This is a genomic window from Pseudomonas sp. Ma2-10, from assembly GCF_054330215.1.
The window spans coordinates 1-55,118 of sequence record NZ_JBTEYL010000023.1 but is presented as its reverse complement, the minus strand read 5'-3'; the positions used below and the strand labels follow the sequence as shown (position 1 = coordinate 55,118).

Below are 55,118 nucleotides of genomic sequence, written 5' to 3'. Positions count from 1 at the left end.
GAAAGCCCGGCGATGAACCTGGTGGGGTTCGAACACGCCGCCACCTCCGACGCCGACAAAGCCAAAGTCGCCGCCGTTCGTGCGCAGCTAGAGAAACCGCTGGTGCTGTTCAACCTGCCGAAAGCCGCGGGTTGCGTGATGGCGACTCAGGAACTGGAAAGTCCGTTGTTCGGCGACAAGCCCGATGCCGATGATGATCACGATGCGGAAGGCAAGGATGAGCATCACCACGACCACAGCGAAATCCACGCTCATTATCAATTCCGGTGCTCGGCACCGGGCGCACTGAAAACCCTGGACCTGGCGAACATCTTCAACACCTTCCCGGCGACCCAGAAGATTCAGATACAACTGATCAGCTCGAGCGGCCAACAAGGTGTAGAAGTGACGGCCAAGGCCGCCGCCCTGAAATTCTGACACTCTCACAGACATTGGCTCACATGACCCAAGCACTCATCGAACTGTCCGACCTGGGCTTCAGCTGGCCCGGTCATCCGCCGCTGCTGGATATCCCGGTGTTTCGCCTTATGCCTGGCGAGACCCTGTTCCTCAAAGGTCCCAGCGGTAGCGGCAAGACCACTCTGCTAGGCCTGCTGGGCGGTGTGCAGAAGCCCGATCGCGGCAGCATTCGCTTGCTCGGCCAGGAACTGACCGAACTCTCTGCCGGCGCCCGCGACCATTTCCGGGTCGATCACACCGGCTACATCTTCCAGCAGTTCAACTTGCTGCCGTTTCTCTCGGTGCGCGAGAACGTTGAGTTGCCCTGCCACTTCTCCAAAGTGCGCGCTCAAAGGGCGATCCAGCGTCACGGCAGCGTCGATCAGGCGGCGACCACCCTCCTCGCCCACCTGGGTTTGAACGATCGAAACCTGCTCGGCCGCCGCGCCGATTCGCTGTCCATCGGCCAGCAGCAACGGGTTGCCGCTGCGCGCGCGTTGATCGGTCAGCCGGAACTGGTCATCGCCGACGAACCGACTTCGGCCCTGGATTACGACGCCCGCGAGAATTTCATTCGCCTGCTGTTCGCCGAATGTCGCGAAGCCGGGTCGAGCCTGTTGTTTGTCAGCCATGACCAGAGCCTCGCACCGCTGTTCGATCGCCACCTGTCGCTGGCCGATCTCAATCGCGCCGCCACCCCGTCCGAGGTCTGAGATGTATTTGTTTCGTCTAGCCATGGCCAGCCTGGCTAACCGCCGCTTCACCGCAATCCTCACCGCGTTTGCCATTGCCCTGTCGGTCTGCCTGCTGTTGGCCGTCGAACGGGTGCGCACCGAAGCCAGGGCCAGTTTTGCCAGCACCATCAGCGGCACCGACCTGATCGTCGGCGCCCGTTCCGGCTCGGTGAACCTGTTGTTGTACTCAGTGTTCCGCATCGGCAACGCCACCAATAACATTCGTTGGGACAGCTTCGAACACTTTGCCCACCACCCGAAAGTGAAGTGGGCAATCCCGATGTCCCTGGGCGACTCCCATCGCGGTTACCGGGTGATGGGCACCACCGAGGCGTACTTCGAGCATTACCAATACGGTCATCAGCAACACCTGGAACTGGCCGACGGCCGCGCCTTCGCTACTGACCCGTTTGAAGTGGTACTCGGTGCCGAAGTGGCCGACGCGTTGCACTACAAACTCGGTGACAAACTGGTACTGGCCCACGGCGTGGCGGTGATCAGCCTGGTCAAGCACGACGACAAGCCGTTCTCCGTGGTCGGTATTCTCAAACGCACCGGCACCCCGGTGGACCGCACGTTGCATATCAGCCTCGGCGGCATGGAAGCGATTCACATCGACTGGCACAACGGCGTGCCGGCGCGCGGCAACGGCCGGATCACTGCAGACCAGGCACGTAACATGGACCTGACCCCGCAGGCGATCACCGCGTTCATGCTGGGCCTCAACAGCAAGATTTCGACCTTCGCGCTGCAGCGTGAGATCAACGAATTCCGGGGTGAACCGATGCTGGCGATCCTGCCGGGCGTGGCGTTGCAAGAGCTGTGGAGTTTGATGAGTACGGCGGAAAAAGCTTTGTTCGTGGTCTCGCTGTTCGTGGTGCTGACCGGGTTGATCGGCATGCTCACGGCGATCCTCACCAGTCTCAACGAACGCCGTCGGGAGATGGCGATTCTGCGTTCGGTGGGTGCCCGACCGTGGCACATCGCGACCTTGTTGGTGCTGGAGGCGTTTGCCCTGGCACTGTCGGGCGTGATTGCCGGTGTGGCGCTGCTGTATGTGGGCATCGCGGCGGCTCAAGGCTATGTGCAGGCGAATTACGGCTTGTACCTGCCGCTGGCCTGGCCGAGCGAATATGAATGGACGCTGCTCGGTGGCATCCTGATCGCCGCGTTGCTGATGGGCAGCGTGCCGGCCTGGCGTGCCTATCGCCAATCCTTGGCCGATGGCCTGTCGATCCGTTTATGAGGACGTTGAACATGCCCCGCGCTGTGCTTGCGCTGTTGATGCTGGTCGCCTTGCCCCTATGGGCGGCAGAACCGAAAGACCTGACCTGGTCGCAAATGATCCCGCCGGACGCAGCGCCGGAAGTGCCGAACATGACGCCGCTGCACGACCTGTCGCAGATGGGTAGCGCGTTGGCCGCCGAATCGGCGCCAGCGGCCACGCAAGACTTGCCTGATGCACCGGTGGTGAAAAGTCTCGACGGCCAAAGCATTCGACTGCCGGGCTACATCGTGCCGCTGGAAGTGAGTGAAGAAGGTCGCACCACGGAGTTTCTGCTGGTGCCTTACTTCGGCGCCTGCATCCACGTGCCGCCACCGCCATCGAACCAGATCGTGCATGTCAAAAGCGAGGTGGGTGTGAAGCTCGACGAGTTGTATCAGCCGTACTGGATTGAGGGTGCATTGCAGGTCAAGGCCTCGACCAGCGAACTGGCGGATGCCGGGTATCAGATGCAGGCTGACAAAATTTATGTGTATGAGCTGCCGGAGTGAATGACGCCCCCCCACTGTTTCATTGAGCTGAGTCAAAAGCGCGTACCAGACGCCTGCGTACCATTGGACATCGAACATTTTTAACGTCCTTTGGAGCTCTCCATGCACAAGTCTTTGCTCAGCGCTTCGCTGTTTGCCCTCGCGCTCGCAGCACCGCTAGCCTACGCCCACGACGCCGGCGATATCATCGTTCGTGCCGGTGCAATCACCGTCAACCCGAAAGCCGACAGCTCCAGCGTCAAGGTTGATCAAGGTCCGCTGAAGGGTGCCGATCTGGGTGGCAAGGCCACCATGAGCAGCGACACGCAACTGGGTCTGAACTTCGCTTACATGCTCAACAGCCACTGGGGGATCGAGCTGTTGGCGGCCTCACCGTTCGAGCATGACGTGAAGATCAAAGGCACCGCCCTGGGCGCAGCCAACGGCAAACTCGGTACGCTGAAACACCTGCCACCGACGCTGAGCATTGTGTACTACCCACTGGACGGCAAGTCCGCGTTCCAGCCATATGTCGGCGCCGGCATCAACTACACCTGGATCTACGACGAGCACGTTGGCAGCGAAGCCAGCGCCAACGGTTTCAGCAACTTCAAGGCGGATAACTCCTGGGGCATGGCGTTCCAGGTGGGCGCCGACTACATGTTGACCGACACCATCATGATCAACGCCCAAGTGCGTTACATCGACATCGACACCACCGCGACGGTGGAAAACAATGCAGTGGCACAAGGCACTCGCGCCAAGGTCGATGTGGACGTAGACCCGTTCATCTACATGGTTGGTTTGGGTTACAAGTTCTAAAATTGCCGCACAAAAAAGGCGCCTCGACAGGCGCCTTTTTCATGGCCGTGAAAAACTCAGCGTCCCAATAACCGCGCCAGGCCGACACGCATCGGTGTCTGCTCCGGGTAGGTAAAGCGCTCCAGCAAACGCTGATTGTTCGCTCGCGAGTGGCGGATGTCACCGGAGCGCGCCGGGGCATAGCTCACCGGCGGCAATTGACCGACCACCGCTTCAAGGGCTTCAAGCATTTGCTTGAGGGTCGTGGCCTGGTTCCAGCCGACATTGACCGCGCCGACTTCGACCTGCGGTTTCTCGATGGCTTGCACCAGCAAGTCGACCAGGTCTTCGACGTAGAGGAAATCGCGAGTCTGCTCACCGTCACCGAACACCGTGATCGGCAGGCCCTTCTGCGCGCGCTCGCTGAAAATGCTGATCACCCCGGAGTACGGCGAGGACGGATCCTGGCGCGGGCCGAAGATGTTGAAGAAGCGGAACACCACGGGTTCCAGACCATGCTGACGACGGTAGAAATCGAAGTAATACTCGCTCGCCAATTTGTCCGAAGCGTAGGGCGTCAACGGCGACTTGGGCGTGTCTTCGTCGATCGACTCGCCTTCGCCATTGTTGCCGTAGACCGCTGCGCTGGACGCGTACAGCACCCGCTTGACGCCCGTCTGGCGCATGGCTTCGCAGACACTCAACGAACCAATGAAATTGCTCTGGTGGGTCTTCACCGGATCATCCACCGACGCCTGCACCGACGCCACCGCGGCCAGGTGCGCCACAGCGCTGCAACCGATCATCGCCTTCGCTACCAGCGCGGCGTCGGCGACATCGCCCACGATCAGTTCGACGCCGGGATGGTCCAGCGGCAAGTTGCTGCGTTTGCCGGTGGAGAGGTCATCGAGGATGCGCACCGAATGGCCCTTGGCGAGTAAGGCATCGGTGAGGTGCGAGCCGATGAAACCGGCGCCGCCGGTGATTAAAACAGGGCCGTCAGCCATGGCGATAAAACCTATCCAGTAAGCCCGGGAGTGCCGCACGCCAGGCGCGGGGCTTGATCCCGAAAGTGTGCAGAATTTTCTTGCAGGCCAGCACCGCGTGTTGCGGTTCTTCGGCGGCGTCCGGTCGCGCGGCGTGAGCCTGGGCGGTCGGCGCTTCGATGGCCAGCGGATGCAGAGCGCGTGCTTCGGTGAGGATCGCCTGCCCAAGTGCCAGCGGCGTGGTCGCCTCATGCCCGGCGTAATGGTAGGTGCCCCACAGCGGCGCCGAGCAATCGAGTTGTTTGAGGACCGAGATGATCACCCGGGCCGCGTCATCCACCGGCGTCGGATTGCCCCGACGGTCGTCAGCCATCAGCAGTTCTTCAGGTAGTTCGGCGCGGCCGAGGAAACGCCCGAGGATGCCGTCGGGGCTGTCATCCAGCAGCCAGCCGAACCGCAGCAACACGTGTTGAGGGCAGGTAGCGCGCACGCTTTGTTCGATTCGCCACAAGGCCTGACCGCGCAGGCCCAGGGGCACCGGTTCGTCTTTTTCGCTGTAGGCCGTCGCCCGGGAGCCATCGAACACGCGATAGCTCGACGGTTGCAGCAGCACGATGTTGTGATGCTGGCACAGTTCGGCCAGACGCTCGATCGCCCGCTCCTGCCCGGCCAAGCGCTGTTCGCTGACCGTCTCCGCCTGAAACCAGTCGAAGTAATAGGCGAGGTTGATCAACGCGTCCGGACGGGTGTCGTCGAGCAGTTGCGTCAGGGTCGCGGCGTCCCAACCGTCTTGCGGTGGGCGCGGGGCGAGGAAGCCGATGTCTTCCTCCGCACCGAGGCGAATCAGCGCCTGCCCAAGGGCATTTCCGCCACCCAGTAACATAAGGCGCATTTGCATAGAGTCAGCAGGCCCAGTCTGATTGAAACAATGGTTTTATCGACACCGCTTGCGGGCGATGCCGTCGATAGTTGCCGGAATCGTTGCATTTTGCGGGTTTAGTGCGCAACCGTCATCCGTAAAGTGTAGAAACCTGAGAACGGCGGCGCCTGTTCCGGTGCTATCGCGAGCGGTACTTGCATCTTCAAGCCCCCGCCCGCAAACGCGGCCCGATCAGCGCCCAGAAAATCATCTTCGCCCTGCACGCTGTGGCGTTGTTCGTACTGACCTTTACCGCCGGCAAGTTCAATCGTCGCTTAACCGTCCATAGTCCCGTCGAAACTTTCTCGCCCGCTCCGCAGTCATCAAAAGACAGGGGCAGTCCGAAGACCATTAGACGGGAGGCGACATGGCGGCGATCCACATCGGTACTTCAGGCTGGCGCTACACGCCCTGGCGGGGGGGCGTCTACCCAAAGGCGCCGACCGCCTCCCCCGAGGCGCGGAAACGCTCGGGCGATCGGGTCGAGGCCTGTTTCCACGGCCAGCAACCGCCGGACCCGCGCGTTCATCTGGATAAAGACCTCGCCACCCGTCCCGGTGAACTGGCCGCCGCAGGAGTGCGGTCATGAGCACTTCCGAACCGGTCGGCACCACCGACGAGCAGCAACCCATCATCACCTCCGTGCGCCGCTTTACCGTGCTGACGGTCAACACGCACAAGGGGTTCACCGCGCTCAACCGGCGTTTCATCCTGCCGCAATTGCGCGAAGCAGTGCGCAGCGTGTCCGCCGACGTGGTGTTTTTGCAGGAAATCCACGGTACCCACGAGCATCACCCCCTGCGCTACAGCAATTGGCCGGCGATGCCGCAATACGAATTCCTCGCCGACACCCTGTGGCCGCAGTTTGCCTATGGGCGCAATGCGGTCTATCCGGCGGGCGATCATGGCAATGCACTGCTGTCGAAATTTCAGATCATTCGCCACGACAACCTCGACGTTTCCATCAGCGGTCACGAGAACCGCGGCATTCTGCATTGCGTGCTGCGCCTGCCCGGTGACGGCCAGGAAGTGCATGCCATTTGTGTGCATCTTGGCCTTCGCGAAACCCACCGGACCGAACAACTCACATTGCTGGCCCAGCGTCTCGAAACGCTGCCCAGCGATGCCCCGGTGATCGTTGCCGGAGACTTCAACGACTGGCGCCAGCGTGCCGACGCACTGCTAAAGCCCAGTGGCTTACGGGAGGTTTTCGCCGAACTCCACGGTAAACCGGCGCGCAGTTTTCCAGCACGTTTGCCAGCGTTGCGCCTTGACCGCATCTACGTGCGCAACCTCAAGGCCAGTCGTGCGCAAGTGCTGGCCGCGCGCCCCTGGTCACACCTTTCCGATCACGCACCGCTATCGGTGGAGATTGAGCTATGAGCAGTCCATCGATGGATAAAACCGACGCGGAGCACTTGTCCACCCCCCCGCCGATCCGCGAACCGGGCGACATCGACGTCGAATATGGCTGGCAAGGCAACAACCGCGTAGACCTGCTGGAAAACGGCGAAGCGTATTTCCCTCGGGTGTTCGAGGCCATGCGTCAGGCGAAGACTGAAATCCTGCTGGAAACCTTCATTGTGTTCGAGGACAAAGTCGGCAATGAGCTGCAGGAAGTACTGATCGCCGCCGCTCAACGCGGCGTGCGGATCACCGCCAGTCTCGACGGCTTTGGCTGCGGTGAGTTGAGCACGGGATACCTCACCGCCCTGAGCGAGGCCGGTGTACGCATCCAGATTTTCGACCCGGCGCCCAAACACCTGGGCATCCGCACCAACTGGTTCCGACGCCTGCACCGCAAGATCGTGGTGGTCGATGGCACGATTGCGTTCATCGGCGGCATCAACTTTTCCGCCGACCATTTGGCTGACTTCGGTCCTGAGGCCAAGCAGGACTACTCCGTTGAAGTGCAAGGCCCGGTGGTGGCCGACATCCATCACTTCGCCTTGCTGCAATGCGGTCGCCCGGCTCGCGCCAAATACTGGTGGCAACGCCGCAGGCAACGGCGCTCGGAACTGGCGTTCACCGATCATGACGGCCAGGTTCGCCTGGTGTACCGCGACAACAGCGAGCATCCGACTGACATCGAAGAGGTTTACCGACAGGTGCTGCGCAGTGCCCAGCGGCGGGTGGTGATTGCCAATGCCTACTTCTTTCCGGGCTATCGCCTGCTGCGTGAGATCCGCAACGCGGCGCGCCGTGGCGTCGATGTACGACTGATCCTGCAAGGTCAGCCCGATATGCTGGTGGCCAAACTCGCCGCGCGCATGACCTATGACTACCTGCTCAGATCCGGCGTGCAGATTCACGAATATTGCGAGCGTCCGCTGCACGGCAAAGTCGCGCTGGTGGATGAGGACTGGTGCACGGTCGGTTCCAGCAACCTCGATCCGTTGAGCCTGTCCATGAACCTGGAAGCCAATGTGTTGATCCGCGATCGCGCCTTCAACCGCCAGCTGTTCGAGCGCCTCGAAGACCTGAGCAACAACCATTGCAAGGCGATGTCCGCCGACAAAGCCCCGCGCGGACGCGTCTGGCACGTGACCGTCGGCTTTCTGGTGTTTCACTTTCTGCGGCACTTTCCGGCCTGGGCCGGCTGGCTGCCGGCGCATAAACCGCGCCTGAAACCTTTTTCCCATTCCGCCGGGAGTGACACCTGATGAGCCACTCGCAGACACAACCGGCGACCCACGCCGACAACCCGACCAAATCCCGCTGGAGCCGCTGGAAACGGCCGCTGACAATGCTGTTTTTCCTGGCGCTGATCGTGCTGTTTACCATGCTTGCCCAGCGCATCGAATGGGATGAAGTGTTCGACAACCTCGCAGATTTCAAGGTGCGCACGCTGATCATCGCATCCGGTCTGACCTTGGTGAGTTTTCTGGTTTACGCCTGCTTCGACCTGATCGGCCGTACCTACATTCGCCAGGACCTGACCTGGAAGCAGATCCTGCCCGTGGGGATTATCAGCTATGCCTTCAACCTCAATCTGAGCGCTTGGGTCGGCGGTATCGCCATGCGTTATCGGCTTTATTCGCGACTTGGGGTGAGCAAGGGCAACATCGCGAAAATTCTCGGGTTGAGCCTCGCGACAAATTGGTTCGGTTACATGGTGATTGCCGGTGCAGTGTTCAGCAGCGGCCTGGTGCGAATGCCGCCAGGCTGGAAGCTGAGCAGCGGCGCCTTGCAAGGTGTGGGGGTGTTGCTGCTGCTGGTGAGTGCGGGGTATCTGGCAGCGTGTCAGTTTTCCAAGCGCCGGGAATGGGCGATACGCGGGGTGGAAATCAACCTGCCGTCCCTGCGCATGGCGGTGCTGCAACTGACCCTCGGGGCGCTGAATTGGTCACTGATGGCGGCGGTGATTTTCACCTTGTTGCCAAGCAAACTGGATTACCCGCTGGTGCTCGGGGTGTTGCTGATCAGCGCGATTGCCGGGGTTATCACGCACATTCCTGCCGGGCTTGGCGTGCTTGAAGCGGTGTTCGTGGCGCTGCTGCAACATGAAGCGTCCCGAGGCAGCCTCGTGGCCGGATTGCTGGCCTATCGAGCGATCTATTTCATCCTGCCGCTACTGATTACCCTGGTGATGTACCTGATCGTGGAAGCCAAGGCCAAGTCGTTGCGGATCAAAAAGAAACCGAAGCAATAACAGCCGAAATGTCACGACGACTCAATGATGCTCAACCGCTCGCCCACTACCATCTCGGTGATCCAGCCCACCAGGATCGAGGTGTACGCCTGTTGCGAAACAGGGTCACTCAAGGCGTGATCGGCGCCGTCGATAATCCGGTGGGTCAACGAGTGAGTCTGCTGACAGGCCGCGCGGTAGCTCATGATGGTTGAGTGGGGCACATAGTCGTCAGTCTCGGACTCCACCAGCAGCACATCCCCGGTAAATTGCGAACAGGCATACAGCGCACGATTGCTGTCGGCGCGCACTAACTTACTGCGGTAATCACGTAAATCGAGCTTGTCCAGGTCACGTTTGGGCGTATGCCATTGATCATCGCGATACAGCGCCGGCACCCGCAGCGCCAGCCAGCGCACTGGACGCAATGACGTCAGAATCGAGGCCAGATAACCGCCATAACTGGTGCCGACCACGGCAATCGCCGATGTATCGAGCGCCGGGTGCGCGAGCAAGCGGTCATACGCCGCCAGCAGGTCGCGCAGATTGTCTTCGCGCGTAACTCGACTCAGCGCAATACCGGCCCCGCCGGTATGCCCGCGCAGATCGAACGTCAGGCACACGCAACCCAAACCGGCGATGCCTTTGGCCCGTTCCAGGTCCCGCTCCTGACTGCTGCCCCAACCGTGCACAAAGAGCACGCCGGGCACTTTCGATTTGGGACTGAGAAAAGTCCCGACCATCTGCTCATCGTCGATGTCGATCTGAATGGTTTCGCTTCTAGCCGTCATAGGATTTAACCGTTACGTACTTGAGAAGAAAGTCACTGCTTTGCGCTGGCCCGCGATACACCTCGATGGCGTCCGCCGGCAGCGGCTGGTCGATGTACGTCTCGACCGAAGACACGCGAATCGCATGCATCCCGGGGTCGTTGACGAAGCGTTGCAAGGCGGCGACTTCGGCGCTGCTGGCACCGCCCATCCGCCAGGACTGTTCGAGCACGCCGCTGCGCTGTTTGCCGTTACTGTCCATACCTTGGGCGATGTCGTAGTTGCGCCGCGAGGCGTAGAAACCGGGATAAGCCTCATCCGCGGCGCGGCCGAACACTTGCGCCTGCCGGATCGCCAATCAGTCAAGTATTGATCACCGCAATAACTCAGCACCGTGTCGCCGATAAAACGCTGACCGACGCTGTGGGTAATCACTTGGTCCAGGTCCTGCTCCAGCACCACGCCTTCAGTAAACAGCGCGTGGGCATCGGGTCTGGCGAGGATGGCATCGAACTGGTCGAGGCTTTTGATCACTTCCTGACCGCGTCCGGCGCAGGCATGAATCGGCTTGATGCGGATCGGCCCGCTGTAGAGCAGATGCTCCGCCGCACGACGCGCATCCTCCATGGAAAAAACACTGAGGCCGTCGAGTACCACGCTACGCACGCGTTCGGAAAACAGCGGTGACCAGCCTTCCGGAGCGTGAGCATTTTTGTTGTGCAACCCGTGGCTTATGGCTTTGGTGCAGATGAAATCATGGTCGACATAACCGCCCCACAAATCCCCCGGCAACAGATAAAGGTCTCAACCGTTGTGCAGCGCCGGGTCGTAACTGCCGCCGTATTTAAGCCCCAGGATCTGTGCCAGCCAACGGGCCAGCGCACGATTGGTTTCCACTTCGTGCAACGGAGCCTCGGGGCGCACGGAATGGGCGACCACCCGTTTTTTGGGATTTGCTGGGGTCATGCGTCCCCCTTCAATCTGCGCTTGATTCTGCACGACAAGGGTTTCAACTCTGGCGTTTTGCACGACGGAGGCTCATCCCTGACTCGCTCCCACCCCAAACCGTGTCCGGTAATCACTTGGCACCAACCCGGTAATCTTCTTGAACGTCGCCCGAAAGGCACCCGGATCCTGATAACCCACCGTCCAGGCAATGTGATCGATGGTGCCGTTGGTGAACTCCAGCATTTCCCGGGCCTTGCCGACCCGCAGGTGCTGGCAGTACTCAGTGGGTTTAAGTCCGGTTGCCACACGAAATCGACGCAAGAACGTGCGCTCTTCCAGGCCTGCCCGCCCGGCCATCGTCGCCACCGACACATCGGTCGCTCCGGTGCTCTGCAGCCAATGCTGGACCTTGAGAATCGAAGCATCTCCATGGCTAAGAATAGGCGAAAAGTTGCTGCCGCATTCACTGGCGCTGTCGCTGTGTTCCACCACCAAAAACCGCGCGGTACTGGTGGTAATGCTCGGCCCCAGCAGACGGTTGACCAGACGCAAGCCTAGCTCCGACCAAGCCATCAGCCCGGCGGTGGTGATCAGGTCGCCGTCGTCAACAATGGGGGTGTCGGCCTTGAGATTGATCGCCGGGTAACGCTCGGCGAAGGTTTTGGCCGAAGTCCAGTGGGTGGTGGCGCTGCGACCGTCGAGTAACCCGCTCTCGGCCAACAGAATCGACCCCACACAAACCCCGCCGAGTATCGCGCCATTGGCGTGTTGCTGACGCAGCCAGCGAATCAGCCCCTGCGGTGCCAGACCTTCGGAAAAACCGGCAATCGACGGCGGGATCAACACCGCCATCAACGCGCCGTCCGGAGCGGGATGACTGTCATAAACCCGCTCGGGCGCCTGATCACCATCAACCTGCCAATGGCTGACCCGCAGCAACGGCAATTGCGCCGCCTGATGCTCGGCGGCAATCCGGTTCGCCACCCCGAACAAGTCCGTCAACCCGTGCACCGCCGCCATCTGCGCACCGGGATAGATCAGCACACCCAGTTCGACGATTGGCCTTTGTGCGTTCATTGTCAGTTTTCCCCCTTCTATTGTCGGTGCGGGCAATCCTCGAACGGCCCGCCAGACCTAATACTTCATTCCACACCAACAGCACTTCGAGGAAACAGTCATGGCCAAGCAAGCACTCATCGTAGTCGATATCCAAAACGACTACTTCCCCCAAGGCAAGTGGCCGCTGGTTGGCGCCGACGCCGCCGCGGACAACGCCGTTCGTCTGCTCAAAGCCTTCCGCGATGCCGCTGATTCGGTGGTGCACATCCGCCATGAATTCACCTCCGACGAAGCGCCGTTTTTCACTCCGGGTTCCGAGGGCGCAAAGCTGCACCCTACAGTCCTCAACCGCGCCGACGAACCGGTCGTACTCAAACACTTCGTCAACTCGTTCCGCGAAACCGAACTACAGTCAATCCTCGACGAGCAAGGCATCAAGGAACTGGTCGTCGTCGGCAACATGAGCCACATATGTGTCGACGGCATCACCCGCGCGGCTGCCGATCTGGGCTATACCGTCACGGTGATCCACGACGCCTGTGCCTCCCGTGATCTGGAGTTCAACGGCGTCACCGTTCCGGCAGCCCACGTTCATGCCGCCTTCATGTCCTCCCTGGGTTTTGCCTATGCCAGCGTGGTGTCCACCGATGACTTCCTGGCGGCCAATCGCTAACGCTTCAACCTCTATGCTCATCGGGGTGATCGAACCCCAGGACTTGAAGATGTTTGATGTACCGCCCTTGGTCATCCACCGCGATGACGACCCGATCGTGCCGATTCAGGCAGCCGGGCTGACGGATACGCATGAAAGAGAAGGTGAATGCGGATAGGTTGGCGTTTGCCAAGGACTGATCAACTCCCTGAAAAGCAAAAGGCCCGTAGCGTTTAGCGCTACGGGCCTTTTTTATGCCGTTCAGGAAAGCTGTTGTCTAGAACGGAATATCGTCATCAAAGCTGTCGAAATCCGGAGCCGGTTGCGGAGCGGCCTGCTGTGGAGCCGGGCGCGACTGTTGCGGTGCCGACTGCTGCGGACGCGGAGCCTGTTGGCGTGGGGCTGGGGCGGACTGCTGGTAATTATTGCCCCCGCCTTGTTGGTCGCCCTGCTGTGGACGCCCGCCCAGCAGTTGCATGGTGCCCTGCATGTCGACCACGATTTCAGTGGTGTAACGCTTGATACCGTCTTTTTCCCACTCGCGGGTCTGCAGCTTGCCTTCGATGTAGACCTGAGAACCTTTACGCAGGTACTCGCCGGCGATCTCTGCAACTTTGCCGAACATCGACACACGGTGCCATTCGGTCTTCTCGACTTTCTGACCGGTTTGCTTGTCGGTCCACTGTTCGCTGGTCGCCAGACTCAGGTTGGTCACGGCGTTACCGTTAGGCAAGTAGCGAACTTCGGGATCCTGGCCGCAAGTGCCGACCAATATGACTTTGTTAACCCCACGGGCCATAACGTTCTCCTAGGCTACGCACGCTGCCCCGGCCGGGTTGTTCACCAGACGTTCAAGGGTGGTGCGATCCAATAGTTCTGTGTCCAATTTGATGTAAATCGCCGCTTCTTCTTCGACGATCACTGCATCTGTTACCCCTACGACGGCCTTCAGGCGATCGACCAGACCCGCTTCGCGGATCGCCTCGGGCGACAACGGCAAGCGCAGGCTCGTCACGTAGGGAGGTTCGCGCATGGTAACAGCAAAGGCCAGCCAGAGGGCAGCCAGACCGGCGCATCCAAGGAACACAACCGACAGACCGCCATGCTGGAACAACCAGCCGCCGAGGATGCCGCCCAGTGCCGAACCGAGGAACTGACTGGTGGAATAAACCCCCATCGCCGTGCCCTTGCCGCCTGCCGGTGAAACCTTGCTGATCAGCGACGGTAGAGAAGCTTCCAGCAAGTTGAACGCGGTAAAGAACACCACTGTCCCGATCACCAGAGCCCGCAAGCTATCGCCGAACTGCCAGAAGAATAGCTCAGTGAGCATCAGCGTCGCGACGGCGCCGATTAAAACTCGTTTCATTTTGCGTTTTTTCTCGCCGTAGATAATGAACGGGATCATGGCGAAGAAGGAAATCAGCAGCGCTGTCAGGTACACCCACCAGTGCTGCTCTTTGGGCAACCCGGCTTTTTCGACCAGCGCCAAAGGCAATGCAACGAAGCTCGACATCAACATCGCGTGCAACACAAAAATACCCAGGTCCAGGCGCAGCAGGTCCGGGTGCTTGAGCGTCGGTATCAGCGCCTGGCGCGCAACGCCGGACTCGCGGTGCTGCAACGGTCCCGTAGAGCGCGGCACCATGAACATCACGATCACGATGCCGAACAGCGCCATGCCACCCGTGGCGAGGAACAACCCGGACAAGCCAAAGGCGCGGGTCAGCAACGGTCCTACAACCATAGCGACAGCGAACGACAGACCGATCGTCATGCCGATCATGGCCATGGCTTTGGTCCGATGCTGCTCGCGGGTCAGGTCTGACAGCAACGCCATTACCGCGGCAGAAATCGCTCCGGCGCCTTGCAGGATTCGTCCGGCGATCACGCCCCAGATCGAGTCGGCATTGGCCGCCAGCACGCTACCCAGAGCGAAGACGATCAGCCCGAGATAAATCACCGGTCGGCGGCCGATACGGTCGGAAATGAAGCCGAAAGGAATTTGAAAGATCGCCTGGGTCAGGCCGTAAGCGCCAATCGCCAGCCCGATAAGGGCCGGGGTCGCTCCTGCCAGATCCATCCCATAGGTCGCCAGTACCGGCAACACCATGAACATGCCAAGCATACGGAAGGCGAACACCAGGGCCAGACCGCTTGCTGCTCGGGTCTCACTGCCGCTCATGTGTTCGCTGTGGGGATCGTGCATGGAAAAACCTCATGTGAACCGGCGGCGATTCTACCAGTCCCATCGATTGACGGGGTATATCGCGACGCTTTGACGCGCTCTGATGACAGACTCTTCATGTAAGGCTGCAACCCGCTCATTTGATAGTGTGCATCCATCCAGTATTTGGCCGTATACTCCTACGTTTTCGACGCCCGCCGAGCGAGGCCACTTTGGACAAGATCCTGATTCGTGGGGCCCGAACCCACAACCTGAAGAACATCGACCTGACCCTGCCCAGGGACAAACTGATTGTCATCACCGGCCTGTCCGGCTCCGGAAAGTCATCCCTGGCATTCGACACGCTGTACGCCGAAGGCCAGCGCCGCTACGTCGAATCGCTGTCGGCCTATGCCCGGCAATTTTTGTCGATGATGGAAAAGCCTGACGTCGACACCATCGAAGGTTTGTCGCCAGCCATTTCCATCGAGCAGAAATCGACCTCGCACAACCCGCGCTCGACGGTCGGCACCATCACAGAAATCTACGATTACCTGCGCCTGCTTTACGCTCGCGTGGGTATTCCGCGTTGCCCGGACCACGACATTCCGCTGGAAGCCCAGACCGTTAGCCAGATGGTCGACCTGGTCCTCGCCCAACCGGAGGGCAGCAAACTGATGCTGCTGGCCCCGGTGATCCGCGAGCGTAAAGGCGAACACCTTTCGGTGTTCGAAGAACTGCGCGCCCAAGGCTTTGTGCGAGCCAGGGTCAACGGCAGGCTCTGCGAGCTGGACGAGTTGCCTAAACTGGACAAGCAGAAGAAGCACTCGATCGATGTCGTGGTCGACCGCTTCAAGGTGCGCGCCGACCTGCAACAGCGCCTGGCCGAGTCGTTCGAGACCGCTTTGAAGCTCGCGGACGGCATCGCCCTGGTGGCACCGATGGACGACGAGCCCGGCGAAGAAATCATCTTCTCCGCGCGCTTCGCCTGCCCGATCTGCGGTCATGCCATCAGCGAGCTGGAACCCAAGCTGTTCTCCTTCAACAACCCGGCTGGCGCGTGCCCGACTTGCGATGGTCTGGGGGTGAAGCAGTTCTTCGACATCAAGCGATTGGTCAATGGTGAACTGACGCTGGCCGAGGGCGCGATTCGTGGCTGGGATCGGCGCAACGTCTATTACTTCCAGATGCTCGGCTCGCTGGCTTCGCACTACAAGTTCAGCCTGGAAGTGCCGTTCAACGAGCTATCGGCCGATCAGCAGAAGTTCATCCTGCACGGCAGCGGTTCGCAGAACGTCGACTTCAAATACTTGAACGACCGCGGCGACATCGTCAAACGTTCGCACCCGTTCGAAGGCATCGTGCCGAATCTGGAACGTCGCTACCGTGAAACCGAGTCCGCCTCGGTGCGTGAAGAGCTGGCCAAGTTCCTCAGCACTCAATCTTGCCCGGACTGTCGTGGTACTCGCCTGCGTCGAGAGGCGCGGCATGTGTGGGTGGGAGAGAAGACGCTGCCGGCGGTGACCAATCTGCCGATTGGCGATGCCTGTGAATATTTTGGCGTGCTGAAACTCACTGGCCGTCGCGGTGAAATTGCCGACAAGATTCTCAAGGAAATTCGCGAGCGACTGCAGTTCCTGGTCAACGTTGGCCTGGACTATTTGTCGCTGGATCGCAGTGCCGACACGCTGTCCGGTGGCGAAGCGCAGCGTATCCGTCTGGCCAGCCAGATCGGCGCCGGCCTGGTTGGCGTCCTGTACATCCTCGACGAACCATCAATTGGTTTGCACCAGCGGGACAACGACCGGCTGCTCGGCACCCTCAAGCACCTGCGGGATATCGGCAACACAGTGATCGTGGTCGAGCACGATGAAGATGCGATTCGCCTGGCCGACTACGTCGTGGATATCGGTCCGGGGGCAGGTGTACACGGCGGGCATATCGTCGCCGAAGGCACGCCGGCCGAGGTCATGGCTCACCCTGATTCGTTGACCGGCAAGTACTTGTCGGGCCGGGTGAAGATTGCAGTTCCGGCCAAACGCACGCCGCGTAACAAGAAGTTGTCGCTTTCCCTCAAGGGCGCCCGTGGCAACAACTTGCGCGATGTCGATCTGGACATTCCGATCGGCCTGCTGACCTGCGTGACCGGTGTGTCCGGCTCGGGCAAGTCGACGCTGATCAACAACACCCTGTTCCCCCTTAGCGCTACGGCATTGAACGGAGCGACCACGCTCGAAGCGGCCGCTCACGACAGCATCAAAGGTCTGGAGCATCTGGATAAGGTTGTCGACATCGACCAGAGCCCGATCGGTCGAACGCCGCGCTCCAACCCGGCAACCTATACCGGGCTGTTTACACCGATTCGCGAACTGTTCGCCGGTGTGCCGGAGTCCCGCTCCCGAGGTTATGGTCCTGGACGCTTCTCCTTCAACGTGAAGGGCGGACGTTGCGAAGCGTGTCAGGGCGACGGTCTGATCAAGGTGGAAATGCATTTCCTGCCGGACATCTATGTCCCGTGCGACGTCTGCAAGAGCAAGCGCTACAACCGCGAGACTCTGGAGATCAAGTACAAGGGCAAGAACATCCACGAAACCCTCGAGATGACGATCGAGGAAGCACGGGTGTTCTTCGACGCGGTTCCGGCCCTGGCGCGCAAGCTTCAGACGTTGATGGATGTGGGTTTGTCGTACATCAAGCTCGGGCAGTCAGCAACCACGCTTTCTGGTGGTGAAGCCCAACGGGTGAAGCTGTCCCGCGAACTGTCCAAGCGCGATACCGGCAAGACGCTGTATATCCTCGATGAGCCGACGACAGGCCTGCACTTCGCGGATATTCAGCAGCTGCTCGACGTATTGCATCGATTGCGCGACCACGGCAACACGGTGGTGGTGATCGAGCACAACCTGGACGTGATCAAGACCGCGGACTGGTTAGTGGACCTGGGGCCGGAAGGCGGTTCCAAGGGCGGCCAGATCATTGCCGTCGGTACGCCGGAAGAAGTGTCAGAGATGACGCAATCTCACACCGGCTTCTACCTCAAGCCGCTGCTGGCTCGCGACAAAGCCTGAATCAGGCCCAAGAAAAAGCCCCTGTCACTTCATCGGTGACAGGGGCCTTTTTTTGTAGTCGGCGGAATCAGAACTGCGATTGCAGGTAATTCTCCAGACCGATCAACTTGATCAGCCCCAACTGCTTCTCGAGCCAGTAGGTGTGATCTTCTTCGGTGTCTTTCAGTTGAACACGCAGCATCTCGCGGCTGACGTAGTCCTTGTGCAGCTCGCAAAGCTCGATGCCCTTGCAGAGTGCGGCGCGGACTTTGTATTCCAGACGCAGATCAGCGGCGAGCATGTCAGGCACTGTCGTGCCCACATCCAGGTCGTCCGGACGCATGCGCGGTGTGCCTTCGAGCATGAGGATCCGGCGCATCAGGGCGTCAGCGTGCTGCGCCTCTTCTTCCATCTCATGGTTGATACGTTCGTAGAGCTCGGTAAAACCCCAGTCCTCGTACATCCGCGAATGGATGAAATATTGATCACGTGCTGCCAGTTCGCCGGTCAGCAATGTGTTGAGGTAATCGATTACGTCTGGGTGGCCTTGCATCGCCCTACATCTCCCTGCTTGAAAGTCTGTAGTTTGAACCAAGCAGACTGTTTGGTCACTCTGCATGCGCGATAAAAGCGAAGATATTCTGAGAAAAATGGTTTAAATAACGTAAAAACCGCCCAAATGAGGGCGGTTCTGCTTATCGTTTAGACTTCGTTAAGGTGTACGCCCAACACCGTTGCGATTGCTTCTCCATACGCCGGGTCGGCCCTGAAGAAATGCTGCAATTGACGATCAATCACGTCGCTGGAGACGCCGCCCATGGCGCCAGCAATGTTGTTGACCAGCAGGGCTTTCTGCTCATCACTCATCAGACGGAACAGCGCGCCGGCGTGGCTGTAATAGTCGGTATCTTCGCGATGATCGTAACGATCAGCCGCCCCACTTAGGGCCATCGCGGGTTCTGCATAGCGAGGCGCTTGTTTCGGCGAGTCAACGTAGCTGTTCGGCTCGTAGTTAGGTGTCGCACCACCATTGCTGCCAAAGGCCATCGAACCATCGCGCTGATAGCTGTTCACCGCGTTGCGAGGCGCGTTCACCGGCAATTGCTGGTGGTTGGTGCCAATGCGGTAGCGATGAGCATCTGCGTAAGCGAACACTCGACCTTGAAGCATGCGGTCAGGCGACAAACCGACACCCGGGACCATGTTGCTCGGCCCGAACGCCGCTTGCTCAACTTCCGCAAAATAGTTCTGCGGGTTGCGGTTTAGCTCCAACTCACCCACTTCGATCAGCGGAAACTCTTTCTGCGACCAGGTTTTGGTCACGTCAAACGGGTTCTCGTAGTGCGCTGCGGCCTGAGCCTCAGTCATGATCTGGATGCACACGCGCCATTTCGGAAAATCACCGCGCTCAATCGCGCCGAACAGATCACGTTGTGCGTAATCAGGGTCGGTACCGGCCAAACGTGCGGCGTCTGCTGGCGCCAGGTTTTTAATCCCCTGCATGGTCTTGTAGTGCCATTTCACCCAGTGACGTTCGCCATTGGCGCTGATCAGACTGTAGGTGTGACTGCCGAAGCCGTGCATGTGGCGATAGCCATCAGGAATGCCGCGATCCGAGAACAGAATGGTGACCTGGTGCAACGCCTCAGGCGAATGCGACCAGAAGTCCCACATCATCTGTGCGCTTTTCAGATTGCTTTGCGGCAGACGTTTTTGGGTGTGAATAAAGTCGGGGAACTTCAAAGGATCGCGGATGAAGAACACTGGCGTGTTGTTGCCGACGATGTCCCAGTTGCCTTCTTCGGTGTAGAACTTCAGCGCAAAACCACGTGGATCGCGCTCGGTATCAGCAGAACCGCGCTCACCGCCCACGGTGGAAAACCGCAGGAAGGTTGGAGTTTGCTTGCCGACAGCTTCAAACAGTTTGGCGCTGGTGTACTCGCTGATGTCCCGAGTTACGGTGAACGTACCGTAAGCACCCGAACCTTTGGCGTGTACGCGGCGCTCAGGGATATTTTCACGGTTGAAGTGGGCAAGCTTCTCGATCAGGTGAAAGTCGTCAAGCAGCAGCGGACCACGAGGACCGGCAGAACGGGAATTCTGGTTATCGGCGACAGGAGCGCCACTGGCGGTCGTAAGCGTTTTACTTTGGCTCATGCGATCTTCTTCCTCTGTCAGTTCTGGAACTGCCGGCTAATCGGCTTGGGAGGGAGTATTGACCATTGGTCACCATGCCTACAAATTCATTAATTTGTAGGCATCAATAGAAAAATACTACCAACAACCCCGCTCGCATAATGACGGCATAAACCGCGGGGAAGCTTGTATAAACGATGCGTTTCTTTCAGGCACAAAAAACCGGGCACTAGGCCCGGTTCTTCGTTTCAGACTGACGTCTTACTCAGCGGATACAGCTTCACCACCGGCAGGACGATCAACCAACTCGACGTACGCCATAGGCGCGTTGTCGCCAGTGCGGAAACCGCACTTGAGGATGCGCAGGTAGCCACCCTCACGGGTAGCGTAACGCTTGCCCAGGTCGTTGAAGAGCTTACCAACGATAGCTTTCGAACGAGTACGGTCGAAAGCCAGACGGCGGTTAGCCAGGCTGTCTGTCTTGGCCAAAGTGATCAGCGGCTCAGCAACGCGACGCAGTTCTTTAGCTTTCGGCAGTGTAGTTTTGATCAGCTCGTGCTCGAACAGCGACACTGCCATGTTTTGAAACATGGCCTTGCGGTGCGAGCTAGTGCGGCTCAGGTGACGACCACTTTTACGATGACGCATGGTTCATTCCTTACCAAACACAACGTTCGGTGATTACGACGATCAGGCAGTCGCCTTGTCGTCCTTCTTAAGACTTGCAGGCGGCCAGTTGTCGAGGCGCATGCCGAGGGACAGACCGCGGGAGGCCAGAACGTCCTTGATTTCAGTCAAGGATTTCTTGCCAAGGTTCGGAGTCTTCAACAGCTCTACTTCGGTGCGCTGAATCAGGTCACCGATGTAGTAGATGTTTTCCGCCTTAAGGCAGTTAGCCGAACGTACAGTCAGTTCCAGATCGTCAACCGGGCGAAGCAGGATCGGATCAATCTCGTCTTCCTGCTCAACAACCACTGGTTCACTGTCACCTTTGAGGTCGACGAACGCAGCCAACTGCTGTTGCAGAATGGTTGCAGCACGGCGGATTGCCTCTTCAGGATCCAGGGTACCGTTGGTTTCCAGATCAATAACCAGCTTGTCCAGGTTAGTACGCTGCTCGACACGGGCGTTTTCCACCACGTATGCGATACGGCGAACCGGGCTGAACGAAGAGTCAAGCTGCAAGCGACCAATGCTGCGGCTTTCGTCTTCATCGCTCTGACGCGAGTCTGCCGGTTCATAACCACGACCACGAGCTACGGTGAGCTTCATGTTCAGGGCGCCGTTAGACGCCAGGTTAGCGATTACGTGATCGGGGTTAACGATCTCGACATCATGATCCAGCTGAATATCGGCAGCGGTAACCACCCCCGAACCCTTCTTCGACAAGGTCAGCGTAACTTCGTCACGGCCGTGCAGCTTGATAGCCAGACCTTTAAGGTTCAACAGGATTTCAATTACGTCTTCCTGTACACCTTCGATGGCGCTGTACTCGTGGAGCACACCGTCAATCTCGGCCTCGACTACTGCACAGCCGGGCATTGAGGACAACAGGATGCGTCGCAGCGCGTTGCCCAGGGTGTGGCCAAAACCACGCTCGAGAGGCTCGAGAGTGATCTTGGCGCGGGTTGGACTGACAACCTGCACATCAATATGGCGGGGTGTCAGGAACTCATTTACCGAAATCTGCATGGATGCACCTATTTTCTAGCCCTTACTTGGAGTAGAGCTCGACAATCAGGCTTTCGTTGATGTCGGCGGACAGATCACTGCGAGCAGGAACGTTCTTGAAAACGCCCGACTTCTTCTCAGTGTCTACTTCTACCCATTCTACGCGGCCACGCTGGGCACACAGATCGAGAGCTTGGACAATGCGAAGTTGGTTCTTTGCTTTCTCGCGAATCGCGACCACGTCACCAGCACGAACCTGGTACGACGGCACGTTTACGGTCTGACCGTTAACGCTGACGGATTTGTGCGATACCAGCTGACGGGATTCGGCACGAGTAGAGCCAAAACCCATACGGTATACAACGTTGTCCAGACGGCATTCGAGCAGTTGCAACAGGTTTTCGCCAGTTGCACCTTTCTTGCCAGCAGCTTCTTTGTAGTAACCGCTGAATTGACGCTCGAGAACGCCGTAGATACGACGGACCTTCTGCTTTTCACGCAGTTGGGTGCCGTAATCGGACTGGCGACCGCGGCGTTGGCCGTGGATACCAGGTGCTGCTTCGATGTTGCACTTCGATTCGATCGCGCGCACGCCGCTCTTCAAGAAGAGATCGGTGCCTTCGCGACGAGCGAGTTTGCATTTTGGACCAATGTAACGAGCCATTCTTTACAATCTCCTGGATTACACGCGGCGCTTCTTCGGCGGACGGCACCCGTTGTGCGGGATTGGCGTCACGTCGGTGATGCTGGCGATCTTGTAGCCACAGCCGTTCAAAGCGCGGACTGCAGATTCACGACCTGGGCCTGGACCTTTGACATTGACGTCGAGGTTTTTCAGGCCGTATTCCAGCGCAGCTTGACCAGCACGTTCAGCAGCTACTTGAGCAGCAAACGGGGTGGACTTGCGGGAACCGCGGAAACCCGAACCACCGGAGGTAGCCCAAGAAAGAGCGTTACCTTGACGGTCGGTGATGGTCACGATTGTGTTGTTAAAAGACGCGTGGATGTGGGCGATACCATCAACCACTGTCTTTTTGACTTTTTTACGAGGACGAGCAGCAGGTTTAGCCATGATTAATTTCCTGTCGATTCGCTGGGGCGATTACTTGCGGATCGGCTTACGCGGACCTTTACGGGTACGCGCGTTAGTCTTGGTACGCTGACCGCGCACTGGAAGACCACGACGATGACGCAGACCGCGATAGCAACCGAGGTCCATCAAACGCTTGATTTTCATGTTGATTTCGCGACGCAGGTCACCTTCAGTGGTGAACTTCGCCACTTCGCCACGCAGCTGTTCAATCTGCTCGTCGCTCAGATCTTTGATCTTTGCGGCTGGGTTTACCCCAGTCACTGCACAGATCTTCTGTGCAGAAGTGCGACCAACACCATAGATGTAGGTCAGCGAGATAACAGTATGCTTGTTATCTGGAATGTTAACGCCTGCAATACGGGCCATTCAGTGGGACTCCAATTGACAGCTACCTACGCCCCGGAAGCCAAGAAATAGGGCGCGAGATAATATCGCTGTAATAACAAATAATCAACCCGGCAGCGCACTAGCTGCCGGGCTTGAAGCACAATCACACTCAGCCTTGGCGCTGTTTGTGACGCGGTTCCGCGCTGCAAATTACTCGAACAACACCTTCGCGGCGAATAATCTTGCAGTTACGGCACAGCTTTTTCACCGATGCACGAACTTTCATCACCAACTCCTCGAACCTTACAGGTACTCAGCGCAACATGCCGCTGCCGTAACCCTTCAGGTTGGCTTTCTTCATCAGGGATTCGTACTGGTGCGAAACGAGGTGCGATTGTACTTGGGACATGAAGTCCATCACAACCACGACGACGATCAGCAACGAGGTCCCGCCAAGGTAGAACGGTACGTTTGCTGCAACCACCAAGAACTGGGGCAGCAGGCACACGGCCGTCATGTAAAGAGCACCGAACATGGTCAAGCGAGTCAGAACGCCATCAATGTAGCGCGCAGACTGCTCACCTGGACGGATGCCCGGAATAAAGGCACCGGACTTCTTCAGGTTTTCCGCTACGTCTTTCGGATTGAACATCAACGCCGTATAGAAGAAGCAGAAGAAAATAATCCCTGCACTAAACAGCAGAATATTCAACGGCTGACCAGGAGCGATCGACTGCGAGATGTCCTGCAACCAGCCCATACCTTCAGACTGGCCGAACCAGGCACCCAACGAAGCCGGGAACAGCAAAATGCTGCTCGCGAAAATGGCCGGAATAACACCGGCCATGTTCACCTTCAGCGGCAAGTGGCTAGTCTGCGCAGCAAAGACCTTGCGGCCCTGCTGACGCTTGGCGTAGTGAACAGCAATACGACGCTGACCACGCTCAATGAACACCACGAAACCGATAATCGCTACTGCCAGCAAACCGATGGCAACCAGGGCGAAGATATTGATATCACCCTGACGCGCAGACTCGAAAGACTGCCCGATCGCTCTCGGAAGACCGGCGACGATACCTGCGAAAATCAACATCGAGATACCGTTACCAACACCACGCTCAGTGATCTGCTCACCCAGCCACATCATAAACATCGCACCAGCCACAAACGTGGATACCGCAACGAAATAGAAGCTAAAGTCAGCAGTGAACGCAATACCCTGCCCTGCCAAGCCAACGGACATACCGATAGCTTGAACCAGGGCGAGTACGACAGTGCCGTAGCGGGTGTACTGGCTGATCTTGCGACGGCCAGCTTCACCTTCCTTCTTCAACTGTTCCAACTGAGGGCTGACGGCGGTCATCAGTTGCATGATGATCGATGCCGAAATGTACGGCATGATCCCCAGTGCAAAAATGCTCATCCGTTCCAGCGCACCGCCGGAAAACATGTTGAACAAGCTAAGAATGGTCCCCTCATTCTGTCGAAACAGGTCCGCGAGTCGGTCCGGGTTGATACCTGGAACCGGGATGTGTGCGCCTATTCGGTAGACGATAATCGCCAGGAACAGAAAACGCAGACGAGCCCAGAGTTCAGACATACCGCCTTTGCCGAGCGCAGAGAGAGCACCTTGCTTAGCCATTTATTCCTCGAACTTGCCGCCAGCTGCTTCGATAGCCGCACGCGCACCTTTGGTGGCGCCGATTCCCTTTCCGATGGTGACAGCGCGAGTAACTTCGCCGGACAGCATGATTTTCACACGCTGAACGTTGACGTTGATCACGTTGGCATCTTTCAAGGACTGCACAGTGACGATGTCGCCTTCCACTTTAGCCAACTCGGACAGACGCACTTCTGCGCGATCCATGGCTTTCAGGGAAACGAAACCGAATTTCGGCAGGCGACGATGCAGCGGCTGTTGACCGCCTTCAAAGCCTGGAGCAATGGTGCCACCGGAGCGGGAGGACTGACCTTTGTGGCCACGGCCACCGGTCTTGCCCAAACCACTACCGATACCACGGCCCGGACGATGCTTTTCGCGACGGGAACCCGGCGCTGGACTCAGATCATTGAGTTTCATCGATTAACCCTCGACACGCAGCATGTAGTAAGCCTTGTTGATCATCCCGCGATTCTCGGGAGTATCAAGTACTTCTACAGTGTGACCGATGCGACGCAGACCCAAACCCTTAACGCACAATTTGTGGTTAGGGATGCGGCCGGTCATGCTTTTGATCAGCGTAACTTTTACGGTAGCCATGATCAGAAGATCTCCTTGACGCTTTTGCCACGCTTGGCGGCAATGGATTCAGGAGACTGCATAGCTTTCAAACCTTTGAAAGTGGCGTGAACCACGTTTACCGGGTTAGTCGAGCCGTAGCACTTGGCCAGAACGTTCTGAACGCCAGCAACTTCGAGGACTGCACGCATAGCGCCGCCTGCGATGATACCGGTACCTTCAGAAGCAGGCTGCATGTACACCTTCGAAGCGCCATGGGCAGACTTCATTGCGTACTGCAGCGTAGTGCCGTTCAGATCAACTTGGATCATGTTGCGGCGAGCAGCTTCCATTGCCTTCTGGATCGCAGCAGGCACTTCACGCGACTTGCCACGGCCGAAGCCAACGCGCCCTTTACCATCACCCACCACGGTCAACGCGGTGAAAGTGAAGATACGGCCGCCTTTAACGGTTTTGGCTACGCGGTTAACTTGAACCAGCTTCTCAATGTAGCCTTCGTCGCGCTTTTGGTCGTTATTTGACATAACTTAGAACTCCAGCCCAGCTTCACGAGCAGCATCAGCCAGCGCCTTGACGCGACCGTGGTACTTGAAGCCAGAGCGGTCGAAAGCCACCTGCGAGACGCCAGCGGCTTTTGCACGCGTAGCGACCAGCTGGCCAACCTTAGTGGCCGCGTCGATGTTGCCAGTGGCGCCATCACGCAGTTCTTTATCCAAAGTCGAGGCACTTGCCAGGACTTTGTTGCCGTCGGCCGAAATGACCTGGGCGTAGATGTGCTGCGACGAGCGGAACACGCAGAGACGCACGACTTCTAGCTCGTGCATTTTCAGGCGTGCTTTGCGAGCGCGACGCAGTCGAGTAACTTTTTTGTCGGTCATTTGCTATGCCCTACTTCTTCTTGGCTTCTTTACGACGGACGACTTCGTCCGCGTAGCGCACACCTTTGCCTTTGTACGGCTCAGGTGGACGGAAGTCGCGGATCTCGGCGGCCACTTGACCTACCAGCTGCTTATCGATGCCCTTGATCAGGATATCGGTCTGGCTAGGAGTCTCAGCGGTGATGCCTTCCGGCAGTTCATAATCCACTGGGTGCGAGAAGCCAAGAGCCAGGTTCAGCACTGTGCCTTTTGCTTGCGCCTTGTAACCAACACCGACCAGCTGGAGCTTGCGCTCGAAGCCTTGGCTTACGCCTTGGACCATGTTGTTTACCAACGCACGAGTGGTACCAGCCATTGCGCGAGTTTGTTGATCGCCATTGCGAGCAGCGAAACGCAACTCACCAGCTTCTTCAACAATCTCAACGGACGAATGGATGTTCAGTTCGAGAGTGCCCTTGGCACCCTTCACCGAAAGCTGTTGGCCTGCGAATTTTACTTCGACACCGGCCGGCAGCTTAACGGGGTTCTTAGCGACGCGTGACATGCTTATCCCCCCTTAGAACACAGTGCAAAGAACTTCGCCGCCGACACCGGCAGCGCGCGCAGCACGATCCGTCATCACACCTTTGTTGGTGGAGACGATAGACACACCGAGACCGCCACGAACTTTTGGCAGATCATCGACGGACTTGTACTGACGCAGGCCTGGACGGCTAACGCGCTTCACTTCCTCGATGACCGGACGGCCTTCGAAGTACTTCAGCTCGATGGACAGCAGTGGTTTGATTTCGCTGCTGATCTGATAACCCGCAATGTAACCTTCGTCCTTCAGGACTTTGGCAACAGCTACCTTCAAAGTAGAAGATGGCATGCTTACGACGGACTTTTCAGCCATCTGGGCATTACGGATTCGAGTTAGCATGTCCGCTAACGGGTCCTGCATACTCATGGGCTAGACGCTCCTAATACAAAAAAATTAGCCTTGCGGCTACTACTTGTCGCCGAGGACATCCATGCGAAAACAGCATGGGCTCAGGCGAGCCGGGTATTCTAGACACACCCCACAAATGAATCAAGCCCCAATAGGGGCTTGATTCAAGTTCAAGGTCACCGGTGGTCAGGATCTTGCGATCCCGAACAACGAGACTTTGACAGTGCTTACCAGCTGGCTTTAACCAGACCTGGGACGTCACCACGCATTGCAGCTTCACGCAGTTTGTTACGGCCGAGGCCGAACTTGCGGTAAACGCCGTGTGGACGACCGGTCAGGCGGCAGCGGTTACGCATGCGCGAGGCGCTTGCATCACGTGGCTGCTTCTGCAGAGCTACTGTAGCTTCCCAACGCGCTTCTGGACTTGCGTTCAGATCGAGGATGATAGCTTTCAGTGCTGCACGCTTTTTGGCGTACTTGGCAACCGTGAGCTGACGCTTCAGCTCGCGGTTTTTCATGCTCATCTTGGCCATTTTCCTACTCCAATCAGTTGCGGAACGGGAATTTGAAAGCACGCAGGAGCGCGCGACCTTCATCATCGTTCTTGGCAGTGGTGGTCAGGGTAATGTCCAGACCGCGGAGAGCATCGATCTTGTCGTAGTCGATTTCCGGGAAGATGATCTGCTCTTTAACGCCCATGCTGTAGTTACCACGACCATCGAAGGACTTGGCATTCAGGCCGCGAAAGTCGCGGACCCGAGGCAGGGAGATCGACAGCAGACGATCCAGGAATTCGTACATACGCTCACGGCGCAGAGTCACTTTGACGCCGATCGGCCAACCTTCACGGACTTTAAAGCCAGCGATGGATTTCCGAGCGTAGGTCACAACGACTTTCTGGCCGGTGATCTTTTCCAGGTCAGCAACAGCGTGCTCGATGACTTTTTTGTCGCCGACCGCTTCGCCCAGACCCATGTTCAGGGTGATTTTGGTAACGCGTGGAACTTCCATCACGTTCGAAAGCTTAAGTTCTTCCTTAAGTTTCGGTGCGATTTCCTTCCAGTAAATCTCTTTTAGTCGTGCCATGGTCTTCTACCTAGCAGTGTTCAAGCATCAACCGCTTTTTGGGTCGACTTGAAGACACGAATTTTCTTACCGTCTTCTACTTTAAAACCAACGCGATCAGCCTTGTTGGTTTCGCCGTTGAAAATGGCAACGTTGGAAGCGTGCAGTGGCGCTTCTTTTTCGACGATACCGCCTTGTACGCCCGACGCAGGGTTTGGCTTGGTATGACGCTTAACCAGGTTCAGACCACCAACGACCAGACGGTCGTCAGCGAGAACCTTAAGCACCTTACCGCGCTTACCTTTGTCTTTGCCGGCGATCACGATGATCTCGTCGTCACGACGAATCTTTTGCATGTCGGATCTCCTTACAGCACTTCTGGGGCGAGCGAGACGATCTTCATGAACTTCTCAGTACGAAGTTCACGGGTCACTGGCCCAAAGATACGGGTGCCGATCGGCTCTTGCTTGTTGTTCAGAAGAACAGCAGCGTTGCCATCAAAGCGGATAATGGAGCCATCAGCACGGCGAACGCCGTGGCGAGTGCGGACTACGACAGCAGTCATCACTTGGCCTTTTTTCACTTTACCGCGAGGAATTGCTTCCTTCACGGTAACTTTGATGATGTCACCGATACCAGCGTAACGACGATGGGAGCCACCCAGCACCTTGATGCACATAACACGGCGAGCGCCGCTGTTATCGGCCACATCGAGCATGGATTGAGTCTGAATCATATAATTTCTCCGACCCCTAGTCCTTAGACTTCCACAGCGCGTTCGAGAACATCAACCAGCGCCCAAGACTTGGTCTTGGCCAAAGGACGAGTTTCACGAATAGTGACTTTGTCGCCGATGTGGCACTGATTGGTTTCGTCGTGCGCGTGCAGCTTAGTCGAACGCTTAACGTATTTACCGTAGATCGGGTGCTTAACGCGACGCTCGATCAGAACGGTGATGGTTTTGTCCATCTTGTCGCTGACAACACGGCCAGTCAGCGTACGGACAGTTTTTTCGGCTTCAGCCATGATTACTTACCTGCCTGCTGGTTAAGCACAGTCTTCACGCGAGCGATGTCACGTTTAACTTGCGAGAGCAGATGAGACTGCCCCAACTGGCCAGTTGCTTTCTGCATACGCAGATTGAACTGGTCGCGCAGCAGGCCGAGCAGTTGCTCGTTCAGCTGCTGTGCGGATTTTTCACGAAGTTCATTCGCTTTCATCACATCACCGTCCGTTTAACAAAGGAGGTGGCGAGCGGCAGCTTTGCAGCAGCCAGGGCGAAAGCCTCACGCGCCAGCTCTTCAGAAACACCCTCGATTTCATACAGGACTTTGCCTGGCTGAATCTGGGCAACCCAGTATTCGACGTTACCCTTACCTTTACCCATCCGAACTTCGAGAGGCTTCTTGGTTACAGGCTTGTCCGGAAATACACGGATCCAGATCTTGCCGCCACGTTTAACGTGACGGGTCAGTGCACGACGCGCTGACTCGATCTGACGAGCGGTGAGACGACCACGAGCTACAGACTTCAGCGCATATTCGCCGAAGCTGACTTTGCTACCGCGCTGAGCCAAGCCACGGTTGTGGCCAGTCATCTGCTTGCGGAACTTCGTACGCTTTGGTTGCAACATTTGGCGTACCCCTTACTTAGCAGCTTTTTTACGAGGCGCTGGTGCTTGTGGTTTCAGTTCTTCTTGGCGACCACCAATTACTTCGCCTTTGAAGATCCAAACCTTTACACCGATCACACCATAAGTGGTGTGAGCTTCGTAGTTGGCATAGTCGATGTCGGCACGCAGGGTGTGCAGTGGCACACGACCTTCGCGATACCATTCAGTACGTGCAATTTCAGCACCGCCGAGACGACCGCTCACTTGGATTTTGATGCCTTTGGCACCAATGCGCATGGCGTTCTGAACAGCACGCTTCATAGCGCGACGGAACATTACGCGACGCTCCAGCTGCTGAGCTACGCTCTGCGCAACCAGCATACCGTCGAGCTCCGGCTTACGGATCTCTTCGATATTGATGTGCACAGGCACACCCATTTGCTTGGTCAGGTCCTGACGCAGTTTCTCAACATCTTCACCTTTCTTCCCGATAACAATACCTGGACGAGCGGTGTGGATGGTGATACGTGCAGTCTGAGCCGGACGATGGATATCGATACGGCTTACGGACGCGCTTTTTAGTTTGTCTTGGAGATACTCGCGCACCTTCAGATCAGCGAACAAATAGTCCGCATAAGTCCGACCGTCTGCGTACCAGACGGAGGTGTGCTCCTTGACGATTCCCAGGCGAATGCCAATGGGATGTACTTTCTGACCCATCTCTTCGACTCCGTTACTTGTCAGCAACCTTGACAGTGATATGGCAAGACCGCTTGACGATGCGATCAGCACGGCCTTTGGCACGTGGCATGATTCGCTTCAGCGAACGCCCTTCGTTGACGAAAACGGTGCTGACTTTAAGGTCATCAACGTCTGCGCCTTCGTTATGCTCGGCGTTGGCTACGGCCGACTCCAGCACTTTCTTCATGATCTCGGCGGCTTTCTTACTGCTGAAAGCCAACAGGTTGAGCGCTTCGCCCACCTTCTTCCCGCGGATCTGGTCGGCGACCAAGCGGGCTTTCTGGGCGGAGATTCGAGCGCCCGACAACTTAGCGGCTACTTCCATCGTTCCTTACCCCTTAACGCTTGGCTTTCTTGTCTGCCACGTGCCCACGATATGTGCGGGTACCGGCAAACTCGCCCAGTTTGTGGCCGACCATGTCTTCGTTCACGAGAACTGGGACATGTTGACGACCGTTATGCACTGCAATGGTCAAACCGACCATTTGTGGCAGGATCATCGAACGACGCGACCAGGTTTTAACTGGTTTGCGATCGTTCTTTTCCGCCGCCACTTCGATCTTCTTCAGTAGGTGAAGATCAATAAAAGGACCTTTTTTCAGAGAACGTGGCACTGTCGTATCCCTCTATTTACTTGCGACGACGGACGATCATTTTGTCGGTACGCTTATTACCACGAGTCTTCGCGCCCTTAGTCGGGAAGCCCCACGGCGATACCGGATGACGACCACCAGAGGTACGACCTTCACCACCACCATGTGGGTGGTCAACCGGGTTCATGGCAACACCACGAACGGTTGGGCGAACGCCACGCCAGCGTTTGGCACCAGCTTTACCCAGCGAACGCAGGCTGTGCTCGGAGTTCGAGACTTCACCCAAGGTCGCGCGGCATTCAGCCAGCACTTTACGCATCTCACCAGAACGCAGACGCAGGGTCACGTAGACACCTTCACGAGCGATCAGCTGAGCCGAAGCACCAGCGGAACGAGCGATTTGCGCGCCTTTACCTGGCTTCAATTCGATGCCGTGTACGGTGCTACCAACTGGAATGTTACGCAGTTGCAGAGCGTTGCCCGGCTTGATCGGTGCCAGAGCACCTGCGATCAGCTGGTCGCCAGCACTCACGCCTTTAGGGGCAATGATGTAGCGACGCTCGCCATCTGCGTACAGCAGCAGAGCGATGTGCGCAGTACGGTTTGGATCGTATTCAATACGCTCGACAGTGGCGGAGATGCCATCTTTGTCGTTACGACGGAAATCGACCAGACGATAATGCTGCTTATGGCCACCACCGATGTGACGAGTGGTAATACGACCATTGTTGTTACGACCACCAGTCTTCGATTTTTTCTCGAGCAGCGGTGCGTGAGGAGCGCCTTTATGCAGCTCCTGATTGACCACCTTGACCACAAAACGGCGGCCAGGGGAAGTCGGTTTGCATTTAACGATTGCCATGATGCACCCCTTCCTTACTCAGCACTGCTGCTGAAATCGAGATCTTGGCCTGGCTGAAGGGAGATAACTGCCTTCTTCCAGTCATTACGCTTGCCCAGACCGCGAGCAGTGCGCTTGCTCTTACCCAGAACATTCAGGGTAGTAACACGCTCTACTTTCACGCTGAACAGGCTTTCGACGGCCTTCTTGATTTCCAGCTTGGTTGCGTCAGTTGCAACCTTGAAAACGAACTGGCCTTTCTTGTCAGCCAGAACCGTAGCCTTCTCGGAAACGTGCGGGCCAAGCAGAACTTTAAATACGCGTTCCTGGTTCATCCCAGCAGCTCCTCGAATTTCTTCACGGCCGACACGGTGATCAACACCTTGTCGTATGCGATCAGACTAACTGGATCGGAACCTTGCACGTCACGTACATCAACGTGTGGCAGGTTACGAGCAGCCAGGTACAGGTTCTGATCAACCACTTCAGACACGATCAAGACGTCAGTCAGGCCCATGCCGGTCAGTTTGTTCAGCAGATCTTTGGTCTTCGGTGCATCAACAGCGAAGTCCTGAACCACAACCAGACGATCAGTACGCACCAGCTCAGCAAGGATGGAACGCATTGCTGCGCGATACATCTTCTTGTTCAGCTTCTGGGTGTGATCCTGAGGACGAGCTGCGAAAGTGGTACCGCCGCCACGCCAGATTGGGCTACGGATAGTACCGGCACGAGCACGGCCAGTACCTTTCTGACGCCATGGGCGCTTACCGCCACCACGAACGTCGGAACGGGTCTTTTGCTGCTTGCTACCTTGACGGCCGCCGGCCATGTAGGCCACGACTGCTTGGTGAACCAGCGTCTCGTTGAATTCGCCGCCAAATGTCAGTTCGGAAACTTCGATCGCTTGAGCGTCATTTACATTTAATTGCATGTCAGCTTCCCCTTAACCGCGAGCCTTGGCTGCTGGACGTACAACCAAGTTGCCGCCAGTAGCGCCAGGAACAGCACCCTTGACCAACAACAGATTGCGTTCAGCGTCCACGCGCACTACTTCGAGGGACTGCACGGTCACGCGCTCAGCGCCCATATGACCGGACATTTTTTTGCCCTTGAATACACGACCAGGAGTCTGGCACTGGCCGATAGAGCCTGGAACGCGGTGGGATACGGAGTTACCGTGGGTATTATCTTGCCCGCGGAAATTCCAACGCTTGATCGTACCCTGGAAGCCTTTACCTTTGGACTGACCGGTTACATCAACCAGTTGACCAGCGGCGAAGATTTCAGCGTTGATCAGATCGCCGGCCTGGTACTCGCCTTCTTCAAGACGGAATTCCATTACGGTACGACCAGCGGCAACGTTCGCTTTAGCGAAGTGGCCAGCTTGAGCAGCTGTAACACGCGAAGCACGACGCTCACCTACAGTGACTTGCACTGCACGATAGCCATCGATCTCTTCAGTTTTGAACTGGGTGACGCGATTCGGTTCGATCTCAATGACCGTGACCGGAATGGAGACACCTTCTTCGGTGAAAATACGGGTCATACCGCATTTACGACCGACTACACCAATAGTCATGTTGTAAACCTCATGAGTGTACGGGGCTTTCACCCGCTATGGCCGCCCATTTCAGAGCGTTACACGACTAAGACCGAGTCTTAGCCGAGGCTGATCTGCACTTCCACACCGGCCGCAAGATCAAGCTTCATAAGAGCATCAACGGTTTTATCCGTTGGCTGGACGATGTCCAGAACGCGCTTATGAGTACGGATCTCATACTGGTCACGCGCGTCTTTGTTGACGTGCGGGGAGACCAGAACGGTGAACCGCTCTTTACGGGTAGGCAATGGAATTGGACCACGCACTTGAGCACCAGTACGTTTCGCGGTTTCCACGATTTCCTGGGTGGATTGGTCGATCAGGCGATGATCAAAAGCCTTCAACCTGATACGGATTTGCTGATTTTGCATTGGATTTCAGACTCCGGCTGCTATTCCCAGCGAGCGCAATACGCCCGTTAAAAGGAGGCGCAATTCTATAGACGGGCTACCACAGTGTCAACCCAATAAAAAAGCCCCCGCTAGGCGGGGGCTTTTTCAAGTCATCACTTATTAAGCGATGATTTTGGCTACGACGCCAGCGCCGACGGTACGACCGCCTTCACGAATAGCGAAACGCAGACCATCTTCCATTGCGATGGTTTTGATCAGGGTGACAACCATTTTGATGTTGTCGCCTGGCATTACCATTTCAACGCCTTCCGGCAGTTCGCAGTTACCGGTCACGTCAGTGGTCCGGAAGTAGAACTGTGGACGGTAGCCTTTGAAGAACGGAGTGTGGCGGCCGCCTTCTTCTTTGCTCAACACGTACACTTCAGCTTCGAAGGTAGTGTGCGGCTTAACCGAACCCGGCTTGACCAGAACCTGGCCACGCTCAACGTCGTCACGCTTGGTGCCGCGCAGCAGCACGCCGCAGTTCTCGCCAGCACGACCTTCGTCGAGCAGCTTACGGAACATTTCAACGCCAGTGCAGGTGGTGACAACGGTGTCACGCAGACCAACGATTTCCAGCGAATCCTGAACCTTGACGATACCGCGCTCGATACGGCCAGTTACAACAGTACCGCGACCGGAGATCGAGAACACGTCTTCGATTGGCATCAGGAACGGCTTGTCGATAACACGAACTGGATCTGGGATGTAGCTGTCCAGAGTCTCAACCAGTTTACGAACGGCAGTGGTGCCCATTTCGTTGTCGTCTTGGCCGTTCAGAGCCATCAGAGCGGAACCGATGATGATCGGAGTGTCATCACCTGGGAAGTCGTAAGTGCTCAACAGATCGCGCACTTCCATCTCAACCAGTTCCAGCAGCTCAGCGTCGTCAACCATGTCAGCCTTGTTCAGGAAGACAACGATGTACGGAACGCCAACCTGACGGGACAACAGGATGTGCTCACGGGTTTGCGGCATCGGACCATCAGCGGCCGAACAAACCAGAATAGCGCCGTCCATTTGAGCAGCACCGGTGATCATGTTCTTCACATAGTCAGCGTGACCTGGGCAGTCAACGTGAGCGTAGTGACGGATCAGCGAGTTGTATTCAACGTGCGCGGTGTTGATGGTGATACCACGAGCCTTTTCTTCCGGAGCGCTGTCGATCTTGTCGAAAGCAACAACGGCCGAACCGAAAACTTCGGAGCAGACGCGAGTCAGAGCAGCGGTCAGCGTGGTTTTACCATGGTCAACGTGACCGATGGTGCCAACGTTAACGTGCGGGAGGTCACGTACAAATTTTTCTTTAGCCACGACAATTAACTCCTAGCCTAAAGGGGCTGAATCAGCCTTGTTTTTTGGTAACAGTTTCGACGATGTGCGACGGAGCTGTATTGTATTTTTTGAATTCCATAGAGTAGCTTGCGCGACCTTGGGACATGGAACGGACGTCGGTCGCATAACCGAACATCTCACCCAGCGGAACTTCGGCGCGAATCACTTTGCCGGAGACCGTGTCTTCCATACCCAGGATCATGCCGCGGCGACGGTTAAGGTCGCCCATCACGTCACCCATATAGTCTTCAGGTGTAACAACCTCTACCGCCATGATCGGCTCAAGCAACTCACCACCGCCCTTCTGGGCCAGTTGCTTGGTTGCCATGGAGGCAGCCACCTTAAACGCCATCTCGTTGGAGTCGACGTCGTGGTAAGAACCATCAAACACGGTAGCCTTCAGGCCGATCAGCGGATAGCCGGCCACAACGCCGTTCTTCATCTGCTCTTCGATACCCTTCTGGATAGCCGGGATGTATTCCTTAGGAACCACACCGCCCACTACTTCGTTCACGAATTGCAGACCTTCCTGACCTTCATCAGCAGGAGCAAAGCGGATCCAGCAGTGACCGAACTGGCCACGACCGCCGGACTGGCGAACGAACTTGCCTTCAATTTCGCAACTCTTCGTGATGCGCTCACGGTACGAAACTTGTGGCTTACCGATGTTGGCTTCGACGTTGAACTCACGGCGCATCCGGTCAACCAGGATGTCCAGGTGCAACTCGCCCATGCCAGAGATGATCGTTTGACCAGTCTCTTCATCAGTCTTGACGCGGAAAGACGGGTCTTCCTGAGCAAGCTTGCCCAGAGCGATACCCATTTTTTCCTGGTCGTCCTTGGTCTTTGGCTCTACGGCAACCGAAATAACCGGCTCCGGGAAGTCCATGCGAACCAGGATGATTGGCTTGTCAGCGTTGCACAAAGTCTCACCAGTGGTGACGTCCTTCATGCCGATCAAGGCCGCGATGTCACCAGCGCGCACTTCCTTGATCTCTTCACGGGCGTTTGCGTGCATTTGCACCATACGACCCACGCGCTCTTTCTTGCCTTTAACAGAGTTGATCACGCCGTCGCCGGAGGCCAACACGCCCGAGTAAACTCGAACAAAGGTCAAGGTACCCACGAATGGGTCGGTTGCGATCTTGAACGCCAGAGCCGAGAACGGCTCGCTGTCGTCTGCGTGACGCTCCATTTCCTTGGTCTCGTCATCCGGGTCAGTACCCTTGATGGCAGGAATGTCGGAAGGCGCAGGCAGGTAGTCGATCACGGCGTCGAGAACCAGGGGAACACCCTTGTTCTTGAAGGAAGAACCGCAAACAGCCAGGACGATCTCACCAGCGATAGTACGCTGGCGCAGAGCAGCCTTGATTTCCGCGTTGGTGAGTTCTTCACCTTCGAGGTACTTGTTCATCAGCTCTTCGCTGGCTTCGGCCGCAGCCTCAACCATGTTGCCGCGCCATTCGTCAGCCAATTCCTGCAGTTCTGCAGGGATAGGCTCGCGACGTGGAACCATGCCCTTGTCAGCATCATTCCAGTAAACAGCTTCCATGGACATCAGATCGATCTGACCTTGGAAGTTGTCTTCGGAACCGATAGCCAACTGGATTGGCACTGGAGTGTGACCCAGACGCTGCTTGATCTGACCGATCACACGCAGGAAGTTTGCACCAGCACGATCCATCTTGTTTACGTAAACAAGACGTGGAACGCCGTATTTGTTGGCTTGACGCCATACGGTTTCCGACTGAGGCTCAACGCCCGAGGTGCCGCAGAACACAACGACCGCGCCATCGAGTACACGCAGGGAACGCTCAACTTCAATAGTGAAGTCAACGTGGCCCGGGGTATCAATAACGTTGAAGCGGTATTGGTCTTTGTGCTGCTTCTCGGAACCCTGCCAGAAGGCGGTAATAGCAGCAGAAGTAATGGTAATACCACGCTCCTGCTCCTGCACCATCCAGTCTGTGGTCGCGGCGCCGTCATGCACCTCGCCCATCTTGTGACTTTTGCCGGTGTAAAAAAGGACGCGCTCGGTGGTGGTGGTTTTACCAGCATCCACGTGAGCAACGATACCAATGTTACGGTAGCGATTAATCGGTGTAGTACGAGCCATAAAGCCCTCGCAAAATTAGTGACGCTAAAATTAGAAGCGGTAGTGCGAGAAAGCCTTGTTGGCTTCAGCCATACGGTGCACGTCTTCACGCTTCTTAACTGCAGCACCTTTACCTTCGGCAGCGTCCAACAGTTCGCCAGCCAAACGCAGAGCCATAGACTTCTCGCCGCGCTTGCGGGCGAAGTCTACCAACCAGCGCATTGCCAGGGCGTTACGACGGGACGGACGAACTTCAACCGGAACCTGGTAAGTAGCACCGCCTACACGGCGCGACTTTACTTCGACCAGCGGAGCGATGGCGTCGAGAGCTTTCTCGAAGATTTCCAGGGGGTCGCTGTTCTTGCGTTCTTTAACCTTCTCCAGCGCGCCATAAACGATACGCTCGGCAACGGCTTTCTTGCCGCTTTCCATAACGTGGTTCATGAACTTGGCCAGGATTTGGCTTCCGTATTTTGGATCGTCAAGCACTTCGCGCTTGGCTGCTACGCGTCTTCTTGGCATGGATAAGCCCTCAAACGGTCTTCAGGTTCGCTCGGAATCGGTGCCCTTTCGGGACGCCTCCGACCTTACTCTTATCGACTCAGAAAAATAGAAAATCAGTTCTTACAAAAAGCCACTACTACTTAGGCTTCTTGGTACCGTACTTCGAACGACCCTGGTTACGACCTTTAACGCCGGAAGTATCCAAAGAACCGCGCACGGTGTGATAACGAACACCTGGCAAGTCTTTTACACGACCGCCGCGGATCAGTACCACGCTGTGCTCTTGCAGGTTGTGGCCTTCACCGCCGATGTACGAGGAAACCTCGAAACCGTTGGTCAGACGTACACGGCATACTTTACGCAGTGCCGAGTTAGGTTTTTTCGGCGTGGTGGTATACACACGGGTGCATACGCCACGACGTTGCGGGCAGTTCTGCAGCGCAGGCACGTCGGATTTCTCGACGATACGCTTACGCGGCTGACGTACCAGCTGGTTGATAGTTGCCATCTACTAGCTCCACTGTTGTCTTGCGACGCTATTGTCTTGCAAGAAAAGCAAAATGGCAGGAACGAATTCCCGCCAAATTTAGGGGTACAAGAGTCTAAAGAGGATCTTGCCCCCAGTCAAGGCAAGGCCCCGACCTCCCCACTCATCCAACCTCGACAAATTGTCTCGATTCGATGAACGGAGCGGCCGGGGCCCCACGCTTATCTACCGCAGAACTCAGTTACCGCTCGAGTTCAATGCTTCGGTCAGTGCCGCTTCCACTTCACTGGCGCTTACGCGCAACGGTTTGTCAGCTTCACGGCGGCGCTTGCGCTCGCTGTGATAAGCCAGACCGGTACCTGCCGGGATCAGACGACCCACGACTACGTTTTCTTTCAGGCCGCGCAGGTAATCGCGCTTGCCGGTTACCGCCGCTTCGGTCAGTACGCGAGTGGTTTCCTGGAAGGAAGCCGCCGAGATGAACGATTCGGTGGACAACGACGCCTTGGTGATACCCAGCAATACGCGAGTGAACTTGGAAACGAATTTCTCGTCGCCAGCCAGACGCTCGTTCTCTACCAGAACGTGAGTCAACTCCATCTGGTCGCCCTTGATGAAAGTCGAGTCGCCGGATTCAGCGATTTCAACTTTGCGCAGCATCTGACGCAGGATGGTCTCGATGTGCTTGTCGTTGATCTTCACGCCTTGCAGACGATAAACGTCTTGGATCTCGTTCACGATGTACTTGGCCAGCGCACTCACACCCAGCAGACGCAGGATGTCGTGTGGATCGCTCGGGCCGTCGGAGATAACTTCGCCGCGGTTTACCTGTTCGCCTTCGAAGACGTTCAGGTGACGCCACTTCGGAATCAGCTCTTCGTACGGATCAGTACCATCGTTCGGGGTGATAACCAGACGGCGCTTGCCTTTGGTCTCTTTACCGAACGCGATGGTGCCGCTGACTTCAGCCAGAATCGAGGCTTCTTTCGGACGACGGGCTTCGAACAAGTCGGCAACACGTGGCAGACCACCGGTGATGTCACGGGTCTTCGAAGTCTCTTGCGGAATACGAGCGATAACATCACCGATCGCGATTTTCGCACCGTCAGCTACACCGACCAGGGCGTTAGCGGGCAGGAAGTACTGAGCAATTACGTCGGTACCCGGCAGCAAGAGATCCTTGCCGTTGTCATCGACCATCTTCACAGCAGGACGGATATCTTTACCGGCAGCTGGACGGTCTTTGGCGTCGAGTACTTCAATGTTGGTCATACCGGTCAATTCGTCAGTCTGACGCTTGATCGTGATGCCTTCTTCCATGCCCACGTAGGTCACGGTACCTTTCATTTCGGTAACGATTGGGTGAGTGTGCGGATCCCACTTGGCCACGATTGCGCCAGCGTCGACCTTGTCACCTTCCTTAACCGAAATCACAGCACCGTACGGCAGCTTGTAACGCTCACGCTCACGACCAAAGTCATCAGCGATTGCCAGCTCACCGGAACGAGACACAGCAACCAGGCAACCATCCACTCGCTCTACGTGTTTCAGGTTGTGCAGACGGACGGTACCGCCATTCTTCACCTGAACGCTGTCAGCTGCGGAGGTCCGGCTTGCCGCACCACCGATGTGGAACGTACGCATGGTCAGCTGGGTACCCGGCTCACCGATGGACTGGGCGGCGATAACGCCGACCGCTTCACCGATGTTCACCTGGTGACCACGAGCCAAGTCACGGCCGTAGCACTTGGCGCAAATGCCGTAGCGGGTTTCGCAGCTGATCGGCGAACGCACGATCACTTCGTCGATGCTGTTCAGCTCGATGAACTCGACCCACTTCTCGTCTACCAACGTGCCAGCAGGAACGATGATTTCTTCGGTTCCTGGCTTGAACACGTCACGGGCAATGACACGACCCAATACGCGCTCACCCAGCGGCTCAACAACGTCACCGCCTTCAATGTGCGGAGTCATTACCAGGCCATGCTCGGTGCCGCAATCGATCTCGGTTACTACCAGATCCTGCGCCACGTCTACCAGACGACGAGTCAGGTAACCGGAGTTCGCAGTTTTCAACGCGGTATCCGCCAAACCTTTACGAGCACCGTGAGTGGAGATGAAGTACTGAAGTACGCTCAAACCTTCACGGAAGTTCGCAGTAATTGGCGTTTCGATGATCGAACCGTCCGGCTTGGCCATCAGGCCACGCATACCGGCGAGCTGACGGATCTGCGCAGCAGAACCCCGTGCGCCCGAGTCGGCCATCATGTACATCGAGTTGAAGGACTCTTGGTCGACTTCGACGCCATGACGGTCGATGACTTTCTCTTTCGAGAGGTTGGCCATCATCGCTTTGGAAACTTCGTCGTTCGCCTTGGACCAAAGGTCGATCACTTTGTTGTACTTCTCGCCCTGGGTTACCAGGCCGGAGGCGTACTGACTTTCGATCTCTTTCACTTCATCAGTAGCCGCATTGATGATGCGGGCTTTTTCATCCGGGATAACGAAGTCGTTAACACCGATGGAAACGCCGGAAATGGTCGAATAGGCAAAACCGGTGTACATCAACTGGTCAGCGAAGATCACGGTCTCTTTCAAACCAACCACGCGGTAGCACTGGTTGATCAGCTTGGAGATCGCCTTTTTCTTCATCGGCTGGTTGACGACGTCGTACGACAGGCCAGGTGGAACAACCTGGAACAACAGCGCACGGCCGACTGTGGTGTCGACGATACGGGTGTTCTTGACGCTGCCACCATCACGATCGTTGACGGTTTCGTTGATCCGCACTTTGACTTTAGCGTGCAGTGCGGCTTCGCCGGCACGGAACACACGGTCAACTTCCTGCAGATCCGCGAACACACGACCTTCGCCCTTGGCGTTGATCGCTTCACGAGTCATGTAGTACAGACCCAACACAACGTCCTGCGACGGAACGATGATTGGCTCACCGTTGGCTGGCGACAGAATGTTGTTGGTCGACATCATCAACGCACGCGCTTCCAACTGGGCTTCCAGTGTCAGCGGTACGTGCACGGCCATTTGGTCGCCGTCGAAGTCGGCGTTGTACGCAGCACAGACCAGAGGGTGCAGCTGGATAGCCTTACCTTCGATCAGTACCGGTTCAAACGCCTGGATACCCAGACGGTGAAGGGTCGGTGCACGGTTGAGGAGAACCGGGTGTTCACGGATCACTTCAGCGAGAACGTCCCAAACCTCTGGCAGTTCACGCTCAACCATTTTCTTGGCAGCTTTAATGGTGGTCGCGAGACCACGCATTTCCAGCTTGCCGAAAATGAACGGCTTGAACAGCTCGAGAGCCATTTTCTTCGGCAGACCGCACTGGTGCAGACGCAGGGTCGGACCTACGGTAATTACCGAACGACCGGAGTAGTCAACGCGCTTACCGAGCAAGTTCTGACGGAAACGACCTTGCTTACCCTTGATCATGTCAGCCAGGGATTTCAGAGGACGCTTGTTGGAGCCGGTGATAGCGCGGCCACGACGACCGTTGTCGAGCAGTGCATCGACGGCTTCCTGCAACATACGCTTTTCGTTGCGCACGATGATGTCCGGAGCGGACAGATCAAGCAGGCGCTTCAAGCGGTTGTTACGGTTGATCACTCGACGATACAGATCGTTGAGGTCGGAAGTCGCGAAGCGACCGCCATCCAGCGGGACCAGTGGACGCAGATCTGGCGGCAGAACCGGCAGAACGGTCAGCACCATCCATTCTGGAAGGTTGCCGGAACCCTGAAAGGCCTCCATCAACTTCAGACGCTTGGACAGCTTCTTGATTTTGGTTTCGGAGTTGGTTTGCGGAATTTCTTCACGCAGGCGGCCAATCTCGTGCTCCAGATCGATAGCGTGCAGCAGTTCACGGACAGCCTCGGCACCCATGCGGGCATCGAAATCGTCGCCGAACTCTTCCAGCGCTTCGAAGTACTGCTCGTCGTTCAGCAGCTGACCTTTTTCAAGGGTGGTCATGCCCGGATCGATAACGACATAGCTCTCGAAGTAGAGAACGCGTTCGATATCACGCAGGGTCATGTCCATCAGCAAGCCGATACGGGACGGCAGCGATTTCAGGAACCAAATGTGGGCTACTGGCGAGGCCAGTTCGATGTGCGCCATGCGCTCACGACGAACTTTAGCCAGCGCGACTTCAACGCCGCACTTCTCGCAGATCACACCACGGTGCTTCAAGCGCTTGTACTTACCGCACAGGCACTCGTAATCCTTTACCGGGCCAAAGATCTTGGCGCAGAACAGGCCGTCACGCTCAGGTTTGAACGTACGGTAGTTGATGGTTTCCGGCTTTTTAACTTCACCGAACGACCACGAACGGATCATCTCAGGCGATGCCAATCCAATACGGATGGCGTCGAACTCTTCGACTTGACCCTGGTTTTTCAGCAAATTCAGTAGGTCTTTCAAGGCCTTTCCTCCTGGCGGAGCAGAGAGCGGGGGCAATCCTGCCCCGCTCTCGATTCGCGTCACGTGTTATTCGGTTTCCAGATCGATATCGATGCCGAGGGAACGAATTTCCTTGATCAACACGTTGAAGGACTCGGGCATGCCCGGCTCCATACGGTGATCGCCATCCACGATGTTTTTGTACATTTTGGTACGGCCGTTCACATCGTCCGACTTCACTGTGAGCATTTCTTGCAGAGTGTAAGCAGCACCGTATGCTTCCAGTGCCCAGACCTCCATCTCCCCGAAACGCTGACCACCGAACTGCGCCTTACCACCCAGCGGCTGCTGAGTAACTAGGCTGTACGAACCGGTAGAACGAGCGTGCATCTTGTCGTCTACCAAGTGGTTCAGCTTCAGCATGTACATGTAGCCAACAGTAACCGGGCGCTCGAACTTGTTGCCGGTACGGCCGTCGGTCAGCTGCATCTGGCCGCTTTCTGGCAGGTCTGCCAGTTTCAGCATGGCCTTGATTTCGCTTTCCTTGGCGCCGTCGAACACTGGAGTGGCCATTGGAACGCCGCCACGCAGGTTCTTCGCCAGATCCAGGATTTCCTGGTCGGAGAAGCTATCCAGATCTTCGTTACGACCGCCGATCTGGTTGTAGATCTCGTCGAGGAATTTACGCAGCTCAGCGACTTTGCGCTGCTCTTCGATCATCCGGTTGATCTTCTCGCCCAAACCTTTAGCCGCGAGGCCGAGGTGGGTTTCAAGGATCTGACCAACGTTCATACGCGAAGGTACGCCCAACGGGTTGAGGACGACGTCGACCGGGGTGCCATTGGCATCGTGCGGCATGTCTTCAACCGGCATGATCACGGAGACCACACCTTTGTTACCGTGACGACCGGCCATCTTGTCGCCCGGCTGGATGCGGCGACGGATTGCCAGGTAAACCTTGACGATTTTCAGCACGCCTGGAGCCAGGTCATCGCCCTGCTGCAGTTTGCGCTTCTTGTCTTCGAACTTGTCGTCCAGCAGACGGCGGCGATCAACGATGTAGGCCTGAGCCTTCTCGAGCTGCTCGTTCAGAGCATCTTCAGCCATGCGCAGTTTGAACCACTGACCATGCTCAAGACCGTCGAGAACTTCGTCGGTGATGTCCTGACCTTTCTTCAGTCCGGCGCCGCCTTCGGCTTTGCGGCCGACCAGAGCGGAGCGCAGACGTTCGAAAGTGGCGCCTTCAACGATACGGAACTCTTCGTTCAGGTCCTTGCGGATCTCGTCGAGCTGAGTCTTCTCGATCGACAGTGCACGAGCATCACGCTCAACGCCGTCGCGGGTGAAGACCTGTACGTCGATGACGGTACCCTTGGTGCCGGTAGGCACGCGCAGAGAGGTGTCTTTAACGTCGCTGGCTTTTTCACCGAAGATGGCACGCAGCAGTTTTTCTTCCGGAGTCAGCTGAGTCTCGCCTTTCGGAGTGACCTTACCAACCAGGATGTCGCCTGCGCCAACTTCAGCACCTACGTAAACGATACCGGCTTCGTCCAGCTTATTCAGTGCAGCCTCACCCACGTTCGGGATGTCTGCAGTGATTTCCTCTGGCCCAAGCTTGGTGTCACGTGCCACACAGGTCAGTTCCTGAATGTGGATCGTGGTGAAGCGATCTTCTTGAACAACTCGTTCCGACAAGCAGATGGAGTCTTCGAAGTTGTAACCGTTCCAGGCCATGAACGCGATGCGCATGTTCTGACCCAGCGCCAGTTCACCCATGTCGGTGGACGGGCCGTCAGCCATGATGTCGCTACGCTGAACCCGATCGCCTTTACGCACCAGCGGACGCTGGTTGATGCAGGTGTTCTGGTTGGAGCGGGTGTATTTGGTCAGGTTGTAGATGTCGACACCAGCTTCACCGGTTTCAACTTCATCATCGGCAACACGAACCACGATACGGCTGGCGTCTACGGAATCGATAACGCCACCACGACGCGCCACGACGCAAACGCCGGAGTCACGGGCTACGTTACGCTCCATGCCGGTACCGACCAGCGGCTTATCAGCGCGCAGGGTTGGTACAGCTTGACGCTGCATGTTCGAACCCATCAACGCACGGTTGGCGTCATCGTGCTCGAGGAACGGGATCAGCGACGCGGCAACCGAAACTACCTGCTTCGGAGAAACGTCCATCAAAGTGACGTCTTCCGGCGCCTTGACGGTGAACTCGTTCAAGTGACGAACAGCTACCAGCTCGTCGATCAGCATTTTCTTGTCGTTCATCGTGGCCGAAGCCTGAGCGATCACGTGATCAGCTTCTTCGATGGCGGACAGGAACACGATCTCGTCGGTGACCAGAGCGTCTTTCACCACACGGTACGGGCTTTCGAGGAAGCCGTACTGGTTGGTGCGCGCATAAGCGGCCAAGGAGTTGATCAGACCGATGTTCGGACCTTCCGGCGTTTCAATCGGGCATACACGACCATAGTGAGTCGGGTGTACGTCACGAACTTCAAAGCCAGCGCGCTCACGAGTCAAACCGCCAGGGCCGAGTGCAGACACACGACGCTTGTGGGTGATCTCGGACAGCGGGTTGTTCTGGTCCATGAACTGGGAAAGCTGGCTGGAACCGAAGAACTCTTTCACCGCCGCAGCCACTGGCTTGGCGTTGATCAGGTCTTGCGGCATCAGGCCTTCGCTTTCAGCCATCGACAGTCGCTCTTTGACCGCACGCTCAACACGTACCAGGCCAACGCGGAACTGGTTTTCGGCCATTTCGCCTACGCAGCGAACACGACGGTTACCCAGGTGGTCGATGTCATCGACGATGCCTTTACCGTTACGGATGTCGACCAGAGTCTTCAGTACCGCAACAATGTCTTCTTTGCACAACACGCCCGAACCTTCGATCTCGGTACGACCGATACGACGGTTGAACTTCATCCGGCCGACCGCTGACAGGTCATAGCGCTCAGGGCTGAAGAACAGGTTGTTGAACAGAGTCTCGGCTGCGTCTTTGGTTGGCGGCTCGCCCGGACGCATCATGCGATAGATCTCGACCAGCGCTTCCAATTGGTTGCTGGTGGAGTCGATCTTCAGTGTGTCGGAGACGAACGGACCGCAGTCGATATCGTTGGTGTACAGAGTTTCGATGCGAACAACCTGGGACTTGGCGATTTTGGCCAGGATCTCGGTGTTCAGCTCGGTGTTGCACTCTGCCAGGATTTCGCCGGTTGCCGGATGCACGATGACCTTGGCGGTAGTGCGACCCAGGACGTAGTCCAAGGGCATAACCAACTCTTTGATCCCGGCTTTTTCCAGCTGGTTGATGTGGCGAGCGGTGATACGGCGACCCTGCTCGACAATAACCTTGCCTTTGTCATCGAGAATATCGATAACAGCAATTTCACCGCGCAGACGCTGAGGCACCAACTCCAGGCTAATGCTTTCACCCTGAACGTGGAAAACGTTAGTGGTGTAGAAAGCATCCAGCACTTCTTCAGTGGTATAGCCGAGCGCACGCAGCAGTACCGATGCAGGCAGCTTGCGACGACGGTCGATACGCACGAATACGCAGTCTTTCGGGTCGAACTCGAAGTCCAGCCACGAACCGCGGTAAGGAATGATGCGCGCGGAGTAAAGCAGTTTACCGGAGCTGTGCGTCTTGCCACGGTCGTGGTCGAAGAACACGCCCGGGGAACGGTGCAGTTGGGAAACGATTACACGCTCGGTACCGTTGATTACGAAGGTACCGTTCTCAGTCATCAGGGGGATTTCACCCATGTAGACTTCTTGCTCTTTGATGTCCTTGATCGCTTTGTTCGACGATTCTTTGTCGAAAATGATCAGGCGCACTTTTACCCGCAAAGGTACGGCGTAAGTTACACCGCGCAATACGCATTCTTTGACATCAAATGCCGGTTCGCCCAGGCGATAACCGACGTACTCCAGCGCAGCATTGCCGGAGTAGCTGATGATCGGGAAAACGGATTTGAAGGCCGCATGCAGGCCCACGTCGCGGAACTGATCTTTAGTCGCTCCCGCTTGCAAGAATTCACGATACGAATCCAGCTGGATGGCCAGGAGGTACGGCACATCCATGACGTCCGGCAACTTGCTAAAGTCCTTGCGGATACGTTTTTTCTCAGTATATGAGTAAGCCATCAGCGTTCCCCAGCTTGGTCACCTGCTTGTTTGGCCCCTCCCGACGGGAGCAGCCAGAAAATCGTGCAAACCCCATGGTTTGCGCCACCGCATCGGGTGGTTACAGCTCGTTATCAGCACCAACCCAGTCGGCTGCCAATAACGGAAAAAGGCCGGTGGCAAGAGCCACCAGCCATCAGCCTTTCGCTTAACGCTCGGGCTGGAGACGCAAAGTCGATGCTTATTTCAGCTCGACTTTAGCGCCTGCTTCTTCCAGAGTGGCTTTAGCTTTGTCAGCTGCGTCTTTCGAAACAGCTTCCAGAACGACGCCAGGAGCGCCGTCAACTACAGCCTTGGCTTCTTTCAGGCCCAGACCGGTCAGCTCACGTACTGCCTTGATCACGTTAACTTTCTTCTCGCCAGCTTCCAGCAGCATGACGTTGAATTCAGTTTGTTCTTCAACAACGGCAGCGACAGCAGCTGGACCAGCGGAAGCAGCGGCAGCGGAAACGCCGAACTTCTCTTCCATGGCCTTGATCAGCTCAACGATTTCCAGAACGGATTTTTCGCCGATTGCTTCGATGATTTGGTCGTTAGTCAGAGACATGACTATAAATTCCTGTATTGGGGTGACAGCCTACGCGGCCATCGAAATAAACAATAAACGCTGAAAGGAGTCGCTCAGCCTTAGGCTGCAGCTGCTTCTTTCTGGTCGCGAAGAGCCGACAGAGTACGAGCCAATTTGCTGGTTGCGCCTTGAATCACGCTCATCAGCTGAGAAATTGCTTCGTCACGGGTCGGCAGGCTTGCCAGTACGTCGATCTGATTAGCTGCGAGGAACTTGCCCTCGAACGCAGCTGCCTTGATCTCGAACTTATCCTGACCTTTTGCGAACTCTTTGAAGATACGAGCAGCAGCGCCCGGATGTTCTTTGGAGAATGCAATCAAGGTCGGGCCGGTGAACACGTCGTTGAGCACGTCATACTGAGTGCCAGCAACGGCGCGCTTGAGCAGAGTGTTACGTACAACACGTACGTAAACGCCAGCTTCACGAGCCTCTTTACGGAGTCCGGTCATAGCGCCTACTGTTACGCCACGGGCATCAGCCACGACAGCGGACAGAGCAACTTGGGCAGCCTTGTTGACTTCAGCGACGATGGCCTTCTTGTCTTCAAGTTTAATTGCCACGGGAAAAACTCCTGCTTGTTACCGTTTCATCCAACCGAGGCCAGATGTCGTTTTGGTGTCTGATTCGGTAAGGAACCGGGAGCACCATCTGCGTAGGCTTGAGGTTTAAGACTTGCGTCGCCTACGGTCTTGGATAGCCCCCGCCAGGCAGGGACCCCAATCTTTCAATTGGCGCAATCGCTTGCGCCAACCTGTGTCTTACGCGTCGAGCGAACCTTGGTCGATGACCAGGCCTGGACCCATAGTGGTGCTCAGGGTTACGCGCTTGACGTAAATACCTTTCGAGGAAGCTGGCTTGATACGCTTCAGATCAGCAATCAGGGCTTCAACGTTTTCCTTCAGCTTGACGGCGTCGAAGCCAACCTTGCCAACTGAGGTGTGGATGATGCCGTTTTTGTCGGTGCGATAACGAACCTGACCAGCCTTGGCGTTCTTAACCGCGGTAGCTACGTCTGGCGTTACTGTGCCGACTTTAGGGTTAGGCATCAGGCCGCGCGGGCCCAGGATCTGACCCAACTGACCAACAACGCGCATTGCATCCGGGGATGCGATAACTACGTCATAGTTCAGGTCGCCGCCTTTCATTTCGGCAGCCAGGTCGTCCATACCTACACGGTCAGCGCCGGCAGCCAAAGCGGCCTCAGCAGCCGGACCCTGGGTGAACACAGCAACGCGAACGGTCTTGCCAGTGCCGTGCGGCAGCACAGTAGCGCTACGAACGACCTGGTCGGATTTACGCGGATCAACACCCAAATTTACAGCAACGTCAAACGACTCGCTGAACTTGACGGTCGACAGCTCAGCCAGCAGCGCAGCAGCGTCTACAAAGTTGTAGGACTTGCCTGCTTCGATTTTGCCGGCGATAGCCTTTTGACGCTTGGTCAACTTAGCCATTACACACCCTCCACGTTAAGGCCCATGCTACGAGCAGAACCGGCGATAGTACGCACGGCCGCGTCCATATCAGCTGCAGTCAGATCCGCGTTTTTGGTCTTCGCGATTTCTTCCAGCTGAGCACGGGTAACGGTGCCAACCTTAACGGTGTTCGGACGAGCGGAACCGCTAGTCAGACCAGCAGCTTTCTTCAGCAGAACCGAAGCAGGCGTGGATTTGGTTTCGAAAGTGAAGCTACGGTCGCTGTAGACAGTGATGATCACTGGAGTCGGCAGACCTGGCTCAATACCCTGAGTACGGGCGTTGAAAGCCTTGCAGAACTCCATGATGTTCACGCCATGCTGACCCAGAGCAGGACCAACAGGTGGGCTTGGGTTAGCCTGAGCGGCCTTCACTTGCAGCTTGATGTAAGCGGTAATCTTCTTGGCCATGAGGCACTCCAATTACGGGTTCGAACGCCTCGAAAGGCTCCCCGGTTACTTGCGCGTTTATCCCAGTGACGACAAAACCCCACAGCCTAGGGCTGCGGGGTTGGGATGCTTGTTCGGCTAGACCTTTTCGACCTGGCTGAACTCTAGCTCTACCGGAGTAGAGCGACCGAAAATGAGCACTGCCACTTGGATCCGGCTCTTCTCGTAATTAACTTCTTCGACCGTGCCGGTAAAGTCGGCAAACGGACCGTCATTGACGCGCACCGACTCACCTGGCTCGAACAACGTCTTCGGCTTCGGCTTGTCGCTACCATCAGCAACACGACGCAGAATCGCTTCTGCCTCTTTATCTGTGATAGCTGCGGGCTTATCAGCAGTACCGCCGATAAAACCCATCACTCGAGGAGTATCCTTGACCAAGTGCCAAGTACCCTCATTCATGTCCATCTGAACCAGCACATAACCTGGGAAGAACTTGCGCTCGCTTTTGCGTTTCTGGCCATTACGCATTTCAACCACTTCTTCAGTGGGAACCAGAATTTCACCAAAGCCGTCTTCCATGCCAGCCAGCTTTACGCGCTCTACCAACGAGCGCATGACATGCTTCTCATAACCGGAGTAAGCATGCACAACGTACCAACGCTTAGCCACGGGACACCCTTAGCCGACAATCAAGGAAACAAGCCAACCGAGCAGGGAATCAAGCCCCCACAACAGCAACGCCATAACCAGCACAACAGCCACAACGATCAACGTGGTCTGCGTGGTTTCTTGGCGAGTTGGCCATACGACTTTACGAATCTCGGTTCGAGCTTCCTTAACCAGTACAAAGAAAGACTTGCCCTTGACTGTTTGCAGGCCTACAAAGGCAGCTACAGCAGCAATGGCGAGTAAAGCTAGTACGCGGTACAGGATCGGCGAAGCAGAGTAATACTGATTGCCAACAACGCCAACAACCACCAAAGCAACTACTACTAGCCACTTGAGCAGATCGAAGCGAGAGCCTTGAGCTTCAGCTTTAGGAGTCATCTATGAAGATCCTGTGAAAAGAAAGCCAGATACACCAAGTGAATCTGGCAGGTCAGGAGGGAATCGAACCCCCAACCTACGGTTTTGGAGACCGTCGCTCTGCCAATTGAGCTACTGACCTAAAACAAAATCAGGCCGACCATTATGCCGGCCTGAAAAAGACATTACAACAACTTACTCGATAACTTTAGCTACGACACCAGCGCCGACGGTACGACCGCCCTCACGGATAGCGAAGCGAAGCCCATCTTCCATCGCGATGGTTTTGATCAGCGTGACAGTCATCTGAACATTGTCACCCGGCATTACCATCTCAACGCCTTCCGGCAATTCGCAGTTACCGGTCACGTCCGTGGTACGGAAGTAGAACTGTGGACGGTAGCCCTTGAAGAACGGAGTATGACGACCGCCTTCTTCCTTGCTCAGAACGTAAACCTCTGCAGTGAACTTGGTATGCGGCTTGACAGTGCCCGGCTTGACCAGAACCTGGCCACGCTCGACATCATCACGCTTGGTACCGCGCAGCAATACGCCGCAGTTCTCACCAGCACGACCTTCGTCGAGCAGCTTGCGAAACATTTCAACACCAGTGCAAGTAGTTTTGACAGTGTCACGAAGACCGACAATCTCAACCTCTTCCTGAATGCGGACAATGCCACGCTCAACACGACCAGTCACAACAGTACCGCGACCAGAGATCGAGAAAACATCCTCGATCGGCATCAGGAACGGCTTATCAATAGCACGCTCAGGCTGCGGAATATAGCTATCCAGAGTCTCGACCAACTTCTTGACGGCAGTAGTACCCATCTCGTTGTCATCTTGACCATTCAACGCCATCAGCGCCGAACCAATGATGATCGGAGTGTCATCACCTGGGAAATCGTAAGTGCTCAGCAGGTCGCGCACTTCCATCTCAACCAGCTCCAGCAACTCAGCATCGTCAACCATGTCAGCCTTATTCAGGAAGACAACGATGTACGGAACGCCGACCTGACGAGAAAGAAGGATATGCTCACGGGTTTGCGGCATAGGGCCATCAGCCGCCGAGCAAACCAGAATCGCACCATCCATCTGAGCAGCACCGGTGATCATGTTTTTTACGTAGTCAGCGTGACCTGGACAGTCAACATGCGCGTAGTGACGCACAGCCGAATCGTACTCAACGTGAGCGGTGTTGATGGTAATACCACGAGCTTTTTCTTCAGGGGCGCTATCGATCTTGTCGAAGTCAACCTTTGCCGAACCGAAAACTTCGGAGCAGACTCGGGTCAAAGCAGCAGTCAGCGTGGTTTTACCGTGATCGACGTGACCAATGGTACCAACATTGACATGTGGCTTATTACGTTCGAACTTTTCCTTAGCCATCAAAATCACCCCTAGGAGAAGAATTGAGCAGGTCAAACAAGCCATTAAAACAAAGGCAGATATTTTCATATCTGCCTTGTTATATGGAGCTCTTGAGCGGATTTGAACCGCTGACCTCACCCTTACCAAGGGTGTGCTCTACCAACTGAGCTACAAGAGCGTAACACTACGCAGGATCTGCAAACTTGGAGCGGGTAGCGGGAATCGAACCCGCATCATCAGCTTGGAAGGCTGAGGTTTTACCACTAAACTATACCCGCGAGCTTGCAGCTCTCGCTAAAAATGGTGGAGGGGGAAGGATTCGAACCTTCGAAGTCGTAGACGTCAGATTTACAGTCTGATCCCTTTGGCCGCTCGGGAACCCCTCCTAAGCGAGCCGGCATTCTATATCATGCCAGCCTTCTGTCAAGCATTTTCTCATTAAAAACCTGAGGTTAGCTGCATTGACATCACTTCGTGGTGTTAACCATTAAAGGTCTTCACTGCGAAGCGGGCGCCATTCTATGCAAACTATTCGACGGGTGCAACCCCCTCGCACGGCATTATTTTATGTTTTAACTCATTGAATTCTCTAGAAAGGTTTTTCAGCTGCGAGTCATCTAGCCAACGCCGGCTTTCTGGCGCCACACGCACCCAGTAACCACTAGACTCGGCGGGAGCCCTCAGCAAAGACTCGAACTTGATTTCCATGCCACTCAGTCGCCGCTCAACCGCCTGAGCCGCTTCCTGACGAACAAACCCGCCCAGATAGAGACAGCCATCGTCTGCCTGGGTGTACTTTCCTCTGTCACGAGCCGCATCAGTTGTCTCACTCAACAAGCGAATATCCTGCTGCGCCCCCCTATACAAACTCAAAGGGGTTACATCCTTCGCACGCAGAGGCGCCTCTTGTTGGTGCCAGATGTAATAGAACCCATTGAGAACAAGCAGCAGCAGAAACAACCAACGCATAAAAACCTCAGGACAAGGGGCACGCCACAGCCAAGCCTACAAACACCAGATCAGGAACGACCCTGGCCTCAGGCACAATCTCGGAAACCAAGCCTGCATCTCCTCCAGTGAGGAACACAGCAAAATCATCCCCCCAATAGCTACGCGCCAACTCTAGCTGGGTCAGGACAAAGCCTCTCAGCATCAACGAGCATCCCCGCTCGACCGCTTCGACAGTTGTCCGACCAGGAACGAGACTTTCCAGAGCGCGCTCGGCCGCTATATCGCCATAACGAATTCTACGCGTATGGGTACGCAACTGGTTTCGCATCAGAGGAATTCCCGGGCATATAAACCCTCCGAGGTGCTCACCATCCCTAGAGATGAAGTCCGCAGTAACCGCCGTGCCAAAATCAAGCACAAGGCACGCCCCCGAAGCCAGCTGGAACCCCCCAAGCATCGCCAGCCAACGGTCGAGCCCTAACCGCTCGAACTCCTCATAACCATTACGGACCCCGGACATTTCGCGAGACGGAGTTGCACATACCACCGACACGCCAAAAGCTTCTGTCAGCAGAGAAATCAACGCACTGGTCTCTTCGGCGGTCCTGACACTAACCAACCGACAAAACTTTAAAGTGAGCCCCTTGAGTGCTTGCAAACTTTCCAACAAAGCGAGATCCGAATCAACGACACCCTCGCCAACCACCCGCCGAACACCCGCATCGAGCACGCGCCACTTGATAAAACTGTTTCCGCAGTCGAGCTCAAGAATCATCACGCAACCTCAGACTGAGCTCACCACCACTAAATATTTTCTCCACACCACCCACCTTCAAGCGCAGAGCACCCTGACTATCAATACCCAGCACTTCGCCTTCTATACGGTTAGCGCCTGCGATCAACGACACGGCCCTTCCCTGCCAGAGATGATTTTGCTCCCACTCCGCCTGGATAGCTGAAAATCCGTCGACTTGATGACGACACAGATATGCCTGGAGCATCGCACCCAACGCCCCGACCAAGTGATTTCGATCAAACACCTTGCCCGACTCTAGCCGCACGGACGTCCACTGCTGATCCACCTCATCGGTAATCTGCATGTTCACATTAATTCCCACACCCAGCACAACGTGACACACATCAGCAGGATCTCCCACCAGCTCGAGTAATATCCCGGCAATTTTCTTCTGACCGACCAGAACATCGTTGGGCCACTTCAGTCCGGCCCCCGAAATACCGAGCTCACGCAGAGCCTGCAAGACGGCAAGCCCAACAACAAGACTCAAGCCTTCCAGCTGACGCATTCCACCTTCAATACGCAACACGAGACTGTAATAGATGTTCTCCGCGAATGGACTCACCCATTTACGTCCACGCCGCCCACGACCTGCAGTTTGCCGTTCGGCAAGCACCAGAAAGGGGGCCGCCTCCCCCCGCTCTATGGCGCGCAAAGCCTCAGCATTAGTGGAGTCAATTGAATCGAAAACAAGGATGGGCCAATCACAAGAAGGCGCCTGCGCTCTAATCTCGACAGGATCAAGCAGCGTCAATGGCGCAGCGAGTTGATAGCCGCGCCCCCGCACCTTATGAATGGATAGTCCCAGCTCAGCTTCTAAATGCTGAAGCTGCTTCCAAACGGCACTACGACTGACACCCAAGGCGACACCCAAGGCCTGACCCGAATGGAATCGGCCATCTTTAAGAAGCTTTAACAATGTCAGCATGCAAGTCTCGCCTCACAATGAGGCCCGCATGATAGCCATGCCCCGCGCCATTGCATAGAAACCCCACTGATCAGTTTTCTTGCGGAAAAAACAAAACCCCTACCTGCATACGCAGATAGGGGTTTCGGAATTTAATCTTGACGATGACCTACTCTCACATGGGGAAACCCCACACTACCATCGGCGATGCATCGTTTCACTGCTGAGTTCGGGATGGGATCAGGTGGTTCCAATGCTCTATGGTCGTNGGAATTTAATCTTGACGATGACCTACTCTCACATGGGGAAACCCCACACTACCATCGGCGATGCATCGTTTCACTGCTGAGTTCGGGATGGGATCAGGTGGTTCCAATGCTCTATGGTCGTCAAGAAATTCGGGTACTGAGTCGCGACCAGTCGGCCTCGCTTCAGCAAATTGGGTATGTGATAGCTTTCGGTGTTTTGTGAGATTCGAACTTTCGGTTCATTTCGTCTTCACACACCGCAATCTGATGCTCTTTCGAGTGGTCAAATTGCTTGGGTGTTATATGGTCAAGCCTCACGGG

The 55,118-nt window shown here is 56.4% G+C and carries 62 protein-coding genes, 4 tRNA genes, 2 rRNA genes and 2 pseudogenes (1 of these 70 running past the window's edge); 11 read left to right on the top strand and 59 right to left on the bottom strand.

Annotation, left to right across the window (positions count from 1 at the left end; all coding sequences use genetic code 11):
* The 5 genes from ACXPVS_RS22140 to ACXPVS_RS22120 all read left to right on the top strand — a co-directional run.
* Positions 1-417, top strand: partial view of a DUF2796 domain-containing protein gene (locus ACXPVS_RS22140; RefSeq protein ID WP_458511798.1) — the 3' portion only. It extends 162 nt beyond the left edge of the window; only the last 417 of its 579 coding nucleotides appear in the window; the start codon falls outside the window, past its left edge; it ends in the stop codon at positions 415-417.
* A 23-nt stretch (positions 418-440) separates the two neighbouring features.
* Positions 441-1,151 carry an ABC transporter ATP-binding protein gene (locus tag ACXPVS_RS22135; protein ID WP_458511797.1) on the top strand — a complete coding sequence of 237 codons (711 nt, stop codon included), beginning with the start codon at positions 441-443 and terminating at the stop codon, positions 1,149-1,151.
* A gap of 1 nt (position 1,152) precedes the next feature.
* Entirely contained in the window at positions 1,153-2,418 is a 1,266-nt protein-coding gene (locus tag ACXPVS_RS22130; protein WP_458511796.1) for an ABC transporter permease, read from the top strand.
* 11 nt (positions 2,419-2,429) lie between these two features.
* Positions 2,430-2,948: a DUF3299 domain-containing protein gene (locus ACXPVS_RS22125; protein ID WP_458511795.1), complete on the top strand. Its 519-nt coding sequence runs from the start codon at positions 2,430-2,432 to the stop codon at positions 2,946-2,948.
* Between the two features lie 102 nt (positions 2,949-3,050).
* Complete coding sequence (locus ACXPVS_RS22120) at positions 3,051-3,749, top strand: OmpW/AlkL family protein (protein WP_458511794.1); 699 nt, start codon at positions 3,051-3,053, stop codon at positions 3,747-3,749.
* 56 nt (positions 3,750-3,805) lie between these two features.
* On the opposite strand, the gene ACXPVS_RS22115 is transcribed toward ACXPVS_RS22120, so the two are convergent.
* The gene (locus tag ACXPVS_RS22115; RefSeq protein WP_458511793.1) at positions 3,806-4,735 is read right to left on the bottom strand and encodes an NAD-dependent epimerase/dehydratase family protein; all 930 of its coding nucleotides are present in this window, start codon (positions 4,733-4,735) and stop codon (positions 3,806-3,808) included.
* Positions 4,728-5,612 (bottom strand): sugar nucleotide-binding protein, encoded by an 885-nt coding sequence (locus ACXPVS_RS22110; protein WP_458511792.1) that lies wholly within the window; start codon positions 5,610-5,612, stop codon positions 4,728-4,730. The genes ACXPVS_RS22115 and ACXPVS_RS22110 overlap by 8 nt, the downstream gene beginning before the upstream one ends.
* A 388-nt stretch (positions 5,613-6,000) precedes the next feature.
* Here ACXPVS_RS22110 and ACXPVS_RS22105 point away from each other — a divergent pair.
* The 4 genes and pseudogenes from ACXPVS_RS22105 to ACXPVS_RS22090 all read left to right on the top strand — a co-directional run.
* Positions 6,001-6,079: pseudogene (locus ACXPVS_RS22105) on the top strand (DUF72 domain-containing protein); the annotation flags it as partial.
* A gap of 139 nt (positions 6,080-6,218) precedes the next feature.
* Positions 6,219-7,016, top strand: coding sequence for an endonuclease/exonuclease/phosphatase family protein (locus ACXPVS_RS22100; RefSeq protein ID WP_458511791.1), 798 nt, complete (start codon positions 6,219-6,221; stop codon positions 7,014-7,016).
* The gene (gene clsB / locus ACXPVS_RS22095) at positions 7,013-8,296 is read left to right on the top strand and encodes a cardiolipin synthase ClsB (protein ID WP_458511790.1); all 1,284 of its coding nucleotides are present in this window, start codon (positions 7,013-7,015) and stop codon (positions 8,294-8,296) included. Before ACXPVS_RS22100 ends, clsB begins: the two co-directional genes overlap by 4 nt.
* The gene (locus ACXPVS_RS22090; protein ID WP_458511789.1) at positions 8,296-9,285 is read left to right on the top strand and encodes a lysylphosphatidylglycerol synthase domain-containing protein; all 990 of its coding nucleotides are present in this window, start codon (positions 8,296-8,298) and stop codon (positions 9,283-9,285) included. Before clsB ends, ACXPVS_RS22090 begins: the two co-directional genes overlap by 1 nt.
* An 11-nt stretch (positions 9,286-9,296) precedes the next feature.
* Here ACXPVS_RS22090 and ACXPVS_RS22085 read toward each other — a convergent pair whose 3' ends face one another.
* The 3 genes and pseudogenes from ACXPVS_RS22085 to ACXPVS_RS22075 form a co-directional block, all read right to left on the bottom strand.
* Complete coding sequence (locus ACXPVS_RS22085) at positions 9,297-10,055, bottom strand: alpha/beta hydrolase family protein (protein ID WP_458511788.1); 759 nt, start codon at positions 10,053-10,055, stop codon at positions 9,297-9,299.
* Positions 10,045-11,000, bottom strand: a pseudogene (locus ACXPVS_RS22080) (DUF3182 family protein). Before ACXPVS_RS22080 ends, ACXPVS_RS22085 begins: the two are co-directional and overlap by 11 nt.
* A 72-nt stretch (positions 11,001-11,072) precedes the next feature.
* Positions 11,073-12,059 (bottom strand): GlxA family transcriptional regulator, encoded by a 987-nt coding sequence (locus tag ACXPVS_RS22075; RefSeq protein WP_458511787.1) that lies wholly within the window; start codon positions 12,057-12,059, stop codon positions 11,073-11,075.
* Between the two features lie 100 nt (positions 12,060-12,159).
* On the opposite strand from ACXPVS_RS22075, the gene ACXPVS_RS22070 reads away from it, so the two are divergent.
* Positions 12,160-12,714: a cysteine hydrolase family protein gene (locus ACXPVS_RS22070; RefSeq protein WP_458511786.1), complete on the top strand. Its 555-nt coding sequence runs from the start codon at positions 12,160-12,162 to the stop codon at positions 12,712-12,714.
* Between the two features lie 256 nt (positions 12,715-12,970).
* Here the strand turns inward: ACXPVS_RS22070 and ACXPVS_RS22065 are convergent, their stop codons facing one another.
* Together ACXPVS_RS22065 and ACXPVS_RS22060 are read right to left on the bottom strand one after the other, a co-directional pair.
* Positions 12,971-13,492: a single-stranded DNA-binding protein gene (locus ACXPVS_RS22065; RefSeq protein ID WP_046028847.1), complete on the bottom strand. Its 522-nt coding sequence runs from the start codon at positions 13,490-13,492 to the stop codon at positions 12,971-12,973.
* A 9-nt stretch (positions 13,493-13,501) separates the two neighbouring features.
* Positions 13,502-14,899, bottom strand: a complete 1,398-nt coding sequence (locus tag ACXPVS_RS22060) for an MFS transporter (RefSeq protein ID WP_458511785.1) — start codon at positions 14,897-14,899, stop codon at positions 13,502-13,504.
* Between the two features lie 191 nt (positions 14,900-15,090).
* Here ACXPVS_RS22060 and uvrA point away from each other — a divergent pair, with 191 nt between their 5' ends.
* Positions 15,091-17,925 (top strand): excinuclease ABC subunit UvrA, encoded by a 2,835-nt coding sequence (gene uvrA / locus ACXPVS_RS22055; RefSeq protein ID WP_458511784.1) that lies wholly within the window; start codon positions 15,091-15,093, stop codon positions 17,923-17,925.
* 67 nt (positions 17,926-17,992) lie between these two features.
* Here uvrA and bfr read toward each other — a convergent pair whose 3' ends face one another.
* The 52 genes from bfr to rrf (ACXPVS_RS21795) form a co-directional block, all read right to left on the bottom strand.
* Entirely contained in the window at positions 17,993-18,457 is a 465-nt protein-coding gene (bfr, locus tag ACXPVS_RS22050; protein WP_458511783.1) for a bacterioferritin, read from the bottom strand.
* A 149-nt stretch (positions 18,458-18,606) separates the two neighbouring features.
* Positions 18,607-20,061 carry a catalase gene (locus tag ACXPVS_RS22045; protein WP_458511782.1) on the bottom strand — a complete coding sequence of 485 codons (1,455 nt, stop codon included), beginning with the start codon at positions 20,059-20,061 and terminating at the stop codon, positions 18,607-18,609.
* Positions 20,062-20,301: 240 nt separating this feature from the next.
* Positions 20,302-20,688 carry a 50S ribosomal protein L17 gene (rplQ, locus tag ACXPVS_RS22040; RefSeq protein ID WP_008145500.1) on the bottom strand — a complete coding sequence of 129 codons (387 nt, stop codon included), beginning with the start codon at positions 20,686-20,688 and terminating at the stop codon, positions 20,302-20,304.
* Between the two features lie 42 nt (positions 20,689-20,730).
* Complete coding sequence (locus ACXPVS_RS22035) at positions 20,731-21,732, bottom strand: DNA-directed RNA polymerase subunit alpha (protein WP_003186012.1); 1,002 nt, start codon at positions 21,730-21,732, stop codon at positions 20,731-20,733.
* Positions 21,733-21,754: 22 nt separating this feature from the next.
* The gene (gene rpsD / locus ACXPVS_RS22030) at positions 21,755-22,375 is read right to left on the bottom strand and encodes a 30S ribosomal protein S4 (protein ID WP_003210056.1); all 621 of its coding nucleotides are present in this window, start codon (positions 22,373-22,375) and stop codon (positions 21,755-21,757) included.
* Between the two features lie 18 nt (positions 22,376-22,393).
* Entirely contained in the window at positions 22,394-22,783 is a 390-nt protein-coding gene (gene rpsK, locus ACXPVS_RS22025) for a 30S ribosomal protein S11 (RefSeq protein ID WP_002555466.1), read from the bottom strand.
* A 30-nt stretch (positions 22,784-22,813) separates the two neighbouring features.
* A complete protein-coding gene (gene rpsM, locus ACXPVS_RS22020) occupies positions 22,814-23,170 on the bottom strand; it encodes a 30S ribosomal protein S13 (RefSeq protein WP_458511781.1) in 357 nt (118 codons plus the stop codon).
* A gap of 130 nt (positions 23,171-23,300) precedes the next feature.
* Positions 23,301-23,417, bottom strand: coding sequence for a 50S ribosomal protein L36 (gene rpmJ, locus ACXPVS_RS22015; RefSeq protein WP_002555468.1), 117 nt, complete (start codon positions 23,415-23,417; stop codon positions 23,301-23,303).
* A gap of 27 nt (positions 23,418-23,444) precedes the next feature.
* Positions 23,445-24,773 (bottom strand): preprotein translocase subunit SecY, encoded by a 1,329-nt coding sequence (gene secY, locus ACXPVS_RS22010; protein ID WP_458511780.1) that lies wholly within the window; start codon positions 24,771-24,773, stop codon positions 23,445-23,447.
* Positions 24,774-25,211: a 50S ribosomal protein L15 gene (gene rplO, locus ACXPVS_RS22005; protein WP_007896782.1), complete on the bottom strand. Its 438-nt coding sequence runs from the start codon at positions 25,209-25,211 to the stop codon at positions 24,774-24,776.
* A 3-nt stretch (positions 25,212-25,214) separates the two neighbouring features.
* Positions 25,215-25,391, bottom strand: coding sequence for a 50S ribosomal protein L30 (gene rpmD / locus ACXPVS_RS22000; protein WP_003186033.1), 177 nt, complete (start codon positions 25,389-25,391; stop codon positions 25,215-25,217).
* 2 nt (positions 25,392-25,393) lie between these two features.
* Positions 25,394-25,894 carry a 30S ribosomal protein S5 gene (rpsE, locus tag ACXPVS_RS21995; RefSeq protein ID WP_003186035.1) on the bottom strand — a complete coding sequence of 167 codons (501 nt, stop codon included), beginning with the start codon at positions 25,892-25,894 and terminating at the stop codon, positions 25,394-25,396.
* A 3-nt stretch (positions 25,895-25,897) separates the two neighbouring features.
* The gene (rplR, locus tag ACXPVS_RS21990; RefSeq protein WP_003186037.1) at positions 25,898-26,248 is read right to left on the bottom strand and encodes a 50S ribosomal protein L18; all 351 of its coding nucleotides are present in this window, start codon (positions 26,246-26,248) and stop codon (positions 25,898-25,900) included.
* 10 nt (positions 26,249-26,258) lie between these two features.
* Positions 26,259-26,792, bottom strand: coding sequence for a 50S ribosomal protein L6 (gene rplF / locus ACXPVS_RS21985; protein WP_003176412.1), 534 nt, complete (start codon positions 26,790-26,792; stop codon positions 26,259-26,261).
* Between the two features lie 12 nt (positions 26,793-26,804).
* Positions 26,805-27,197, bottom strand: coding sequence for a 30S ribosomal protein S8 (gene rpsH, locus ACXPVS_RS21980; RefSeq protein ID WP_003186040.1), 393 nt, complete (start codon positions 27,195-27,197; stop codon positions 26,805-26,807).
* A 209-nt stretch (positions 27,198-27,406) separates the two neighbouring features.
* Entirely contained in the window at positions 27,407-27,712 is a 306-nt protein-coding gene (gene rpsN / locus ACXPVS_RS21975) for a 30S ribosomal protein S14 (RefSeq protein WP_458511779.1), read from the bottom strand.
* A gap of 13 nt (positions 27,713-27,725) precedes the next feature.
* Positions 27,726-28,265 (bottom strand): 50S ribosomal protein L5, encoded by a 540-nt coding sequence (gene rplE / locus ACXPVS_RS21970; protein ID WP_003176415.1) that lies wholly within the window; start codon positions 28,263-28,265, stop codon positions 27,726-27,728.
* A gap of 20 nt (positions 28,266-28,285) precedes the next feature.
* Positions 28,286-28,600, bottom strand: a complete 315-nt coding sequence (gene rplX / locus ACXPVS_RS21965; protein ID WP_033059465.1) for a 50S ribosomal protein L24 — start codon at positions 28,598-28,600, stop codon at positions 28,286-28,288.
* 11 nt (positions 28,601-28,611) lie between these two features.
* The gene (gene rplN, locus ACXPVS_RS21960; protein WP_002555479.1) at positions 28,612-28,980 is read right to left on the bottom strand and encodes a 50S ribosomal protein L14; all 369 of its coding nucleotides are present in this window, start codon (positions 28,978-28,980) and stop codon (positions 28,612-28,614) included.
* A 23-nt stretch (positions 28,981-29,003) separates the two neighbouring features.
* The gene (gene rpsQ, locus ACXPVS_RS21955) at positions 29,004-29,270 is read right to left on the bottom strand and encodes a 30S ribosomal protein S17 (RefSeq protein WP_003176419.1); all 267 of its coding nucleotides are present in this window, start codon (positions 29,268-29,270) and stop codon (positions 29,004-29,006) included.
* Positions 29,271-29,272: 2 nt separating this feature from the next.
* Positions 29,273-29,464 (bottom strand): 50S ribosomal protein L29, encoded by a 192-nt coding sequence (gene rpmC / locus ACXPVS_RS21950; protein WP_002555481.1) that lies wholly within the window; start codon positions 29,462-29,464, stop codon positions 29,273-29,275.
* Complete coding sequence (gene rplP / locus ACXPVS_RS21945) at positions 29,464-29,877, bottom strand: 50S ribosomal protein L16 (protein WP_282379294.1); 414 nt, start codon at positions 29,875-29,877, stop codon at positions 29,464-29,466. The genes rpmC and rplP overlap by 1 nt, the downstream gene beginning before the upstream one ends.
* A gap of 12 nt (positions 29,878-29,889) precedes the next feature.
* Positions 29,890-30,576, bottom strand: coding sequence for a 30S ribosomal protein S3 (rpsC, locus tag ACXPVS_RS21940; protein WP_003176422.1), 687 nt, complete (start codon positions 30,574-30,576; stop codon positions 29,890-29,892).
* 13 nt (positions 30,577-30,589) lie between these two features.
* The gene (gene rplV, locus ACXPVS_RS21935) at positions 30,590-30,922 is read right to left on the bottom strand and encodes a 50S ribosomal protein L22 (RefSeq protein ID WP_003103908.1); all 333 of its coding nucleotides are present in this window, start codon (positions 30,920-30,922) and stop codon (positions 30,590-30,592) included.
* 13 nt (positions 30,923-30,935) lie between these two features.
* Positions 30,936-31,211 (bottom strand): 30S ribosomal protein S19, encoded by a 276-nt coding sequence (gene rpsS / locus ACXPVS_RS21930; protein ID WP_002555486.1) that lies wholly within the window; start codon positions 31,209-31,211, stop codon positions 30,936-30,938.
* Positions 31,212-31,227: 16 nt separating this feature from the next.
* Positions 31,228-32,052, bottom strand: a complete 825-nt coding sequence (gene rplB, locus ACXPVS_RS21925) for a 50S ribosomal protein L2 (protein ID WP_003176423.1) — start codon at positions 32,050-32,052, stop codon at positions 31,228-31,230.
* 14 nt (positions 32,053-32,066) lie between these two features.
* Positions 32,067-32,366, bottom strand: a complete 300-nt coding sequence (rplW, locus tag ACXPVS_RS21920) for a 50S ribosomal protein L23 (RefSeq protein ID WP_002555488.1) — start codon at positions 32,364-32,366, stop codon at positions 32,067-32,069.
* Complete coding sequence (gene rplD, locus ACXPVS_RS21915) at positions 32,363-32,965, bottom strand: 50S ribosomal protein L4 (RefSeq protein WP_007896707.1); 603 nt, start codon at positions 32,963-32,965, stop codon at positions 32,363-32,365. The genes rplW and rplD overlap by 4 nt, the downstream gene beginning before the upstream one ends.
* A gap of 12 nt (positions 32,966-32,977) precedes the next feature.
* Positions 32,978-33,613 (bottom strand): 50S ribosomal protein L3, encoded by a 636-nt coding sequence (gene rplC, locus ACXPVS_RS21910; RefSeq protein WP_085718226.1) that lies wholly within the window; start codon positions 33,611-33,613, stop codon positions 32,978-32,980.
* Between the two features lie 80 nt (positions 33,614-33,693).
* On the bottom strand, positions 33,694-34,005 hold the full coding sequence (rpsJ, locus tag ACXPVS_RS21905) for a 30S ribosomal protein S10 (protein ID WP_003186070.1): 312 nt from the start codon (positions 34,003-34,005) through the stop codon (positions 33,694-33,696).
* Positions 34,006-34,146: 141 nt separating this feature from the next.
* On the bottom strand, positions 34,147-35,340 hold the full coding sequence (gene tuf / locus ACXPVS_RS21900; protein ID WP_201190746.1) for an elongation factor Tu: 1,194 nt from the start codon (positions 35,338-35,340) through the stop codon (positions 34,147-34,149).
* A 31-nt stretch (positions 35,341-35,371) separates the two neighbouring features.
* Positions 35,372-37,477, bottom strand: coding sequence for an elongation factor G (fusA, locus tag ACXPVS_RS21895; RefSeq protein ID WP_458511778.1), 2,106 nt, complete (start codon positions 37,475-37,477; stop codon positions 35,372-35,374).
* Positions 37,478-37,507: 30 nt separating this feature from the next.
* The gene (gene rpsG / locus ACXPVS_RS21890; protein ID WP_002555493.1) at positions 37,508-37,978 is read right to left on the bottom strand and encodes a 30S ribosomal protein S7; all 471 of its coding nucleotides are present in this window, start codon (positions 37,976-37,978) and stop codon (positions 37,508-37,510) included.
* Positions 37,979-38,096: 118 nt separating this feature from the next.
* Entirely contained in the window at positions 38,097-38,468 is a 372-nt protein-coding gene (rpsL, locus tag ACXPVS_RS21885) for a 30S ribosomal protein S12 (RefSeq protein WP_002555494.1), read from the bottom strand.
* Between the two features lie 216 nt (positions 38,469-38,684).
* A complete protein-coding gene (gene rpoC, locus ACXPVS_RS21880; RefSeq protein WP_140672295.1) occupies positions 38,685-42,884 on the bottom strand; it encodes a DNA-directed RNA polymerase subunit beta' in 4,200 nt (1,399 codons plus the stop codon).
* A gap of 66 nt (positions 42,885-42,950) precedes the next feature.
* Positions 42,951-47,024 (bottom strand): DNA-directed RNA polymerase subunit beta, encoded by a 4,074-nt coding sequence (rpoB, locus tag ACXPVS_RS21875; protein WP_458511777.1) that lies wholly within the window; start codon positions 47,022-47,024, stop codon positions 42,951-42,953.
* Between the two features lie 220 nt (positions 47,025-47,244).
* Positions 47,245-47,610 (bottom strand): 50S ribosomal protein L7/L12, encoded by a 366-nt coding sequence (rplL, locus tag ACXPVS_RS21870; protein ID WP_008145490.1) that lies wholly within the window; start codon positions 47,608-47,610, stop codon positions 47,245-47,247.
* An 80-nt stretch (positions 47,611-47,690) separates the two neighbouring features.
* Positions 47,691-48,191, bottom strand: a complete 501-nt coding sequence (rplJ, locus tag ACXPVS_RS21865) for a 50S ribosomal protein L10 (RefSeq protein WP_458511776.1) — start codon at positions 48,189-48,191, stop codon at positions 47,691-47,693.
* 198 nt (positions 48,192-48,389) lie between these two features.
* Complete coding sequence (rplA, locus tag ACXPVS_RS21860) at positions 48,390-49,085, bottom strand: 50S ribosomal protein L1 (protein WP_007896626.1); 696 nt, start codon at positions 49,083-49,085, stop codon at positions 48,390-48,392.
* The gene (gene rplK / locus ACXPVS_RS21855; protein ID WP_003210097.1) at positions 49,085-49,516 is read right to left on the bottom strand and encodes a 50S ribosomal protein L11; all 432 of its coding nucleotides are present in this window, start codon (positions 49,514-49,516) and stop codon (positions 49,085-49,087) included. The genes rplA and rplK overlap by 1 nt, the downstream gene beginning before the upstream one ends.
* Positions 49,517-49,633: 117 nt before the next feature.
* Positions 49,634-50,167 carry a transcription termination/antitermination protein NusG gene (nusG, locus tag ACXPVS_RS21850; RefSeq protein WP_282379324.1) on the bottom strand — a complete coding sequence of 178 codons (534 nt, stop codon included), beginning with the start codon at positions 50,165-50,167 and terminating at the stop codon, positions 49,634-49,636.
* A 9-nt stretch (positions 50,168-50,176) separates the two neighbouring features.
* Positions 50,177-50,545 (bottom strand): preprotein translocase subunit SecE, encoded by a 369-nt coding sequence (gene secE / locus ACXPVS_RS21845; protein ID WP_008145488.1) that lies wholly within the window; start codon positions 50,543-50,545, stop codon positions 50,177-50,179.
* A gap of 45 nt (positions 50,546-50,590) precedes the next feature.
* Positions 50,591-50,666, bottom strand: a tRNA-Trp gene (locus ACXPVS_RS21840).
* Between the two features lie 53 nt (positions 50,667-50,719).
* Positions 50,720-51,913, bottom strand: coding sequence for an elongation factor Tu (tuf, locus tag ACXPVS_RS21835; RefSeq protein ID WP_007896619.1), 1,194 nt, complete (start codon positions 51,911-51,913; stop codon positions 50,720-50,722).
* A gap of 84 nt (positions 51,914-51,997) precedes the next feature.
* Positions 51,998-52,073: transfer RNA gene (locus tag ACXPVS_RS21830), tRNA-Thr, on the bottom strand.
* Between the two features lie 26 nt (positions 52,074-52,099).
* A tRNA-Gly gene (locus ACXPVS_RS21825) sits at positions 52,100-52,173 on the bottom strand.
* A gap of 23 nt (positions 52,174-52,196) precedes the next feature.
* Positions 52,197-52,281 (bottom strand) — tRNA-Tyr (locus tag ACXPVS_RS21820).
* Positions 52,282-52,423: 142 nt separating this feature from the next.
* Positions 52,424-52,864, bottom strand: coding sequence for a hypothetical protein (locus ACXPVS_RS21815; RefSeq protein ID WP_458511775.1), 441 nt, complete (start codon positions 52,862-52,864; stop codon positions 52,424-52,426).
* Between the two features lie 7 nt (positions 52,865-52,871).
* Positions 52,872-53,621, bottom strand: coding sequence for a pantothenate kinase (locus ACXPVS_RS21810; protein WP_458511774.1), 750 nt, complete (start codon positions 53,619-53,621; stop codon positions 52,872-52,874).
* The gene (birA, locus tag ACXPVS_RS21805; protein ID WP_458511773.1) at positions 53,611-54,570 is read right to left on the bottom strand and encodes a bifunctional biotin--[acetyl-CoA-carboxylase] ligase/biotin operon repressor BirA; all 960 of its coding nucleotides are present in this window, start codon (positions 54,568-54,570) and stop codon (positions 53,611-53,613) included. The genes ACXPVS_RS21810 and birA overlap by 11 nt, the downstream gene beginning before the upstream one ends.
* A gap of 135 nt (positions 54,571-54,705) precedes the next feature.
* Positions 54,706-54,821: ribosomal RNA gene (rrf, locus tag ACXPVS_RS21800) — 5S ribosomal RNA — on the bottom strand.
* 6 nt (positions 54,822-54,827) lie between these two features.
* Positions 54,828-54,943, bottom strand: a 5S ribosomal RNA gene (gene rrf, locus ACXPVS_RS21795).
* Positions 54,944-55,118 lie beyond the last annotated feature (175 nt).

Bases quoted from the DNA above. Each gene is read 5' to 3' on its own strand.
- bfr (WP_458511783.1), bottom strand. From the start codon at position 18,457: ATGCAAGGCCACCCAGACGTAATCGATTACCTCAACACATTGCTGACC.
- rplE (WP_003176415.1), bottom strand. From the start codon at position 28,265: ATGGCACGACTAAAAGAGATTTACTGGAAGGAAATCGCACCGAAACTT.
- ACXPVS_RS22100 (WP_458511791.1), top strand. From the start codon at position 6,219: ATGAGCACTTCCGAACCGGTCGGCACCACCGACGAGCAGCAACCCATC.
- ACXPVS_RS22115 (WP_458511793.1), bottom strand. From the start codon at position 4,735: ATGGCTGACGGCCCTGTTTTAATCACCGGCGGCGCCGGTTTCATCGGC.
- rplR (WP_003186037.1), bottom strand. From the start codon at position 26,248: ATGACCGACAAAAAAGTTACTCGACTGCGTCGCGCTCGCAAAGCACGC.
- ACXPVS_RS22125 (WP_458511795.1), top strand. From the start codon at position 2,430: ATGCCCCGCGCTGTGCTTGCGCTGTTGATGCTGGTCGCCTTGCCCCTA.
- rplA (WP_007896626.1), bottom strand. From the start codon at position 49,085: ATGGCTAAGTTGACCAAGCGTCAAAAGGCTATCGCCGGCAAAATCGAA.
- secY (WP_458511780.1), bottom strand. From the start codon at position 24,773: ATGGCTAAGCAAGGTGCTCTCTCTGCGCTCGGCAAAGGCGGTATGTCT.
- fusA (WP_458511778.1), bottom strand. From the start codon at position 37,477: ATGGCTCGTACTACACCGATTAATCGCTACCGTAACATTGGTATCGTT.
- ACXPVS_RS21815 (WP_458511775.1), bottom strand. From the start codon at position 52,864: ATGCGTTGGTTGTTTCTGCTGCTGCTTGTTCTCAATGGGTTCTATTAC.
- ACXPVS_RS22110 (WP_458511792.1), bottom strand. From the start codon at position 5,612: ATGCAAATGCGCCTTATGTTACTGGGTGGCGGAAATGCCCTTGGGCAG.
- ACXPVS_RS22060 (WP_458511785.1), bottom strand. From the start codon at position 14,899: ATGCACGATCCCCACAGCGAACACATGAGCGGCAGTGAGACCCGAGCA.
- ACXPVS_RS22130 (WP_458511796.1), top strand. From the start codon at position 1,153: ATGTATTTGTTTCGTCTAGCCATGGCCAGCCTGGCTAACCGCCGCTTC.
- rpsN (WP_458511779.1), bottom strand. From the start codon at position 27,712: ATGGCCAAGATGAGCATGAAAAACCGCGAGCTGAAGCGTCAGCTCACG.
- rpsK (WP_002555466.1), bottom strand. From the start codon at position 22,783: ATGGCTAAACCTGCTGCTCGTCCTCGTAAAAAAGTCAAAAAGACAGTG.
- ACXPVS_RS21810 (WP_458511774.1), bottom strand. From the start codon at position 53,621: ATGATTCTTGAGCTCGACTGCGGAAACAGTTTTATCAAGTGGCGCGTG.
- ACXPVS_RS22135 (WP_458511797.1), top strand. From the start codon at position 441: ATGACCCAAGCACTCATCGAACTGTCCGACCTGGGCTTCAGCTGGCCC.
- rplK (WP_003210097.1), bottom strand. From the start codon at position 49,516: ATGGCCAAGAAGATTACCGCTTACATCAAGCTGCAAGTGAAGGCCGCT.
- rplX (WP_033059465.1), bottom strand. From the start codon at position 28,600: ATGCAAAAGATTCGTCGTGACGACGAGATCATCGTGATCGCCGGCAAA.
- rplP (WP_282379294.1), bottom strand. From the start codon at position 29,877: ATGTTGCAACCAAAGCGTACGAAGTTCCGCAAGCAGATGACTGGCCAC.
- ACXPVS_RS22075 (WP_458511787.1), bottom strand. From the start codon at position 12,059: ATGAACGCACAAAGGCCAATCGTCGAACTGGGTGTGCTGATCTATCCC.
- rpsJ (WP_003186070.1), bottom strand. From the start codon at position 34,005: ATGCAAAATCAGCAAATCCGTATCAGGTTGAAGGCTTTTGATCATCGC.
- ACXPVS_RS22035 (WP_003186012.1), bottom strand. From the start codon at position 21,732: ATGCAGATTTCGGTAAATGAGTTCCTGACACCCCGCCATATTGATGTG.
- rplD (WP_007896707.1), bottom strand. From the start codon at position 32,965: ATGCAATTAAATGTAAATGACGCTCAAGCGATCGAAGTTTCCGAACTG.
- rpsG (WP_002555493.1), bottom strand. From the start codon at position 37,978: ATGCCAAGAAGACGCGTAGCAGCCAAGCGCGAAGTGCTTGACGATCCA.
- tuf (WP_007896619.1), bottom strand. From the start codon at position 51,913: ATGGCTAAGGAAAAGTTCGAACGTAATAAGCCACATGTCAATGTTGGT.
- rplN (WP_002555479.1), bottom strand. From the start codon at position 28,980: ATGATTCAGACTCAATCCATGCTCGATGTGGCCGATAACAGCGGCGCT.
- rpsM (WP_458511781.1), bottom strand. From the start codon at position 23,170: ATGGCCCGTATTGCAGGCGTTAACATTCCAGATAACAAGCATACTGTT.
- rpsE (WP_003186035.1), bottom strand. From the start codon at position 25,894: ATGTCAAATAACGACCAAAAGCGCGACGAAGGCTACATTGAGAAGCTG.
- rplV (WP_003103908.1), bottom strand. From the start codon at position 30,922: ATGGAAGTAGCCGCTAAGTTGTCGGGCGCTCGAATCTCCGCCCAGAAA.
- rplF (WP_003176412.1), bottom strand. From the start codon at position 26,792: ATGTCACGCGTCGCTAAGAACCCCGTTAAGCTGCCGGCCGGTGTCGAA.
- rplB (WP_003176423.1), bottom strand. From the start codon at position 32,052: ATGGCAATCGTTAAATGCAAACCGACTTCCCCTGGCCGCCGTTTTGTG.
- ACXPVS_RS22070 (WP_458511786.1), top strand. From the start codon at position 12,160: ATGGCCAAGCAAGCACTCATCGTAGTCGATATCCAAAACGACTACTTC.
- clsB (WP_458511790.1), top strand. From the start codon at position 7,013: ATGAGCAGTCCATCGATGGATAAAACCGACGCGGAGCACTTGTCCACC.
- birA (WP_458511773.1), bottom strand. From the start codon at position 54,570: ATGCTGACATTGTTAAAGCTTCTTAAAGATGGCCGATTCCATTCGGGT.
- rpsC (WP_003176422.1), bottom strand. From the start codon at position 30,576: ATGGGTCAGAAAGTACATCCCATTGGCATTCGCCTGGGAATCGTCAAG.
- rpoB (WP_458511777.1), bottom strand. From the start codon at position 47,024: ATGGCTTACTCATATACTGAGAAAAAACGTATCCGCAAGGACTTTAGC.
- rplQ (WP_008145500.1), bottom strand. From the start codon at position 20,688: ATGCGTCATCGTAAAAGTGGTCGTCACCTGAGCCGCACTAGCTCGCAC.
- rpsD (WP_003210056.1), bottom strand. From the start codon at position 22,375: ATGGCTCGTTACATTGGTCCAAAATGCAAACTCGCTCGTCGCGAAGGC.
- rpmJ (WP_002555468.1), bottom strand. From the start codon at position 23,417: ATGAAAGTTCGTGCATCGGTGAAAAAGCTGTGCCGTAACTGCAAGATT.
- rpmC (WP_002555481.1), bottom strand. From the start codon at position 29,464: ATGAAAGCGAATGAACTTCGTGAAAAATCCGCACAGCAGCTGAACGAG.
- rplC (WP_085718226.1), bottom strand. From the start codon at position 33,613: ATGACTATTGGTGTAGTCGGTCGTAAATGCGGTATGACCCGTATTTTC.
- ACXPVS_RS22090 (WP_458511789.1), top strand. From the start codon at position 8,296: ATGAGCCACTCGCAGACACAACCGGCGACCCACGCCGACAACCCGACC.
- ACXPVS_RS22120 (WP_458511794.1), top strand. From the start codon at position 3,051: ATGCACAAGTCTTTGCTCAGCGCTTCGCTGTTTGCCCTCGCGCTCGCA.
- secE (WP_008145488.1), bottom strand. From the start codon at position 50,545: ATGACTCCTAAAGCTGAAGCTCAAGGCTCTCGCTTCGATCTGCTCAAG.
- rpsH (WP_003186040.1), bottom strand. From the start codon at position 27,197: ATGAGTATGCAGGACCCGTTAGCGGACATGCTAACTCGAATCCGTAAT.
- rpsL (WP_002555494.1), bottom strand. From the start codon at position 38,468: ATGGCAACTATCAACCAGCTGGTACGTCAGCCGCGTAAGCGTATCGTC.
- rplW (WP_002555488.1), bottom strand. From the start codon at position 32,366: ATGAACCAGGAACGCGTATTTAAAGTTCTGCTTGGCCCGCACGTTTCC.
- rpsQ (WP_003176419.1), bottom strand. From the start codon at position 29,270: ATGGCTGAAGCCGAAAAAACTGTCCGTACGCTGACTGGCCGTGTTGTC.
- ACXPVS_RS22065 (WP_046028847.1), bottom strand. From the start codon at position 13,492: ATGGCCCGTGGGGTTAACAAAGTCATATTGGTCGGCACTTGCGGCCAG.
- rplO (WP_007896782.1), bottom strand. From the start codon at position 25,211: ATGAAACTCAATGATCTGAGTCCAGCGCCGGGTTCCCGTCGCGAAAAG.
- rplL (WP_008145490.1), bottom strand. From the start codon at position 47,610: ATGTCTCTGACTAACGACCAAATCATCGAAGCAATCGGCGAAAAATCC.
- ACXPVS_RS22085 (WP_458511788.1), bottom strand. From the start codon at position 10,055: ATGACGGCTAGAAGCGAAACCATTCAGATCGACATCGACGATGAGCAG.
- ACXPVS_RS22045 (WP_458511782.1), bottom strand. From the start codon at position 20,061: ATGAGCCAAAGTAAAACGCTTACGACCGCCAGTGGCGCTCCTGTCGCC.
- rpmD (WP_003186033.1), bottom strand. From the start codon at position 25,391: ATGGCTACCGTAAAAGTTACGCTGATCAAAAGCATGACCGGCCGCATC.